This window comes from Methyloglobulus morosus KoM1, assembly GCF_000496735.2.
In the GTDB taxonomy this organism is placed as follows: Bacteria; Pseudomonadota; Gammaproteobacteria; order Methylococcales; family Methylomonadaceae; genus Methyloglobulus; species Methyloglobulus morosus.
Genome location: NZ_AYLO01000059.1, coordinates 1 through 51,730, shown reverse-complemented (window position 1 = coordinate 51,730; position 51,730 = coordinate 1). Strand labels below are relative to the sequence as shown.

The 51,730-nt window shown below is 48.1% G+C and carries 49 protein-coding genes; 34 read left to right on the top strand and 15 right to left on the bottom strand.

Annotated elements, in window-relative coordinates:
- Positions 1-84: 84 nt before the first annotated feature.
- From MGMO_RS08725 to MGMO_RS08710, 4 genes are all read right to left on the bottom strand, one after another.
- Positions 85-525: a S1-like domain-containing RNA-binding protein gene (locus MGMO_RS08725; protein WP_051384000.1), complete on the bottom strand. Its 441-nt coding sequence runs from the start codon at positions 523-525 to the stop codon at positions 85-87.
- Positions 526-887: 362 nt separating this feature from the next.
- Positions 888-1,583 carry a DUF3313 domain-containing protein gene (locus MGMO_RS08720; protein ID WP_023494687.1) on the bottom strand — a complete coding sequence of 232 codons (696 nt, stop codon included), beginning with the start codon at positions 1,581-1,583 and terminating at the stop codon, positions 888-890.
- A gap of 238 nt (positions 1,584-1,821) precedes the next feature.
- On the bottom strand, positions 1,822-2,229 hold the full coding sequence (locus MGMO_RS08715; RefSeq protein WP_023494686.1) for a hypothetical protein: 408 nt from the start codon (positions 2,227-2,229) through the stop codon (positions 1,822-1,824).
- A 126-nt stretch (positions 2,230-2,355) separates the two neighbouring features.
- Positions 2,356-2,673: a glycine zipper 2TM domain-containing protein gene (locus MGMO_RS08710; protein WP_036307323.1), complete on the bottom strand. Its 318-nt coding sequence runs from the start codon at positions 2,671-2,673 to the stop codon at positions 2,356-2,358.
- Positions 2,674-3,048: 375 nt separating this feature from the next.
- Here MGMO_RS08710 and rapA point away from each other — a divergent pair, with 375 nt between their 5' ends.
- From rapA to gspD, 18 genes are all read left to right on the top strand, one after another.
- Positions 3,049-5,868 (top strand): RNA polymerase-associated protein RapA, encoded by a 2,820-nt coding sequence (rapA, locus tag MGMO_RS08705; protein WP_023494684.1) that lies wholly within the window; start codon positions 3,049-3,051, stop codon positions 5,866-5,868.
- A gap of 104 nt (positions 5,869-5,972) precedes the next feature.
- Positions 5,973-6,200: an AbrB/MazE/SpoVT family DNA-binding domain-containing protein gene (locus MGMO_RS08700; RefSeq protein ID WP_023494683.1), complete on the top strand. Its 228-nt coding sequence runs from the start codon at positions 5,973-5,975 to the stop codon at positions 6,198-6,200.
- Entirely contained in the window at positions 6,197-6,628 is a 432-nt protein-coding gene (locus MGMO_RS08695; RefSeq protein WP_023494682.1) for a putative toxin-antitoxin system toxin component, PIN family, read from the top strand. The genes MGMO_RS08700 and MGMO_RS08695 overlap by 4 nt, the downstream gene beginning before the upstream one ends.
- Before the next feature lie 168 nt (positions 6,629-6,796).
- The gene (gene glnE, locus MGMO_RS08690; protein ID WP_023494681.1) at positions 6,797-9,679 is read left to right on the top strand and encodes a bifunctional [glutamate--ammonia ligase]-adenylyl-L-tyrosine phosphorylase/[glutamate--ammonia-ligase] adenylyltransferase; all 2,883 of its coding nucleotides are present in this window, start codon (positions 6,797-6,799) and stop codon (positions 9,677-9,679) included.
- 25 nt (positions 9,680-9,704) lie between these two features.
- Positions 9,705-10,631 carry a branched-chain amino acid transaminase gene (locus MGMO_RS08685; RefSeq protein ID WP_023494680.1) on the top strand — a complete coding sequence of 309 codons (927 nt, stop codon included), beginning with the start codon at positions 9,705-9,707 and terminating at the stop codon, positions 10,629-10,631.
- A 4-nt stretch (positions 10,632-10,635) separates the two neighbouring features.
- The gene (waaF, locus tag MGMO_RS08680) at positions 10,636-11,670 is read left to right on the top strand and encodes a lipopolysaccharide heptosyltransferase II (RefSeq protein ID WP_268768302.1); all 1,035 of its coding nucleotides are present in this window, start codon (positions 10,636-10,638) and stop codon (positions 11,668-11,670) included.
- Positions 11,671-11,678: 8 nt separating this feature from the next.
- A complete protein-coding gene (waaC, locus tag MGMO_RS08675; RefSeq protein WP_023494678.1) occupies positions 11,679-12,686 on the top strand; it encodes a lipopolysaccharide heptosyltransferase I in 1,008 nt (335 codons plus the stop codon).
- A gap of 14 nt (positions 12,687-12,700) precedes the next feature.
- Positions 12,701-14,401 carry a type II secretion system ATPase GspE gene (gene gspE, locus MGMO_RS08670; RefSeq protein ID WP_023494677.1) on the top strand — a complete coding sequence of 567 codons (1,701 nt, stop codon included), beginning with the start codon at positions 12,701-12,703 and terminating at the stop codon, positions 14,399-14,401.
- 13 nt (positions 14,402-14,414) lie between these two features.
- Positions 14,415-15,632 carry a type II secretion system F family protein gene (locus MGMO_RS08665; protein WP_023494676.1) on the top strand — a complete coding sequence of 406 codons (1,218 nt, stop codon included), beginning with the start codon at positions 14,415-14,417 and terminating at the stop codon, positions 15,630-15,632.
- 12 nt (positions 15,633-15,644) lie between these two features.
- Positions 15,645-16,073, top strand: coding sequence for a type II secretion system major pseudopilin GspG (gene gspG, locus MGMO_RS08660; protein ID WP_023494675.1), 429 nt, complete (start codon positions 15,645-15,647; stop codon positions 16,071-16,073).
- A gap of 57 nt (positions 16,074-16,130) precedes the next feature.
- Positions 16,131-16,685 (top strand): GspH/FimT family pseudopilin, encoded by a 555-nt coding sequence (locus MGMO_RS08655; protein WP_023494674.1) that lies wholly within the window; start codon positions 16,131-16,133, stop codon positions 16,683-16,685.
- Positions 16,672-17,100 (top strand): prepilin-type N-terminal cleavage/methylation domain-containing protein, encoded by a 429-nt coding sequence (locus tag MGMO_RS08650; protein ID WP_023494673.1) that lies wholly within the window; start codon positions 16,672-16,674, stop codon positions 17,098-17,100. Before MGMO_RS08655 ends, MGMO_RS08650 begins: the two co-directional genes overlap by 14 nt.
- Positions 17,087-17,782 (top strand): prepilin-type N-terminal cleavage/methylation domain-containing protein, encoded by a 696-nt coding sequence (locus MGMO_RS08645; protein ID WP_023494672.1) that lies wholly within the window; start codon positions 17,087-17,089, stop codon positions 17,780-17,782. Before MGMO_RS08650 ends, MGMO_RS08645 begins: the two co-directional genes overlap by 14 nt.
- 27 nt (positions 17,783-17,809) lie before the next feature.
- Positions 17,810-18,823 carry a type II secretion system minor pseudopilin gene (locus MGMO_RS08640; RefSeq protein ID WP_023494671.1) on the top strand — a complete coding sequence of 338 codons (1,014 nt, stop codon included), beginning with the start codon at positions 17,810-17,812 and terminating at the stop codon, positions 18,821-18,823.
- Entirely contained in the window at positions 18,798-19,931 is a 1,134-nt protein-coding gene (locus tag MGMO_RS08635) for a PilN domain-containing protein (protein ID WP_023494670.1), read from the top strand. The genes MGMO_RS08640 and MGMO_RS08635 overlap by 26 nt, the downstream gene beginning before the upstream one ends.
- A complete protein-coding gene (gspM, locus tag MGMO_RS08630) occupies positions 19,915-20,502 on the top strand; it encodes a type II secretion system protein GspM (RefSeq protein ID WP_023494669.1) in 588 nt (195 codons plus the stop codon). Before MGMO_RS08635 ends, gspM begins: the two co-directional genes overlap by 17 nt.
- Positions 20,499-21,206 (top strand): hypothetical protein, encoded by a 708-nt coding sequence (locus tag MGMO_RS08625; RefSeq protein WP_023494668.1) that lies wholly within the window; start codon positions 20,499-20,501, stop codon positions 21,204-21,206. The genes gspM and MGMO_RS08625 overlap by 4 nt, the downstream gene beginning before the upstream one ends.
- On the top strand, positions 21,187-23,415 hold the full coding sequence (gene gspD, locus MGMO_RS08620) for a type II secretion system secretin GspD (protein ID WP_023494667.1): 2,229 nt from the start codon (positions 21,187-21,189) through the stop codon (positions 23,413-23,415). Before MGMO_RS08625 ends, gspD begins: the two co-directional genes overlap by 20 nt.
- 6 nt (positions 23,416-23,421) lie before the next feature.
- Here the strand turns inward: gspD and bioD are convergent, their stop codons facing one another.
- The 6 genes from bioD to bioB all read right to left on the bottom strand — a co-directional run bounded on the left by bioD (position 23,422) and on the right by bioB (position 28,798).
- Entirely contained in the window at positions 23,422-24,108 is a 687-nt protein-coding gene (bioD, locus tag MGMO_RS08615) for a dethiobiotin synthase (RefSeq protein WP_023494666.1), read from the bottom strand.
- Between the two features lie 6 nt (positions 24,109-24,114).
- Entirely contained in the window at positions 24,115-24,900 is a 786-nt protein-coding gene (gene bioC / locus MGMO_RS08610) for a malonyl-ACP O-methyltransferase BioC (RefSeq protein WP_023494665.1), read from the bottom strand.
- Entirely contained in the window at positions 24,900-25,670 is a 771-nt protein-coding gene (gene bioH / locus MGMO_RS08605; RefSeq protein WP_023494664.1) for a pimeloyl-ACP methyl ester esterase BioH, read from the bottom strand. The genes bioC and bioH overlap by 1 nt, the downstream gene beginning before the upstream one ends.
- The gene (locus MGMO_RS08600) at positions 25,667-26,875 is read right to left on the bottom strand and encodes an aminotransferase class I/II-fold pyridoxal phosphate-dependent enzyme (RefSeq protein WP_023494663.1); all 1,209 of its coding nucleotides are present in this window, start codon (positions 26,873-26,875) and stop codon (positions 25,667-25,669) included. The genes bioH and MGMO_RS08600 overlap by 4 nt, the downstream gene beginning before the upstream one ends.
- A gap of 88 nt (positions 26,876-26,963) precedes the next feature.
- Entirely contained in the window at positions 26,964-27,809 is an 846-nt protein-coding gene (locus MGMO_RS08595; protein WP_023494662.1) for a DUF4393 domain-containing protein, read from the bottom strand.
- Entirely contained in the window at positions 27,806-28,798 is a 993-nt protein-coding gene (gene bioB, locus MGMO_RS08590) for a biotin synthase BioB (protein WP_023494661.1), read from the bottom strand. The genes MGMO_RS08595 and bioB overlap by 4 nt, the downstream gene beginning before the upstream one ends.
- Before the next feature lie 70 nt (positions 28,799-28,868).
- Here bioB and MGMO_RS08585 point away from each other — a divergent pair, with 70 nt between their 5' ends.
- On the top strand, positions 28,869-29,576 hold the full coding sequence (locus tag MGMO_RS08585) for a ComF family protein (protein WP_023494660.1): 708 nt from the start codon (positions 28,869-28,871) through the stop codon (positions 29,574-29,576).
- A 477-nt stretch (positions 29,577-30,053) separates the two neighbouring features.
- Entirely contained in the window at positions 30,054-30,503 is a 450-nt protein-coding gene (locus MGMO_RS08580; protein ID WP_023494659.1) for a response regulator, read from the top strand.
- Between the two features lie 80 nt (positions 30,504-30,583).
- On the opposite strand, the gene MGMO_RS08575 is transcribed toward MGMO_RS08580, so the two are convergent.
- Positions 30,584-31,114, bottom strand: a complete 531-nt coding sequence (locus MGMO_RS08575) for a hypothetical protein (protein WP_023494658.1) — start codon at positions 31,112-31,114, stop codon at positions 30,584-30,586.
- 270 nt (positions 31,115-31,384) lie between these two features.
- Here MGMO_RS08575 and rlmH point away from each other — a divergent pair, with 270 nt between their 5' ends.
- The 7 genes from rlmH to tldD are packed head-to-tail and all read left to right on the top strand — an operon-like array spanning position 31,385 to position 40,703.
- A complete protein-coding gene (rlmH, locus tag MGMO_RS08570) occupies positions 31,385-31,852 on the top strand; it encodes a 23S rRNA (pseudouridine(1915)-N(3))-methyltransferase RlmH (protein ID WP_023494657.1) in 468 nt (155 codons plus the stop codon).
- The gene (locus MGMO_RS08565; protein WP_023494656.1) at positions 31,852-32,427 is read left to right on the top strand and encodes a Maf family protein; all 576 of its coding nucleotides are present in this window, start codon (positions 31,852-31,854) and stop codon (positions 32,425-32,427) included. The genes rlmH and MGMO_RS08565 overlap by 1 nt, the downstream gene beginning before the upstream one ends.
- Positions 32,424-33,878: a ribonuclease G gene (rng, locus tag MGMO_RS08560; protein WP_023494655.1), complete on the top strand. Its 1,455-nt coding sequence runs from the start codon at positions 32,424-32,426 to the stop codon at positions 33,876-33,878. The genes MGMO_RS08565 and rng overlap by 4 nt, the downstream gene beginning before the upstream one ends.
- A 48-nt stretch (positions 33,879-33,926) precedes the next feature.
- Positions 33,927-37,766: a YhdP family protein gene (locus MGMO_RS08555; protein ID WP_023494654.1), complete on the top strand. Its 3,840-nt coding sequence runs from the start codon at positions 33,927-33,929 to the stop codon at positions 37,764-37,766.
- 12 nt (positions 37,767-37,778) lie between these two features.
- A complete protein-coding gene (locus MGMO_RS08550; RefSeq protein WP_023494653.1) occupies positions 37,779-38,597 on the top strand; it encodes a carbon-nitrogen hydrolase family protein in 819 nt (272 codons plus the stop codon).
- A 1-nt stretch (position 38,598) separates the two neighbouring features.
- Positions 38,599-39,204 (top strand): outer membrane protein assembly factor BamC, encoded by a 606-nt coding sequence (gene bamC, locus MGMO_RS08545; RefSeq protein ID WP_023494652.1) that lies wholly within the window; start codon positions 38,599-38,601, stop codon positions 39,202-39,204.
- Between the two features lie 59 nt (positions 39,205-39,263).
- A complete protein-coding gene (gene tldD, locus MGMO_RS08540; RefSeq protein ID WP_023494651.1) occupies positions 39,264-40,703 on the top strand; it encodes a metalloprotease TldD in 1,440 nt (479 codons plus the stop codon).
- Between the two features lie 193 nt (positions 40,704-40,896).
- On the opposite strand, the gene MGMO_RS08535 is transcribed toward tldD, so the two are convergent.
- Entirely contained in the window at positions 40,897-41,511 is a 615-nt protein-coding gene (locus MGMO_RS08535; protein ID WP_023494650.1) for a CPBP family intramembrane glutamic endopeptidase, read from the bottom strand.
- Between the two features lie 122 nt (positions 41,512-41,633).
- Here MGMO_RS08535 and MGMO_RS19565 point away from each other — a divergent pair, with 122 nt between their 5' ends.
- Positions 41,634-41,897 (top strand): hypothetical protein, encoded by a 264-nt coding sequence (locus MGMO_RS19565; protein ID WP_161808478.1) that lies wholly within the window; start codon positions 41,634-41,636, stop codon positions 41,895-41,897.
- Positions 41,898-42,035: 138 nt separating this feature from the next.
- Here the strand turns inward: MGMO_RS19565 and MGMO_RS08530 are convergent, their stop codons facing one another.
- The 3 genes from MGMO_RS08530 to MGMO_RS08525 all read right to left on the bottom strand — a co-directional run bounded on the left by MGMO_RS08530 (position 42,036) and on the right by MGMO_RS08525 (position 43,850).
- A complete protein-coding gene (locus tag MGMO_RS08530) occupies positions 42,036-42,878 on the bottom strand; it encodes a DUF2971 domain-containing protein (RefSeq protein ID WP_036307314.1) in 843 nt (280 codons plus the stop codon).
- A gap of 258 nt (positions 42,879-43,136) precedes the next feature.
- Positions 43,137-43,361: a hypothetical protein gene (locus MGMO_RS19560; protein WP_152976325.1), complete on the bottom strand. Its 225-nt coding sequence runs from the start codon at positions 43,359-43,361 to the stop codon at positions 43,137-43,139.
- A 213-nt stretch (positions 43,362-43,574) separates the two neighbouring features.
- The gene (locus MGMO_RS08525) at positions 43,575-43,850 is read right to left on the bottom strand and encodes a hypothetical protein (protein WP_152976324.1); all 276 of its coding nucleotides are present in this window, start codon (positions 43,848-43,850) and stop codon (positions 43,575-43,577) included.
- A 348-nt stretch (positions 43,851-44,198) separates the two neighbouring features.
- On the opposite strand from MGMO_RS08525, the gene MGMO_RS08520 reads away from it, so the two are divergent.
- The 6 genes from MGMO_RS08520 to MGMO_RS08495 all read left to right on the top strand — a co-directional run bounded on the left by MGMO_RS08520 (position 44,199) and on the right by MGMO_RS08495 (position 51,383).
- Positions 44,199-45,188, top strand: coding sequence for an AAA family ATPase (locus MGMO_RS08520; protein ID WP_023494646.1), 990 nt, complete (start codon positions 44,199-44,201; stop codon positions 45,186-45,188).
- A 123-nt stretch (positions 45,189-45,311) separates the two neighbouring features.
- Positions 45,312-46,250, top strand: coding sequence for a DUF58 domain-containing protein (locus MGMO_RS08515; protein ID WP_023494645.1), 939 nt, complete (start codon positions 45,312-45,314; stop codon positions 46,248-46,250).
- Positions 46,250-46,726 carry a DUF4381 domain-containing protein gene (locus tag MGMO_RS08510; RefSeq protein ID WP_023494644.1) on the top strand — a complete coding sequence of 159 codons (477 nt, stop codon included), beginning with the start codon at positions 46,250-46,252 and terminating at the stop codon, positions 46,724-46,726. Before MGMO_RS08515 ends, MGMO_RS08510 begins: the two co-directional genes overlap by 1 nt.
- Positions 46,723-47,703, top strand: a complete 981-nt coding sequence (locus MGMO_RS08505) for a vWA domain-containing protein (RefSeq protein ID WP_023494643.1) — start codon at positions 46,723-46,725, stop codon at positions 47,701-47,703. Before MGMO_RS08510 ends, MGMO_RS08505 begins: the two co-directional genes overlap by 4 nt.
- On the top strand, positions 47,700-49,493 hold the full coding sequence (locus MGMO_RS08500) for a vWA domain-containing protein (RefSeq protein ID WP_023494642.1): 1,794 nt from the start codon (positions 47,700-47,702) through the stop codon (positions 49,491-49,493). The genes MGMO_RS08505 and MGMO_RS08500 overlap by 4 nt, the downstream gene beginning before the upstream one ends.
- 81 nt (positions 49,494-49,574) lie before the next feature.
- Positions 49,575-51,383 (top strand): BatD family protein, encoded by a 1,809-nt coding sequence (locus MGMO_RS08495; protein ID WP_023494641.1) that lies wholly within the window; start codon positions 49,575-49,577, stop codon positions 51,381-51,383.
- The last annotated feature ends 347 nt before the right edge of the window (positions 51,384-51,730 follow it).

Below are 51,730 nucleotides of genomic sequence, written 5' to 3'. Positions count from 1 at the left end.
CATCTTTGCCGCAATCGGTCGAACCACATTTTGGACAATTCATATTAGCCTTTACCCCTACAAATTGGGTAAGTGTAGCAAATGCTATACTAACTTAACAATACCAAAATTTTCATCGGCAATGTATTTGTCAATTTTAGTCGTCGCAAGAATGCGGTTTTGGGCATCAAGGAACAGCCTTACCAGGTAAGGGTTGCCCACTTCCAACTCGTGGTGCTGTTCGCCAAACGGAACCAGCAGGTCTTTCGGCAAACCCCAGTCCAGGAACGCCCCCACGCGGTTGACCGAAACCACCTTCAACCAGGCAACCTCATCGACCAAGGCTTTAGGGATCGCCGTGGTAGCCGCCAAATGACCGTCCATATCGACGTAAACGAAAACGTCCAACGTATCGCCGACCTGGCAGTTGGCTGGCGGTTTCTTGTCAACCAGCAGCACTTTCACTGACGTTGGGCTGGCAAGATAAATTTCCGAACCTACGCGGCTTGCGACTTTAAGGGTATTAATTTTGCCGATCTGTAGCATGGGTAAGATTAGTTGTACATTCAAAAGAAGGAAATGCGTGACTTGGAGAAGCATAGCGGAATCTACGCAAGTTCGATTCCGACTTCTATCAAACGGGTAGCGAATTGTTCCATGATTTTGGGGAGGTTTCGGTTCATTTAAAAGTAAGTGCGTACAACTCCCAACAGCCCTCTTGCGTGATTTTGCTGAAATCTTTGAGTATCATGATAAAGGAAGTTAACGTAAGTTATACGATATCAATAAACGGATAAAATATCTAAATAACTCAATCCAGCCTGCGCCAATAAAAAACTCATCAGCTTATCCTGAGAGGATGTCCGTGTTTCAATAACCATACTAAAGATAACGCCAACCATCTTCTTCTATCCTGGCTTCTGACAATCTAGCCGTGCTTGCCGCATACAAAGCTGATAACCCAGTTGGATAGCCCAGTATTTATAGGCTTGCTCAACATCGTCCCATTCATCACCGGAACCGTCCAAGGTTTTGCCCCCGGCGCGGGCATCGGCGGAGGCCATCAGCAATTCGCCTGTGCTTGAATCGACAATCTTGCCTTCGATGCTGGCTTTGCCGACAAAAGATTCTGTGCCGGTAACTAAATGCTTTAGTGCGGATAAGACGCGCGCCGAAGGGTAGACGGATGAAAATGTATCGAACAGGACGGACGATGTCTCTGCGTCGGTGATGGCAAACTGTACGCGTAGGGTATCAGTCCCTGGTTTGTTGACCAGTTTGAAGGTTTTTTTTAGGGCTTCCTGTATTCGGTAATCCAGCAACTCCATCAGCCGGTAGCCGTCTGCATGAGTCATTTCATTGAGCTCTGAACTGGGTGTTTTTTTGAGGATGACAGGGTCTAAAATAACTTTCTTATAGGCTGTCCAATTGATCCCTTTTTTCCAGTAAGTCAGTAAGGCATCATCATCTTGGCCTTCTTTCAATACCGTATAATCATCTAGGAAATCGGTGGTTACAACATGCCGCGCTTGGTATGTTCGCGCGCATCCCGCAATAAGCAGGACAATAGCAATAAAAACATAAGTTTTTATGAGGGGCTTCATGAAACTCAACCTACCTGTACACTGACTAATATCAGCCTGTAAGTCTAATCTATTTTTCGGGAAAATCCGTCTGAAAGCGGATTATTTATTCGGTAGGTTTGAACCCACCTTGAATAGTGGATCGATTATGTTCAAATGACGGATAAAGCAAGGCCTAGTTTAACTGGGCTATACAGCTAAACCAGGCCTCAAAATGCCTATTCCCTGGCGGATATTGGCGACTTATCCCTGACACGTCCTAGTAGCGCCAACCCACTCCATTTCCTAAGAACGAGCCTGCTGCCGCACCTAAACCGGCTGCTAGCGGGTTTCCATTACCCAGCTCATATCCAAATACCGTCCCTACTACGCCGCCCGCCAAGCCCTGGTGTGAACGGTTGTCGTAATAACCGCCGCCATTGTAGTATTGGGGTTGGGGCGGATAATATTGCGGCTGTTGTTGATACACAACAGGGGGTTGTTGATAATAGTTGTTTATTTGCTGCCTAGGGTGACCGTAACCGCCCCAACCCTGATGGCGATGTCCCCAGCCGTGATGTCCGTGACCACCCCAACCACCGTGATGCCCCCCATGATCGTCCGCAAATCCGGAAGACGAAAACAATAAGGCTACAATCGCTAGCTTAAAATAAATTAACTTTTTCATGGCATTATTCCTATTTAGTTATTTTCAAAGTTGTTAAAAATAAATGCTTTTGTTTTAACTTGGCGATCATTTTACTGAATTAACATGAATGGTTGCTTAACAACAAAACTAAATAAAAAATTATTTTTAACGCCTGCCAGAAATCCCATTACCAATCAATGAACCCGCTGCGGCACCAAGGCCCGTAGCCAACGGGTTACCATTTCCGACCTCATATCCTAAAACACCACCCACTACGCCACCTGCCAAACCTTGATGGGAACGTCCATCTTGATAGACGGGAGGAGGGGGTGGGCCGTAATACTGGCCGGGTGGATAATAATGCTCACCATGATGTCTGTGGTGATGCCCTCTATCCCTGCCATGCCCACCTGAGGCATTAGCTGCATCGGTAAAAAGCATGACTAACGCAATTACCTTTCCGATTAGAATTATTTTATTCATTTTACCTACCTGTAAGGGGTGATTGTTCAGCGGTTCCATAAGTCGGCAATAAGCATTATTGCTTGTTATTCGGGTTGAAATCATAAACGTAAGGTACTTAACAATCTCTTAAACTATCGACGATAAATCCAAATTTTTTTATTGCCCTGATTCTTTCGCTTTTTACAAGGTAAAATTGCCTTAAAATCAATCCAATAGTTTGGCAAACACAGCTACTGTATAATAGTGGTAATTTCTAATATTTCCTCTATTTTTAAATTTTCTAAAGCAACGATAAATACCGTGTTTTCCGTTTGAGCCATTAAATTAAAGTGACCTGCGGAACAATTTTCCGAACCAACCTGCCCGTATATTAATCTCGACAGACCAATCTAAATGCACAATTTTATCCCCGGACAACGCTGGATCAGCAGCAATGAATCTGAACTTGGCTTAGGCCTTATCCTTGAAGTCGAATTCAAGCGCGTGACCGTACTGTTTTTGGCAAGCAATGAAAAACGTATTTACGCTACTGATAATGCGCCATTAACCCGCGTCATTTTTGCTGTGGGTGACATTGTTGAATCCGTCGATGAAAACAAAATCACGGTCACCAAACTGATTGAAGAAAACGGCCTGATCACTTACGTGGGTAAAGACGAACTTGGAGTAGAAATCTATCTGGAAGAAATCGAACTGAACCACAACATCCAGTTCAATAAACCCCAGGATCGGTTGTTTACTGGGCAAATTGACCCTAACGCCTGGTTTTTATTGCGCTACCAGACTTGGCAACATCGACAGCAGCACCAGCAATCGCCCGTAAAAGGCTTGATTGGCGGACGCACTTCCCTGATCCAACATCAGCTTTATATTGCTCATGAGGCAGCGAGCCGAGCAGCGCCCAGGATTATGTTGGCGGATGAAGTGGGCTTAGGCAAGACGATCGAAGCAGGCTTGATTATCCATCAACGGCTGATCAATGGCTTGAGCAAGCGTATCTTGATTATCGTCCCTGAAAGCTTGTTGCACCAATGGCTGGTGGAAATGCTCAGACGATTTAACTTGCGCTTTAGTGTTTTCGATGAAGTCCGCTGCCTGGAAGAATCGGGCGAAAACGGTTTTGATGCGGATGACGACAATATCCCCGGTTTCCAGCGGATCAATCCGTTTGGTAACGAGCAATGTATCTTGTGTAGCCAAGCGTTTTTTTCTGCCCATCCCCATCGCCAAAAACAGGCCATCGAAGCGAATTGGGACATGGTGATCGTCGATGAAGCCCATCATCTGGAATGGAATCAACAATCTGCCAGCCCAGAATACCTTTTCGTTGAACAATTGGGTTTGCGTTCTCCCAGCCTCATCTTACTCACGGCAACACCGGAGCAACTCGGGCAAGAAAGCCATTTTGCCCGATTGCGGCTGCTGGATGCCGACCGCTTCCATAGCTTTTCCGCATTTGTGGAGGAAGAAAAACAATTTGAACCCGTTGCCGAAGCCGCGAAACTACTGTTGAGCGACCTGCCATTGACTGCCGATGTCCAACGCCATCTTGCCGAGTTACTGAAAGAAGACAATGTCGCACCGCTGCTAAAAAACCTGAATGCCCCTCATGAGTCCGCCACTGCCCGTGACAACCTATTGAAAGTTCTAGTCGACCACCACGGTACAGGACGGATATTGTTCAGGAATTCACGCCAAACCGTACGCGGCTTTCCCGAACGCAAACGCCATGCGTATCCCTTAAGCGGTGCCGCCAATGAATCCGACTGGGAAAAGGATCCCCGTTATCTGTGGCTGGTCGGCAAAGTCCGTCAACTGGCGGGACAAAAAGCCTTGCTGATTACCAAGCATGCCCAAACTGCAATGAGCTTGGAACAGACCTTAAAAAACCGTGCCGGTATTGCCGCCGCCGTATTTCATGAAGGTATGTCGATCATCGAACGCGACCGTGCCGCCGCCTACTTTGCCGACCAGGACAGCACGGCGCGCTTGCTGATTTGCTCAGAAATCGGCAGCGAAGGCCGTAATTTCCAATTTGCCCATCACTTGATCCTGTTTGATTTGCCGGACAATCCGGATTTGCTGCAGCAACGCATCGGGCGGCTAGACCGCATCGGGCAAAAAGAAACTATCCAGATACACATCCCTTACCTTGAAAACTCCCAGGAAGAAGTCCTGTATCAATGGTATGACGAGGGTTTGGATGCCTTCCACCTTAACAACTCGGCGGCGACACGGGTTGCTGAACTCCTGCACGACGAATTGCAGTCCGTGTTGGCCAATCCCAGCCGTAAGGCCATTGTCGATTTAATCGCCAACACCCAAGAACTGAATGCCGACATAGAAACCCAATTGCAAAATGGTCGAGATTTACTGTTGGAACTGAATTCCTGCCGCAAAGAAGTTGCCGTTGACTTGATCGATCAAGTCAATATCCTGGAAAAGCAAGGCACACTTTGGCCTTATCTGGAGGAATTATTCGAGTGTTACGGCGTTGAAACGGAGTTCCATTCGCCGGACTGCTTTATCATCACGCCCGGTGACCACATGCGGGTATCCGGTTTTCCGGGCTTACAGGAAGACGGCATCACCGTAACCACCAACCGCCAAATCGCCCTGGCGCGGGAGGACATGCAGTTTTTCACCTGGGAACACCCCACGGTAAGTGCAGCAATGGATTTGGTGCAGTCCAGCGAAACCGGCAATGCGACGATTGCCGTCGTACGCAACAACGACCTGAAACCCGGACAATTTTTGCTGGAATGCCTGTTTATCGTCGAATGCAGCGCGCCCGCTGAGTTACAAATCAGCCGATTCCTACCCGCAACGCCCATCCGCATCCTCATCGACCAGAATATGCAGGACAAATCCCAGGCCATAGGACATCGCAGCTTGGTCGAAAACCGCACATCGTTCGATCAGCAACAAATCGTCGAATTCATCAACAACCAGCGCGAACACATCACTAAAATCCTTAACCTTGCCGAACAAAATGCCAAAATCGGGATGCAATCATTGATTACCGATGCCACCAAAACCATGCTGGAATCGTTGACGGCGGAAATCAAACGGCTGGTACGGCTCAAAAAAGTCAACCCCACCATCAAAACCGATGAAATTGAAACCCTTAAAGACATGACCCTGTTAGCGCATGAACATATTCAGGCGGCGCAGATTAGGTTAGATGCGGTTAGGTTTTTGATTACGAGTTAAGCTCGCCGAAGGACTTACAAGAGATATACCTTTTAACTCGGCTTGTCATCTCTAACCCAAAAGAGTACGATATCCTTACTTCATTACTTTCTTATAGTATTGCAATGCTTGCAAAAATAACTAGCAAAAACCAACTGACCTTACCTAAATCCGTGGTCAATTCGGTGGATAAGACCGATTACTTTGAGGTGGATGTCGAAAACGGGCGCATTGTGCTGACCCCGGTACGTATTCAACAAGCCGATGCTGTACGCGCCAAGCTAGAGGCTTTAGGGATCGATGCCCAAGATGTGGTCGATGCGATTGATTGGGCTAGAAAAAATCCTGCATGAGCCATCGGGTCGTCCTCGATACCAATTGCGTCATTTCAGCACTAATCTTTTCTCAGGGGAAAATGGCGTGGCTACGTCGAGGCTGGCAATCTGGACGCTTTACGCCGTTAGTCAACAAACAAACCGTCAGCGAATTGCTCAGGGTGTTGGCTTATCCTAAATTTAAGCTGACCAAAGCCGAACAAGGCTTATTGCTGGCCGATTTTTTACCTTATGCCGAAACTGTTCCACCTCAAGACGAACCTACTGGCCTGCCGATTGCTCGGGATTGTGCCGACCAGATGTTTTTATCCCTCGCAGTTACCAGTAAAGCGGAAGTTTTGGTAACGGGTGACAATGATTTGCTCGTTTTAAAAAATATTTTGGCAGTGCCCATCATAACACCCAATGAATTTGAAGGTTGCTTAAAGTCGGGTAGGCTGGGTTAGGCACACACAATAAATCATGCCAAAATTGTAACAGGCTGTATGAGCACCGTGACCCAACATGGATCGTTAATTAACCCTTAGATGCCGGGTTACGGCTCGCTCAACCGCCCGGGTTTCTTAATTTGTATCAATTTGCGAGCCTAACCCAACAGATTCCATATTTCTGAAATGTTGACAATTCTCGATATAGAACCTCACCTCAAAACCTTACCGGAAGCACTTCAAGAACCCGTCAAATCCAGCCTGGAAAACTGGCAAACCCTGCTCAATCAAAATAACCCCAACTTAAATCCATCTGACAAACTCATCCAATCCATCCCGAAAGTCTGGTGTTGCAGCGAATTCGTTGCCGAAAGTTGCACACGTAAACCTCCGTTGTTGGTTGACCTGATCGATTCCGGCGACCTAGAGGGCCTGTATTCCGAACACACCTATCCAACCAAGCTGGCGCATTTGGAAATCGCGGACGAAACGGACTTAATGACTAAGCTGCGTCAGTTCCGTTGCCGTGAAATGGTCAGGATCGCCTGGCGCGATTTAGCTGGCTGGGCTGAACTTGGCGAAACATTACTGGATTTATCGTTGCTTGCCGATACCTGCATTCAGGCTGCATTGGCTTTCCTTTATCGGCAAGCCTGTGAACTGCGCGGCACACCCCTACTTGCGGATGGCAGCCCTCAGCAAATCGTGGTGTTGGGCATGGGCAAACTGGGGGCTTATGAATTGAATTATTCGTCTGATATTGACTTGATTTTTGCTTACCCCGAAGAAGGCGCCCTGCCAGATCGCAAGGAAACCAGCTACAGCGAGTTTTTTACCCGCCTGTGCCAAAAACTGGTCAAGGTGTTGGATGACATAACCGTAGACGGTTTTGTGTTCCGCACCGATATTCGCTTGCGCCCTTTTGGCGACAGTGGTGCGGTCACACTGTCCTTCGATGGCATGGAAAACTATTACCTCACCCAGGCACGCGAATGGGAACGCTACGCGATGATAAAGGCACGGCAAGTCGCAGGCGATTTCAGGATGGGCGCTCAACTCATGGCGATGCTAAAGCCGTTTGTTTACCGTCGTTATTTGGATTATGGCGCATTTGAAGAATTGCGTTCGTTAAAACTGCAAATCAACCAGGAATTAAAACGTAAGGACCGCCTAGACAATATAAAGCTGGGGCCCGGCGGTATCCGCGAGATTGAATTTATTGGGCAGGCGTTTCAGCTTATTCGCGGCGGCAACGAAAAGGCTTTGCAAACACGCGGTATCCTAGATGTCCTAGCAATATTAGACAACAAAAATTTGCTTCCGCACGTGGATGCCGAGCAACTTAGCCAGTCTTACCGTTTTTTGCGCCGGGTGGAAAACCATATTCAGCAATATCAGGATAGGCAGTGCCACGACCTGCCGACATCAGAAACAGCCCAGTCAATACTCGCTTATTCCTTGGACTTTGGGGATTGGCAAAGCTTTAAAAGCGAATTGGATCGTGTCAGGGCGGCTGTGCAGTCCATTTTTGACCAAGTTTTCGCCGTATCGAAGCAACAAAAAAAGGGCAATCTGAGCCAAAAAATCTGGTCTTGCGTTGCTGAAGACGAGGAATTGAAAAGCTATCTGGAAAAAGGCGGTTTCCAGTCCGCCGAGGAAACCTTGAAAGCCATCAAGGATTTCAAGAATTCGACCGCCCTTCGGCGAATGACGACAAAGGGCGCGGGCATTATTGATCGCCTCATGCCGCAACTGATCGAATCGGTGCAACAGGCCGATAACCCCGATGAGACTTTAATACGCTTAGTCAAGCTGTTTGAAGCGGTCGCGGGTAGGAATGTTTACCTAGCTTTGCTATCTGAGAATCCTGATGCCTTGAACCAATTAATCCGCCTTGCGTCTGCCAGCGTCTGGATTTGCGATTATCTGGCATTGTATCCTGTGTTGTTCGATGAACTGTTGGATACCCGCACACTCTATGAACCATTGAAACGAGACGACCTCAACCAGCAGATTAAAGCTTTATTGGCCGCCATCGACATTGAGGATTTGGAACAACTGATGATAGCGCTGCGGCAATTCAAGCACCTGAATGTATTGCGCGTGGCCGCCGCCGATATTATGGGGCTAATCCCGCTTATGGTGGTCAGCGATTATTTGACCTACATCGCCGAGAGCATTGTCGAGAACGTCATCGGGCGAACTTGGCTCATGCTGACGGACAAACATGGCTTTCCGCCCGACACCAGCAACGATAATATCAACTTCGCCATTATCGGTTTCGGCAAACTGGGAGGCATAGAATTAGGCTATAGCTCGGATCTTGACCTCGTGTTTTTATACGATTGTCCTGACGGCAATGCGATGACATCGGGTGAGAAACCGTTATCCTGCTCGCAATTTTATGGACGGTTGGGGCTAAAGATCCGGCATATTCTCGACACCAAACTATTGTCCGGGGTACTTTACGACGTGGACATGCGCCTACGCCCCAACGGGGATTCGGGTTTATTGGTCACCCACATCGGCACTTATGAAGGCTACCTGAAAAATCAAGCGTGGACCTGGGAACATCAGGCATTGGTTCGTGGTCGATTCATCGCGGGCGACCAGCGACTGAAAACCCACTATGAATCTATTCGCCATAGAATCTTGGGCTTAACTCGGGATGAAACCCAACTGAAAGCCGAAGTCCGCGACATGCGTGAGAAAATGCGCGCCACGCTCGACATCAAAGCGACCAACAAATTTGATTTGAAACAGAGCAAAGGCGGTATTGCTGACATTGAGTTTATAGTACAATTCGGGGTTCTGGCTAATGCGGCAAAACAGGCGGCGCTAACGACATATACCGACAATGTCAGGCTGCTTGAATGCCTGGCTAAAGAAGGCTTTATCTCCCCCATTGAAGCGGAAACCCTGAAAACGGCATATTGTACCTATCGGGATATTGGGCATAAGCAAGTGCTGCAAGGGGATAAGGCGATCATTGACGAAATCGAAGCAGACGGATTAAGAAAACAAGTCGAAGGCATCTGGCATAAGGTGATGGGATCCGCCGGCAATTGAATTAACAGTAAATATAGGTGAATGAATGAACACGATGGACGATAGAGACGGCCTAATCTGGCTGGACGGACAATGGGTTGCCTGGCGGGATGCCAAAGTCCATGTGTTGACACATACCCTGCATTACGGCTGCGGCGTGTTTGAGGGCTTGCGCGCTTATCACGCCGAAAAAGGTACGGCGATATTCAAAATGCAGGAACATACCGACCGCCTGTTCCGTTCGGCGCATATCATGAACATGCCGATGCCCTTTAGCAAGGATGAAATCAACCAAGCCCAAAAGGAGGCGATTTCCAAAAACAACCTGGACAGCGCCTATATCCGCACCATGTGTTTTTATGGTTCGGAAGGCATGGGGCTGCGCGCCGACAACCTAAAAGTCCATGTCATGGTTGCGGCCTGGACGTGGGGCGCTTATCTGGGTGCGGAAAACATGGAAAAAGGCATCCGTATCCGCACGTCATCGTATACCCGCAACCACGTCAACAGCACCATGTGCAAAGCCAAGGCCAACGGCAATTACATCAACTCCATATTGGCCTTGCAGGAAGCCTTATCGACGGGCTATGACGAAGCCTTATTGCTGGACCATGAAGGCTTTGCCGCCGAAGGCAGCGGCGAAAACCTGTTTATTGTCCGCAATGGCAAGTTGTACACACCCGAAACCACCTCGGCATTGGAAGGCATAACCCGAGACACGCTTATCACAATCGCTGAAGAACAAGGGCTGTCGGTTACGGTAAAACGCATCACCCGTGATGAAGTCTATGTCGCGGATGAGGCGTTTTTCACCGGTTCTGCGGCGGAAGTCACGCCAATCCGCGAATATGATAACCGTGCCATAGGGCACGGCAGCCGTGGCCCTACTACGCAAAAATTGCAGGCCTTGTATTTCGATTATGTCCACGGACGCAGGGGCGACCACGCGGAATGGTTGACCTACGTCGCCTAATTGCTTGAATACGCACAAACCCGAAAAAATATTAATTGTCGGGCCGTCTTGGGTGGGCGATATGATCATGGCGCAAAGCCTGTTCCTTTCGCTGAAAACAGCCTTTCCAGGCTGCCTGATTGACGTACTGGCCCCGGCCTGGTCCTTGCCTTTATTGGACAGGATGCCGCAAGTAGCCAATGCAATCGTCATGCCCTTGGGTCACGGGCAATTTGGCTTGATGGCGCGAATCAAGCTCGGCCTGCGACTGCGTACAGAACGCTACGACCAAGCGATTGTCCTGCCCAACTCCTGGAAGTCGGCAGTCGTCCCCTTTTTTGCCGGCATTCCTCACCGTACCGGATACCGGGGCGAGTACCGCTGGGGATTGCTTAATGATGTAAGAAAGTTGGATAAAGGCATCCTTACCATGACCGTGCAACGTTTTGTTGCGCTTGGCTTGCCCAGTCATGCCAAGCAGCCCCCTAATTGCGGACAACCCAGCCTTCCCGCCAACAAATCAGGCCAAGATAACGTCATCCAGAAATTTGGCTTAACCTTTAGCGAAAAAATTCTTGCCTTATGCCCAGGTGCTGAATACGGGCCGTCCAAACGCTGGCCGGCAGATTACTTTGCCAAGGTCGCGCAGGCAAAAATCCAGCACGGTTGGCAAGTATGGTTATTGGGTTCGGAGAAAGATAAGGAATCGGCAGCGGCCATTAATAAGCTAACAAACCAGCAATGCCGGGACTTTGTCGGCCAAACGTCATTGCTAGAAGCGGTTGAGCTAATGTCGCTGGCAAATACCGTTGTCGCCAATGACTCGGGGCTTATGCACCTGGCAGCGGCGTTAAATAAATACGTCATCGCTATTTATGGCTCAACCCCGCCCGAATTTGCGCCGCCGCTGTGCAAAAAAGCCCAAACCGTGTCCTTAAATCTCCCCTGCGCCCCCTGCCTTAAGCGTGTATGCCCCTTATATCCCGTTGGACATCCAGACCATACCCGATGCCTGACCGGAATCAAGCCTGAACGAATCCTTGAACTAATTGGCGATTGAGCCTATCTATGCGTATCGCCATCGTCAAACTTTCTGCCTTGGGTGATATTATTCATGCGATGGTTGCGCTCCAGTTCATCAAGCAACATGCGCCCACTATTGAAATTGACTGGATTGTCGAAGAGCGATTTGCTGGGATTTTACAGCATAACCCCGACATTTCGCGGATACTCACCATTAACCTCAAGGCGTTGAAGAAAAATAAATGGGGAATTTTTCAGGAAATAAAAAAAATACGGGGCTATTCAAAACATAATTATGACTTGGTCATTGATGCCCAAGGGCTAATCAAGTCAGCTATAACCGCCCGTTTGCTCGGCAAAAAAGTGGCTGGATTCGATGCCAAGTCCATCCGGGAAAAAGCCGCATCTTGGTTTTACGATGTCAAAGTAGCGTGTCCTTATCATGAAAACACGATTGACCGAAACGCCCTCGTGTTATCAAAACCACTAGGTTTCGACATCACAAGCAATGAAATCCTAAGCAAAAAACCTTTTTTATACAACGACACCCCCAATCCGCAACTTGATGAATTTTTCCCAAAAAACCGTAACAATATTGTATTCGTTATCGGTTCAACCTGGGAAAGCAGAAACTACCCCATTGAGAAGTTTGTGAATATTGCACAGAATTTATCCGGCTCGTGCCTCACACTATGGGGTAATGGACAAGAACGGGCGAAGGCAGACTGGATGGCTAAGCAATGTGCTAATATTAAAGTATTACCCAAACTCGATTTGAATGATTTGAAAACAGTGGTTGGGAAGGCGGATTTAGTGATAGGCAATGATACGGGGCCTACCCACATCGCCTGGGCATTAAACAGGCCTTCAATTACCATTTTTGGCCCTACACCAACCAGCCGGGTATATCAAACGGAAATCAACAAGGTGATTAAATCCGATTCGACGGTTAACCCTTATAAGCTTAATAGGGCAGATTACTCGATCAAGGACATAGACGAACGCGAAATAATCGAACTGGCAAACACCTTGTTACCTAATTTAACAGACTAAAAATTGCAACTTACATGACACAGCAGGCTGAACCTTATCAGGCTTTATTCAATATCCTTAAACAGTGGGACAAGATTTCCGCTTCGGAATTGAAAAAAGTTGAGCGCGTAAAAAAAACATCGGTGGCAGAAAGCTTGCCGCAATTATTGGTAAAATTGGGGCTATGTTCAGAGCTCGACGTTGCCGATGCCTTTGTTGAGACCGGTCATTTCGAGAAGGTAAAACCGGAACAATACCCGCTGGAAACGCAACTTCCCGAAAGTGTCTCTTTACGTTTCCTCAAACAGTACCATGTTGTTGGCTTGGACCAGGACGAAAATACCATCACGGTTGCCATGATGGATCCTGAGGATGAATTCGTCGTCGATTCATTAAAGCTGGTTACGGGTAAAGATATCGCCGTCAAAGTCGGATTGCTTTCCGAAATAGATGCCGCGTTGGAAGTCCAATACGGTGAAGGCCGTTCGGCGATGGACAAAACCATAGACGACCTGAATGTAGACGACATCGGCGAAGAAGACCTGGAGCACCTGAAAGACCTGGCGAGCGAAGCCCCAGTCATCAAGATGGTCAACCTGATTATGCAGCGGGCGATAGAAACCCGAGCATCGGACATCCATATCGAGCCTTTTGAACAAACCTTAAAAGTCCGGTTGCGGGTTGATGGCGTGCTGAAAGAAATCGATGCACCGTCAGTCAAATCAACTGCCGCCGTTATTTCCCGTATCAAGATCATGGCGAAACTGAACATTGCCGAGCGACGCCTGCCTCAAGACGGCCGGATCAAAGTGCAGATGCTGGGTAAAGAGTTAGATTTACGGGTTTCAACGATACCGACCATGTATGGCGAAAGCGTCGTTATCCGTCTGCTTGACAAAGAAAACACCGTATTTGATTTTGCCGCCCTGGGTTTTGCCGGACGGCATCTGCAACAATTTATCGAGGTGCTGTCGCAACCACACGGCATTATCCTGATTACCGGCCCGACCGGTAGCGGTAAATCCACCACCATGTATGCCGCATTAAAGCAATTGAACACGTCGGAACGCAAAATCATCACCGTGGAAGATCCGGTGGAATACCAAATGGAAGGCGTTAACCAAATACAGGCGAAGCCGCAGATTGGCCTCACGTTTGCCTCGGCCTTGCGCTCCATCGTCCGCCAAGACCCCGATGTCATCATGATTGGTGAGATGCGCGACCTGGAAACGGCACGGATCGCGGTGCAATCCGCCCTCACGGGTCACTTGGTCTTGTCAACCTTACATACCAATGATGCCGCCGGTGGCGTTACTCGGTTGCTGGACATGGGGTTGGAAGAATACCTGCTGACTTCTACGGTGAACGGCATATTGGCGCAACGGCTCGTGCGAAAACTGTGTCCCGACTGCAAAAAACCGTACCAAGCATCGCCAGAGGTTATCAAAGAATTACGTTTGCGTCGTTTTGTCCCTGATGGCGACATTACTTTATATAAGCCCGTAGGCTGTACATCATGCGGCGGCATGGGCTATCGTGGCCGTATGGCGATTATCGAATTCCTGCAAATGACCGACCCGCTCCGCAAGCTCATCATGGCACATGAAGAAGCGGGGGCTATCCAAAAACTCGCTATCGAGGAAGGTATGACGACCATGTTTGAGAACGGGCTGACTAAAGCAATCCAAGGTAATACCACTATTGAAGAAGTCATGCGTGTTACTTCGGAAGCCTAAACGGAAACCTTAAATGCCATTGTTCAAATACAAAGCCATAAGTAGCACAGGTGAAACTGAAGAAAACATCCGCGATGCGTCCGACGAACAATCCCTTATAAAATCCTTGCAGTCAGAAGGTTATATACCAATAAGCGTAACGCAAGCCAATAGCAGATCCTTTTTAGGGCTGGGATTGGGCGGAAAGCAAAACAAGTTATCGCAAAAAGACATAGGCATGTTTACCGGTGAACTAGCGACTTTACTGGAATCGGGCTTGCCTTTGGACAAATCCTTATCCGTCTTGATCGACCTCACGGACGAGAATGAACGCTTGAGCAAACTCATTAGCAAAGTGCTGGAAAAAGTCAAAAGCGGTTCGTCGTTGGCGGATGCCTTAGAAAAGCAAACCGGAATTTTCTCCAAGTTCTACCTGAATATGCTCCGTGCAGGCGAAGCGGGCGGCAATTTAGGTGAAGTGCTAACACGTTTGTCAGAATATCTGGAACGGTCACAGGAATTAAAAGATACCGTCAGCACGGCCTTAATCTATCCGGCGATCTTATTGGTGATGTCGCTGGCATCCTTATTTGTGATGCTGACCTTCGTGGTGCCGCAATTTACGGAAATGTTTGAAAGTGCAGGTAAAGCTTTACCCGTATCGACGCAAATCGTGGTCGCATTGGCAGAATGGTTGCAAAAATACTGGTGGCTATTGATTGGCGCAGTCGTTTTTGCTTCCAGCTACATGAAATATCAGATGGCAGACCCCATCAGAAAAAAAAAATGGGATGGCATTTTTTTAAAGCTCCCCTTAGCCGGTACCATCATCTTGCATAAAGAAACCGCCAATGTCAGCCGCACATTGGGAACTTTATTGGGTAATGGTGTTTCCATATTGTCCGCAATGGTTATCGTGCGGGAAACGGTGGACAACTTGGTGTTGGCAGATGCCATACAAGATGCTGAGGTGCAATTAAAACAAGGCAAGCACCTGTACGATGCATTGCACGATAAGGGCATTTTCCCCAAAATGGCGATGCAAATGATCAAAATGGGCGAAGAAACGGGTCGCCTGGAAGAAATGTTACTGCGTGTCGCCACGATTTATGATAAACAACTACGCGTGTCCATTGCGCGAATGCTGGCACTGCTTGAACCCGCTTTAATTATCACTTTAGGGCTGATGATTGCTGGTATTATTGTATCAATCTTACTGGCAATACTGAGCGTCAACGATTTGGCTTTTTAACGGAAAACAACTATGAAACACAACGACACACGCAAACAAACTGGCTTTACTTTACTGGAATTGTTGGTCGTACTTGGCATTATCGCTATGCTGGCCGGTTTGGTTGGCCCGCAAGTGATGAAACACATGGGCGAATCCAAGGTTAAAGCCGCTAAAGTGCAGATTGAAGACCTCTCGCAAACGCTGGATATGTATAAACTTGATGTCGGTAGTTATCCGACTTCAGAGCAAGGTTTAAACGCCCTTATCGAATCGCCCGACGGCGCACAACGCTGGAACGGCCCTTATTTACGGAAATCCAAAGTGCCGTTCGATCCTTGGAATCAGGAATATAAATACACCTCACCGGGCGAACATGGCAAATTTGACATCGTCTCCCTCGGTGCAGATGGCAAAGAGGGCGGTGACGGTGAAGACAAAGACCTGAATAGCTGGGAATAATAGCGCTCTTGACCGTCAGGCTTTAGTGCAGTCCATACCATCAGTTCCCCATTAGACGTGACCCTGTTTTATCCGCAAACGCTGAGAAATTCCAGGGGCTACGCTGAAAGCCCTCTGGGCAAATCCTTTAAAAGCAGGCTAAAGACCCAGCCCCCCAATGTTACTGATCTGGGTTTCAGCAAAGGTTTCACCCTGCTGGAATTGATGCTGGTGATGTTTATTGTCATTTTAGGATTTTCGGCAATCGGCCTTAACATCTCGTCTGGAAATGACGCCACAAAGCTCCAGTCTGCCGCCAGGGACATGGTCTCCGCCTTGCGTTTTGCCAAGGGACAGGCGCTCATCTCCCATGAAGAAACGACCGTAGCGCTAAACCTTAACGAAAACACCTATACTGTCAGCGACCGTGACAAAGTGTTCACCATCCCTGACACCATTGCCCTGACCGTCGTGACAGCACAAGAAGAACTGGAAGGGAAAGGCCTAGCGAATATCCGGTTTTTCCCTGACGGCTCATCCAGCGGAGGGCGGATCAAATTGGAGATGAATTCAGCCACTTGGCAAATCGACATCAATTGGTTAACGGGACAGGTCGAACTTGAAACCAAGTAAGCAACACAAACAACAGGGTTTTTCCCTTTTGGAAATCCTGATTGCCTTCTCGATACTGGCATTGTCCCTGGGCATTTTACTAAAAATATTTTCTGGCGGCGTCAATAACGCGATGGTCGCCGAGGACTATACGGTTGCCACCCAAATCGCCGAATCGCTCTTGGCTAAAGCCGGTTCGGAAATACCGTTAAAGGGCCATCAAAGTTCAGGCGATGAAAATAAAAAATACTACTGGCGACTGACTATCAACCCCTATGTATCGAGCGCCGAGGGTTTTGACCCCAAAAGCCTGCCTGCACAGCTCTATAAAGTCAGCGTGACCGTCACCTGGGGTGATGGCGAGGCCGGGAGCGATGACCGCCAAATACGATTAACCACCTTAAAGCTGGCAGCAAAAGACAATGCAGGCCCGTAAAACCAACCTGGGCTTTACCCTGATAGAAGTGCTGATCGCGATGACCCTACTTGGCATCATGGTTGTCTTGCTGTTCAGCAGCATGAAAATCTGTGCGGATAGCTGGCAAAAAGGTGAAGACAAAATCACCGAAGTCAACGATGTCGCGGTCGTTTACCAATTTTTCCAACATCACCTAAGCACCGCAATTCCTTTGTGGGATAATTTTTCGGAAGAAGGCAACAGGATATTCGCTTTTCAGGGCAAAAACCAAGAATTGCAATTTGTTTCGTCGTTTCCGGCCAGTGCCAAAAAGTCTGGGTTACAGTTGTTTTCGCTTAAATTGATTAAAGACGGCGATGAGCAACTTATTCAAGTCTCCATAACGCCATTTTACCCCATTGCAAAAGGTGAAGAATGGCATAAGGAAGAAGTGACGTTATTGAGGCATGTCCGTAATTTTTCGCTGAACTACTACAAACTGGATGATCCTCAGGCGGAAGGGGTATGGCAGGAAGACTGGCTTGGCGAGGAAACCCAGCCCCGCTTGGTCAAAATCAAGATTGAACGCGATAATGGCGGTTTCTGGCCAGAAATGGTCGTTGAGCTTAAAGCTGAACCGACGCAATCGAATTCCGACGACCAAACGCTGATTAACGAAGAGCAAGAAGCGGGTCAGCAATCGACTATTGACGATCAATAATAATCATTATTCTCACCGTAATAGGCAATGGATAGGAAAAACAAATATTCTCAGGTAAAATCCACCCAGCTTGGATTTGCCTTAGTCCTTGTTTTATGGGTATTAAGCCTGTTGACCATCATGGCCGGCAGTTTTGCGTTGACGATGCGCAGGGAGTCGACCGTCGTTGCAGGCATAAAGGACAACGCAGGGGCGATTGCAACAGCGGAAGCAGGCATTGCGTACGCCGAGATGATGCTGTTAAATCCCGAACCAAACAAGAGCTGGCGTGCGGACGGCAATATTTACCAAGTGGATTTTGGCGACACCCGCATCCGCCTGCGGTTGCTGTCGGAATCCGGTAAAATAGACATCAACAAAGCCGACCTGCCATTGCTGCAAGCCCTTTTTTCACAAGCGCCCGCAGAAGAAGAGCAGCAAGCAAAATTAGTTGCCGCAATAATGGATTGGCGAGACCCGGACGACCTGTTAAGTATCGATGGCGCGGAAAAAAAAGAATACAAAGACGCAGGGTTAAAATACCAGCCCCGCAACAAACCTTTTCAGACGATGGAAGAGCTACAAATGGTTTTAGGGATGGATGAACACATTTATAACTGGCTGGAGCCCGTTATTACTGTTTATTCGGGACAGCCACAGGTAAACTTAAAGCTAGCATCCACTAAAGTCATGAAAATCATACCTAATTTGGATGCCACCTTGATAGAAAGTTATGTTGCAACTAGACTTGACAGTGCAAAAAACGACTTGCCTACGCCGGAATTTCAAGGTGGCCTCGTCAAAAGCGGTATTTTGGGGGCTTCAAACGAGACGATTAAGATAACGTCCGAAGCTTTAATGGCCGATGAAACCAGCGCTATAGTGGTTGCAACCGTGTTAAAGTCGGGCGTTGGGCAGTCTGGGTTATCGGATACCAATCAGCCGCCGCCATTTAATATTTTGGAGTGGCAACGCAACCCAACTAATGGAGAATCCTTGTATACCGATGAAATGAGCGAATTATTAGTTAAACAATATGCCGAACCTGAACTCAGCGATTGACCTGGATTTTAAAAAATTCTTTCGCTGGTGGAAACGTGAACTTAGCTTCCTAATCCCAGAAAAGATTAAACAGCTAGTCAATGACCAGCGGGGTACTATTATTGTGCGTCCGGAGGGCAATCAATTTGCCTTGAGCTATTGGTTTGCATGGCGGGACGAACCGCTCATCAAGGTTGACCGCGACGAACAAGGGATAGCCAAATTTAAGGAATTACTGGCATCTGACGAACGCCTGCAAAAAGCCGACCTGGTATTCCGGTTGACCCGAAAATATGCCATCCAAAAAGAACTCTCCCTTCCTGTCGCTGCCAAAGAGAACCTGTACCAGGTTGTCACCTACGAATTGTCGAGGTATTCGCCGTTTAGTGCGGAACATGCTTACTATGCGGTTAAGGCCTTGGACGTAATCAACGAACCAGGACAGATCAGAGTGGTGTTAATCCTTACGGCGCGGGAAGTCCTTGACACTTTTTGCAGGGACATCAAAGCTTTTGGCATGGTGCCAAAATTTGCCGATTACGAAGATGTACCCAACGACCTGGAAGGAAATGAAGAACCTTATAACCTCCTCCCCGAATGGTTGCGGGAAAAATCGGACAATACCGCACAGTTAATTCATGGTTTATTGACCGGCATCGTCGCATTGCTCATGCTGTCTGCGCTGGCCTTGCCGGTTTGGTTTGAATCCAGGTCAGTCAATGAGTTACAACGAAAAATTGCGGCCATTGAAAAAGATGCCAAAAGCACTAAAGCCTTACAGGCTGAAGTCGATGCCTTGGTGGATGAAACCCAGCAATTGATCGACAAAAAAACCGAAAAACCGCCCGTAGTGTCCGTACTGGACACCCTAAGCAAATTAATCAAGGATGACACCTGGCTGGCTTATGCACAGTATGCAAGCGGCCAATTGCAAGTCCAAGGCGAATCACCGGCCGCTTCATCACTGATTTCGGTATTGGAAGCATCCGATATTTTTGCCAATGCAAAATTTGTTTCGCCCGTTACCCGCGATAATGTAACCAAATTGGAACGCTTTCAGATCACCGTTGATATTACTAAGGCAGGTGATATTATCAAGCCAGGAGATACCAATGGATCTGAGCAATAACCCCCAAGCTCAGCGATGGCTTGCTGTAGGGCTGCTCGCTTTGGTCGTACTGTTAGTCGTACTGGTGCTTATCGTCCCAATTATAAGCAAAGGCCTGGAATTGCATGAAAACAAAGAAAATTTAGCATTCACCCTAAAAAAATATGAACAAATATTGGCAGGGAAAGAGGCGATAGTAGGGAATATAGCCGCAATAAAGCAACAACATGAAGACCAAAAGTACTTCAACACCCAAGGTACCAGCGCTCTCGCCTCTGCGCAAATGCAGGAGTTCATTAAGCAAGCCATCGTGCAGGCGGGTGGGCAATTGAGCAGCACCCAGGTGCTGCCCCCCACCAACAAAGACAAATTCAGCCGAATAACCGTCAGCGTCAGGATGACGGGCAGTATCGAAGTGCTACGGGCAGTCTTGTATAAGTTGGAAACAGCCGCACCCCTGATTGTAATCGAACAATTGGATATCAGGCCTATGCGCAGCGTCCGAAATCGAATAACACGCCAGATTGAACCCAGTAACGGGCTGAATATCAATTTTCAGGCCATCAGCTTCATGAGGGCGCAATCATCATGATGAACATAAAGTTAATCAAATTCCTAGGTGTCATGTGCGCGGGCTTACTGCTCGTCATATTTTGCGAATGGATGTATGCCATTTACGCGCAAAAACAATTACTTGAAACTGTCGAATCTGTAAATAAGCCAAAAAAGGCGGTCGCGCAATTACCTTCCATTGAGCTGGCTAAACATCCTGAAACCAGCTATACGGATTTGGTTTCAAGGCCATTATTCATACAAGGAAGAAAGCCAGTCAACGAACCCACCAACGAACCCATCCCTGTAACCAATGCGGCGACAGAATCATTTAACTGGGATGTGAACGGCATTTATACCTACCAAAATAAGCTTTACGCCTTATTGAGTAGGACAACCGGCAAAACCCCTAAAGATAATTACCGGAAAGTCACTAAAGATAACGATATAGACGGCTGGAAACTGATTGACATACAGAAAGACAAAGTGGTTGTCAGCCAAGGCAGTAAGCAAAAAGAACTGCCTTTGAGGAAGCCCAAACCCAAGGAACCAGTGAGTAATACCGGCGATTCCAGAGTTGCGCCAACCACACCTACCCAAGTTGGACAGCCACAGATTGTGCCTGGACAACAACCGATGCCCATCCCTGAGCCTGTGCCTGAACCGGCATTAGAACCAGAATTTATCCCCGATGAATCAAGTGACTCCAACTTCGAGAATAACAATGATGAACAATTTCAGTAACTCAATCAAGGTTGCCTGCATACTTACCTTGGCCTTAACGCTGCCCAGCTGTGAGCTTTTGCCCCCAAAACGGTCCGCTAAAATACCGCTCACCCCTGTACTCAAAGATCGCACCGAGGGGACTGGGGCAGATGGAAGTGCAAGCTTGAGGGACCTGCAAAACAAAACGCCTATTAACGATGCTTTGCAATCGAAAATCGAAATGTACCCCGCCCGGGATCGTTTTACGCCCAAGGGCGAAAGCCATCGACGTAGTTCAACGCCAGGGGGGGCGGGCACTTACAGCCTAAATTTTGACGATGCCGACCTAGGTGAAGTCGCCAAAGTTATTTTAAGTGACATTTTAGGGGAAAACTATGTCCTTAGCCCAAAAGTGACGGGCAAAGTCACCCTCAATACGAAAGAACCGTTGAGCAAAGCAGAACTTTTACCTACCCTGGAAATGGTCTTGAGCATGAACAATGCGGCCTTGGTCAAGGATGGCAAAATTTATCATATAGAGCCAAAATCGGAGGCCTTGTACAGTGCCACCGTTGCGGGCGGCAGCACGGGATACCAATCCCGGGTCATCCCTATCCGTAATGTCGCCGCCCAGGAAGTTGCCGACATCCTAAAGCCCATGGTGCATGAAAAAACGATCTTAACCGTAGATAGCACCCGCAATACTATCGTGGCGCAAGGGACCTCGGACGAATTAGCGCGCGTGATGGACATGGTCAGCACCTTTGATATCGACTTGTTAAGGGGGCGCTCTTTTGCCCTGTTCCCGCTGAAGCATGTCGAGCCAGACCAAGTCATAGATGAACTGGAAGCCGTGTTCAATACCTCTACCGGCAAGGAAGACAGTGAATTTTTCCGCTTCCTGCCCATAGAGCGAATGAACGCAGTATTGGCAATTACTCACCAAGCCGCTTATTTGAAAGACGTTGAAAACTGGATTTATCGGCTGGACAGGGCGAATACCGAATCCGGCGGCGGGGTCAATGTATATAGGGTCCAAAACATGGATGCCGAGGAACTGGCCGGTACGCTCAATGAAATTTTTACGGGTGCCGGCCCCAGGGATAAGTCCGCCAAAGTAGCCGCCGGAAAAAAATCGGCAACGACCAGCAATAAAGATTCTTTCGACAGCAGTAACAGCCAAAAAACCGATGCAACAACGTCCGTCAAACGCAAAAAAAGTTCGGCAGGAGGCTCTCAATCTGGCGGCAGTTCCGGTGGCGGCTCAGGCGACAATGAAACAAAGATTGTCGCAGATATCGCCAATAACTCCATCATTGTGGTCGCCACGCCTCAAGAATATTCAAAAATCCTTCCAGTGATCAAGCAGTTGGATATTATCCCTTTACAAGTATTGATAGACGCCACAATCGCAGCAGTTTCGTTGAATGATGATTTACAATATGGTATTCAGTGGTATTTGGCGAAAGATGCCAGTGGCATTGGTAGCACCCCAACGGCTGTAGCCGGAGCAAAATTTGGTACTGCCGCCGCTACCGCTGCCGCTGCCGCTGCAACGGGTGGGCTAAGCGCCATTTATAGCTCAGGGGCTATCAAAGCTTTATTAAATGCACAAGCCAATCTGGGAAATGTCCAAGTAATTTCATCGCCGTCGCTGATGGTCTTAAATAATCAGGAGGCCAAAATAAATGTGGGTGACCAAGTCCCCATCCAAACCAGCAGCCTATCCAATGCCATCGCCAGCACCGGCACAAACACAGGCACAGGTTTTGCCCAAGCTAACCAAATTCAATACAAGGATACAGGGGTTATATTGGAAGTTACGCCTAGGGTCAATTCAAGTGGTATGGTCATTATGGATATCCACCAAACTGTCAGCACACCTGTCGCTACAACGACTGGTGTTTCAACATCGCCAACAATTCAAAAGAAAGAAATCGAAAGTTCCGTGGCAGTAAAAGACGGTGAAACCATTGCTTTAGGTGGACTAATAGAATCTAAAAAGAATTATCTCAAGAATGGGATTCCTTTCTTACATGAAATACCGTATATCGGTTCATTATTTGGTGATACGACTTTAAAAGATGACAAAACTGAATTAGTGGTATTGATTACCCCTCGTGTCGTCACATCAAAACAAGATGCTAGGGTCATCACCGATGAATTCAAGAGAAAGCTGACAGGCCTGTACTACGATCCAGCTAAACCCAAGAAAAAGGGTGATTGGTGGCGCGCAAGAAACTGGTAAAAAAATTCAAGACTGGCTAAGTAACAGTGAAGCTGCAAACGAGTAGCCGCCTGCCAATTCATCAAAATTGGGAACATCCTTATAGGGCAGCACGCCCCGCAACGGCGCATCCAGCCGTTTTTTTATCATGGCGATATTTTCTTCGATGCACCGTTCATTAGGGTCGGTGCAAACCGCAATCCAACCAGCACAACTAACACCGCTGCTTATTATTGCCTGGTAAGATAACTTTGCGTGGTTGATACAACCTAGCCTAATCGCCACTACGAGTAGCACAGGCAAGCCTAGCGCCGCCGCAAGGTCGCTGTTATCCTGGCTTTCATTCAGTGGCGAATACCAACCGCCAGCCCCTTCAACCAGGATGGCGTCGGCGTAATCGCTGATGGCATTAAAACCATCAACAATAACAGCCAAATCGACGGGATTATCCTTCCCGGCAATATGCGGGGAAACGGGGAGTGAAAAAGCATAAGGATTAATTTGCCGATAATCCAGCTTGACTGTCGCATGTTCCTGGAGCAAAAGCGCATCATCATTAACCAGCATACCGTCTTTGAGGGTGCATCCTGAAGCCACGGGCTTCATGCCGATAACCGATTTCCCTTGATTTTTGAAATACTGCATCAGGGCGACGGTTGCCCAGGTTTTGCCTATGTTGGTGTCCGTTCCGGTAATAAAATACCCTTGCTCCATCTTGAGTTATACCCTGGCCGCAGCTGTAATGACTTCAAACGTCGCCGACACCAAGCCATTTTTGTCTTGCTGTTGGTAAGCACAAATCATGCGTTGCATGGCTGATTTGCGCGTCAGCTGCTTATTGCAGCCTTCCAATACAGTATGTGCACCCCATTGCTTTAACTCGGCCATCAAGTCCCAAACGGATTCATAGGTTGAAATATAAGTGCAAGTTTCCACCTCGACCTGCTTAAATCCCACTTGATACAGATAATCCGTTAATTGCCCCGCACTGACAAACGTATTCACATGGGCATAATCGTCAACTTCTTGCCAGGCGTACCTTAACTCAGACAATGTTTGCTGCCCAAAGGTGGTGAAATAAAACTGGCCTTCCGACCTCAATATTCGCTTTATGTCGGCCAATGTTTTCTCCAGGTTATTGCACCATTGGAAGGCTAAGTTGGAAATAACTAAATCCGCCGATTGTGCCTGTAGCGGCAAATATTCTGCATCCGCACAGAGAAAAGTAACCTTATTATTATTTTTCAATTTACTGCGAGCCAGCAGCAACATGGGCAAAGCAATATCCAGCGCAACAATTTGTTCGGGTACAACGTGTTTTCGACCTAAAATCTCGTTGACAACAAAACCCGTACCACAGCCTATATCGATAACCGTATCAAGCCGACCAACATTCCCTATCCGCTGTATGAGCTGTCCACCAACTTTCTGCTGCAATAAGGCAACGCTATCATAAGTTGTCGAAGCCATTGCAAACGATTGTTTTATCTTGGTCTTTACCCGCATTATCCCTTATCCATAAAACGACGTACTGCATTAACCAATGCTTCTTGATGCGACAAGAATGGCACATGCCCTGCCCTGTCAATCACGGTTAAAGCCACGTCTGGCAATAATTCATGCATCTTTACCCCGACGGAAACGGGGATTAAGGTATCCAGTCGACCTAAAATAACCGCAACGGGTATTTTAAGATTGGCAAACACATCCCTTAAATCAGCTTGTTTAAGGATATCCAATCCTTGCTGCAAGGTATGTTGACTGGGTTCTGGCGTTTCAAAAACCAAGGTTTTTAACTCCTGCAAAGTGGCCTTCTGGTTATCCAAGCCTTTAATATGCAAAGACAAAAACCGGAGCAAAGTAGTATGTACATCTTGTTGCAAACTTTCCGCGAACTTGTCGAGAACCGTAACATCCATGCCCGACCAGGCATCATTTTTTACAAAACACGGTGTTCCGGCAAGTAAGGTCACTTTATTGACACGGCTTGGAAAACGACGGGCAATCTCCAGCACGAAAGCTGCACCGAGTGACCAGCCTAGCCAGCAACAAGGTTCATTAGGGATGGCCCCTACCAAGGCTGTGCTAACCGTTTCAAGCGTGAATGGCTTAATCGCCCCACTTCGTCCATGCCCAGGCAAATCAACCAAGGTTACTTGATAATGTTTCGCCAGTCCTTTTGCAAACGCCCGCCAAATGCCGCTGTGCATTGCCCAACCGTGGACCAGCACGATAGGCTTGCCCTGCCCGAAAGTTTCCGTATGAATGTTGGTCATGCTATGGCTTTAGCGAGGGCATCCAGTAACTGATCGATTTGAAGTTCTTCGTGCATTGCGGAAAAAGTCACGCGTAATCTTGCAGCATTGACAGGCACAGTGGGCGGCCTGATTGCGCTGACCAGAAAGCCTTGGTTAAATAAGGCGTTGCTAACGGCAACGGCTTGTTCTGATTCGCCAATTAAAATCGGTTGAATGGGCGAAGTCGATGCCATCAAAGGCAAGCCTAATTGTTCCGCGCCCGTCCTGAAACGGCTGGTTAACTGCCTGAGCTTTTCGCGCCGCCAGCCTTCCGATTGGATAAGCTTAAGGCTGGTGCGCGTCGCTTCCGCGATGACAGGCGGCAAGGCAGTGGTATAGACATAAGGCCGTGCCCGTTGGATCAAAGTTTCAATCAATTCTTCCGAGCCTGCGACAAAAGCACCGAATGTGCCGAATGCCTTGCCCAATGTGCCAACAAGTACCTGCACATCGTCTTGGCTTAGCTTCAATTCTTCAAGAATACCGACGCCATTGTCGCCCAATACACCCAACCCGTGAGCATCGTCCACCATCAACCAAGCATCATGCCGTTTGGCGACAGCCGACAAGGCTTGCACAGGCGCAATATCGCCGTCCATGCTGAACACGCCGTCAGTCACAATCAACCTACGGGAAATCCCCTCTCCCTTTGGGAGAGGGCTAGGGTGAGGGATATCAACAGAATTCTTATTTGCTTCGCTATTTCCTAATAGATTTTGCAAATGCTCTACATCCCCATGGGCATAACGCTTAAACCTCGCCCCCGACAACAAACCGCCATCCAGCAAGGACGCATGGTTCAAACGGTCTTCCAACACCGTATCGCCTCGCCCGACCAAGGCCGAAATCGCACCCATATTCGCCATGTAACCCGTGGAAAACAGCAAAGCGCGATCACGTCCGGTAAAGGCCGCCAGCTCCTCTTCCAACGCATGATGGGCACGGCTGTGGCCGCAAATCAAATGCGCCGAGCCGCTGCCCACGCCGTATTTGTCCGATGCAGACTTGAAGGCATTGATGACATCAGGATGGTTAGCCAAGCCTAAGTAATCGTTGCTGCAAAAGTTGACGACAGCTTTGCCGTCGCAAATCAGGTTAATGCCTTGCGGGGATTCAACAATGCGTCTTGAGCGGCGCAAACCCTGTTGCGACCGTTCGTCTAGCTTTAGGGATAAATCAAACAAAACAGAATCTTACAAATAAAAGTAGGGTGCATTCCATGCACCTTAGTATTTGGTGCGTAAAACACACCCTACGATACTTGTTATACATTTAACCTTTAACCCGTTTATCTATTATGCATGCGTTAATGAATTGCCTCCCCCATCCAGTGGCTTGAATAAATTTTTGCTCGAATCCAATAAAGAATTCTTCGTTTCCATCAATTTGATTTTTTAGCTGCTCTAGGCTTGGGTCGCTAGTTAATATTTCATATGCTTTCGGGTCATTTATTCTTTGGCCTGATGGAATTTCAAGAATTCCTAAACGACAAAGATTATCTAGATAATTTGCGGTTAGTTGAGGATGTTTGCAGTTTGATAAGACTCCTACTTGGGATACATTTCTATGTAACACATTGAATGAGCTATCATTTTTGTTATTTAACCTAACATCGACCATTGGGAAATTCTGCGTCGAAGCAAATAGTTTAAGAATCAAACCTTCATCGGGTGAAAGGTTTTTAATCATGTCAACAAATGATGGATGTGCTTCTAGAACAGTTTTCGAGTCCAAGGAGTTGGCTATTAAATTGGCAAACATATCTTGGAGGGTCGGATCTTGCCCAGTGAACTTTAGTGCTTCTACGGCTGGACCAACGATATTCGTAGGAGGGGTTGTTATTCTATCTTCTGGCACGTTCTCTAGTTTTTCAGTTACTCTGGTTTCCAAAAATTCTTTTATCTGATCGTAACCCCATACAACAAGCGAAATAGGTGCCAATGCAACATTAACAGCCTTCCCCAATGTACCCAGAGCTTTACCAGTTTCCTTTGCTAGAGGCTGAATTGCGTCTTCATAAATCGGAACAGCTTTAGCCAACGCTGTAGCAGAATCGATTGTTTGTTTAACTATTCCTCCGACTTGCTCGTTGCTTTCTTGGTTAGAATCTTCGTTCATGAATCATTCCTATGCATAGCTGTTGATTGTAACCCACCCATATTCACCCCCAACCTCTCAAACAAAACCTTATCCTGATTAGTCAGCGGATTATCCGTCGTCAGCAGTTTCTCCCCATAAAAAATCGAATTCGCCCCGGCCAGGAAGCATAACGCCTGCATCTCGTCACTCATGTTGTTGCGTCCGGCAGAGAGCCGCACACGGGATTGTGGCATCATAATCCGCGCTACGGCAAGGGTTCGGATAAACATGAATGGATCAAGCTCTTCCGCACCCATCAGGGGTGTCCCTTCGACTTGCACCAGCATGTTGACGGGGACGCTTTCAGGATGCTTGGGCATATTGGCCAGTTCGATCAGCAGGTTGGCGCGGTCTTGGTCGCTTTCGCCCATGCCGACGATGCCGCCGCAGCAGACGTTAATCCCGGCATCGCGCACCCGTGTCAACGTATCCAGGCGGTCTTGATAGGTGCGGGTGGTGATAATTTCGGAATAGAATTCTTCGGACGTATCCAGGTTGTGGTTGTAGTAATCCAAGCCACCTTCTTTCAGTTTGGCGGTTTGTTCATCGGTCAACATGCCCAAAGTAACGCAGGTTTCCATGCCTAACGCTTTGACGCCTTGCACCATTTCCACAACTTTTTCGACATCCTTATCCTTCGGTCTACGCCAAGCTGCGCCCATGCAGAAACGGGATGCGCCTTGTGACTTAGCCTGCTGCGCGGCTGCAATCACATCCTCAACGCACATCATCGGCTCCGCTTTCAAGCCGGTATCGTAACGGGCGCTTTGGGGGCAATAGCCGCAATCTTCCGAACACGCGCCGGTCTTAATGCTCAATAAGCTGCTGACCTGGACTTCGTTCGGATCGAAATACTGCCGATGGACAGTTTGTGCCTGATAAATCAAGTCGTTGAACGGCAGGGCAAACAATGCCAAGACTTCATCCAAATGCCAGTTATGGCGAATACGTTCAGGGTTTGCAGACATTCTTTAAATCTCCCATTACAATAATGGCTTAAGGGTAAAAAGCGACGAACTCATTTGTCAACCCATAGCAATGAAAAAAGTTTACAACTGGTTAGCCATTATACAGGACACCCTGTTCCCGCCTACCTGTATTTTGTGCGGTAACAACGGCTTTAACCGATTAGACATTTGCGAATCCTGTTATCACCGCCTGCCTAGGAACAACCTGTGCTGTTATCGTTGCGCGGAAACCTTTGCTTCCCCTATTGCCGTCCCTGTGCTCTGCGGTCGTTGTCTCAGTGAAACACCTGCATTTGATGAAACCCACGCACCCTTTATCCATCAAGACGAAATCCGATATTTGATTACAGGGTTAAAATTTGGCGCACAATTCAAAAATGCCCGCTTGCTGGGTAGCCTATTGGCTGACTACCTTGACAAAACGGCAGAAAAACCGGATTGCATTATCCCCATACCGCTGCACAAAGCCCGCTATCATGAGCGGGGATTCAACCAAGCACTGGAAATTGCCCGAACCGTCTCGCTTTCCCTAAAAATTCCCATCGATTGCGCCAGTTGCGTCCGCCATAAAGACACGCCGCACCAAACTGGCTTGTCCGCCAAAAAACGCCGCCAGAATTTGCGCCGTGCGTTTTCCATACAAAAACCCTTACGTGGCCGTCATATTGCGATCCTGGATGATGTGATGACGACGGGATCTACGGCGAATGCGTTGGCGGCTGAATTAAAAAAGGCGGGAGCAAGCCGGGTTGACGTTTGGGTTTGCGCGCGAGCTTGAGGGGACATGTAAAAATCACACCTAACGCCTTCTATCCAAACTTCGTTATTAACAGCTGGACTCGCGGCTTTATTTATCTGATACGTTTGCGCTTGCCCATTTGCAGCTTTCTCCAAAATATCGAAAAAAGATGTTACTTTTTCCTTACGAATATTTTAAAAATGTGATGAGGTTGGCAAATAAACAAATTGCATCGGAGTATATTTTTTTTCGACTTACTTAGGCTTGGCTATTTAATGCGTTAAATCTATTCACCTTAATACTTTCAAGTGACATCACTATTCTGATGGTCATAAATCGAAAGTTTTCAGCCCTCTTTGGGTTGAAACAGGCATTAAGGGGTGGAGATCATTAAGTTACAAAAGTCGAGGTAAGCCATATAAACCGTTAATTGGGTTGATTTAGTGCTTGATCTGTCTTTGTAAACAAGCAGTTAAGCCCTGTTAAACGAATCTAATAATATTCCGAGGTGTTAACATGAAAATGAATAATTTTTCCTTTACAGGATTTAGAAATGAACTGCCCCACCTAAGCTTTTTTAGCGCTTTAGTGGTGGATGATTACGGCCCTGCAAAAAGATTGTTAGAAGCCAGCCTTTCCAATTTACCCCAAATTGGTGAAATTGACCTTGCCGATAGCGGTGAAGAAGCGCTAATAAAAGCAGGGAGAAAGCAATACGACCTTATTTTTCTGGATGTTACGATGCCCGGTCTTGACGGCTTTGAGACCTGCGTACGAATTCGGGAAATCAAAGGTTATGAAATCACACCCATTGTTATGGTATCCGGCAATGCTTCGCCAGACAGTTTCTCTAAATGGGCGGACTCTGGGTGCACAAGCTATGTGACCAAGCCCATCAAGCAAGAATCCTTTCGTAGGCTTAACATGAAAATGTTTTCTTGGTTGGAGGAATTTAAAGCGGCTTGAGCAATAAACTGGATTGATGCGGACAGTGGGATGACAGGCGGTTTGCTTATTACAAGCCGCCTGTCACACTTAGCAAAGAATTAGGCCTGCAAACTTTGCGTTCCCATTGCACTTTCAATTTGGCTGAACAGTTGCTTTTCGTTGGCGCTGAAACGCTCGCCGCCGAAACCCAGGAAACCGCCTTCTGTGGCTGCCATCGCCACTTTTTCGGCAATGGACATCGCCCATTGCTTATATTCGGTCGCTTCTTGCGGAGATGCCTTGGCTTCCAACAGTGCGTTCACTTCTTTACAGTCCTCTACCATTTGCGCCTGAAATTTCTGGGCAGAATCGACACCTTTAGCCTTAAATCGTTCCACACCCCAATCACGGACTTTTTTCATTTTACCCATTGCCACGGATGCACCACCCTGGACATTGGGCAATATCGCCTGGATCAGCGCATTGTCGGGATAGTCTTTAACGCCCGCCATCACAGCCTGGGCATTGACGAACATTTCTTTACCCGTGCCAAACATGCCGCTATTCCCGACAAAAGCCATCGCGGCCCCGATGATGTGGGGGGTGTTTGCCAATAGGTTTAGTTCTTCTTCTGTGTAATTCAAGCTCATGGGCGGTCTCCCTTGCGGTTAGGTCAAAAACCATTACCCGACCATAACACCGGAAACGGTTTGGTGGCATTCTAGCCTTAAATCCTTGTTACGCCCAAGGTTAATATGAGCAGAATAAAATCAGGCCAAATGTCCAGGCCGGTTAGGCGGGGCAGACAAAACCAGCGATAAGCTTGAAATGTCGGGTTTCGTTTCTTAATCCTACTTACAGGCTATTAAGATGCGTCAAAGCAATTGCATCTAAAGCCCGCTCTCTGTATCCTGCCCACCATGCAAATACACCTGATTTCCGTAGGTAACCGTATGCCCGACTGGGTAAAGTCAGGGTATGAGGAATATGCCAAACGCTTGCCACGGGAATACGAGTTGATCCTTAAAGAAATTCCACTCGCACATCGGAGTAAAAACTGTGATGTTGCAAGAACTTTAAAAGAGGAAGGGGAACGGATGAATGCGGCAATACCCGTCGGAGCGCATAGTGTGGCATTGGATTTATCGGGAAAATCATGGGCTACGCCAGAATTAGCGTTGGCATTAAAGCGGTGGCAGGAAATCGGTAAACCGATCGCCTTATTAGTTGGCGGCCCCGATGGTTTGGCGGATTCCGTCAAGTCCAAGGCATCGGAGTTTTGGAGCTTATCCCCACTGACTTTTCCACATCCCTTGGTACGCATTGTCGTCGCCGAACAACTTTACCGTGCCTGGAGCATCCTACAAAATCATCCCTACCATCGTTAATGTCCTCTCCAATTATCCTGGCTTCTGCCTCACCACGACGTAAAGAATTGCTGGCGCAAATCAATATTACGCCACTTATTCACCCGGTTGACCTTGATGAAACACCGTTACCCAATGAAAAACCTTTGGCTTATGTGCAACGGTTAGCGGCTGATAAATCGGCCTTATGCGCTACTATATTACATTCAGAATTGCCAATTCTGGCGGCGGATACGGTGGTTATCCTGGACGATAGCATTATGGGAAAGCCAAAAAATGAGGCCGATGGCATCGAAATGCTGACGCGCCTATCTGGACGCACCCACCAAGTCTATACGGCGATTTCATTGCGCGGAAGCCAACATTGGCAAGCGGTAAGCATCACTGACGTGACGTTCAGGAGACTGTCTGAACCCGAAATACGCGCCTATTGGCAGACAGGTGAACCGGCCGATAAGGCCGGAGCCTACGCCATACAAGGCTTAGGCTGCTCATTTGTAAAGTCGATTACGGGCAGCCATTCCGGCGTAATGGGCTTGCCATTATTTGAAACCGCAGAACTTTTGGCGAAACAAGGACTCCATTTATTGGTATGAGTGAAGAAATTTTGATAAACGTCACGCCGCCGGAAACCCGTGTAGCCGTCGTGGAAAACGGCGTATTGCAGGAACTTATTATCGAACGCAGCCGGATGCGCGGACTGGTGGGCAATATCTACAAAGGCGAAGTGTGCCGCGTGTTGCCGGGTATGCAGGCCGCTTTTGTCGATATTGGCCTGGACAGGGCGGCATTCCTACACCTTTCCGATTTGTGCGCACGGGATCTGGAAAAAAAAGGCTCGGAAAATATTGAGGCTTATTTGCATGAGGGCCAACAGATAGTCGTTCAGGTCGTCAAAGACCCACTGGGCACCAAAGGCGCACGGATTACGACGGAAATTTCGATTCCCTCTCGCTTTCAGGTGTACATGCCTTATGCCAACAACTCCGGCGTGTCACAGCGCATTGAATGTGAAGAGGAGCGCACCCGCCTAAAAACTTGTCTTGACACGTTCAGGAAACAAAACAAATGCGGCGGCTTTATCGCTAGGACGGCAGCAGAAAGTGTCGAAGAACCGATTTTGATGGCCGACATGACGTTTCTATTAAAACTGTGGGAATCCATCTCTGCCAAAATTGCCAGCGCAAAAGCCAAGGAATTTATCCATAAGGATTTGCCGCTCAGTGTGCGTACCTTAAGGGATTTATACAAGGAAGGCATAGAGCGGGTCAGGGTGGATTCCAGGGAAACCTATCACCGTTTAATCGAATTTGCGGAAGTATTCGTCCCAGAAATCGTCCCAGTCGTCGAACATTACACGGGCGACTCCCCCTTATTCGATATTTACAGCGTTGAAGATGAAATCCAAAAGGCCTTGGAGCGCAAAGTTACCCTGAAATCCGGTGGGCATTTGGTGTTTGACCAAACCGAGTCAATGACGACGGTGGACGTCAACACGGGCGGTTATGTCGGCGGCAAAAACCTGGAGGAAACCATCTTCAAGACCAACCTGGAAGCGGCGCAAACTATTTCCAGGCAACTCAGGTTGAGAAACCTTGGCGGCATCATCATTATCGATTTTATCGACATGCAAAGTGACGACCACAAAAAGCAAGTGCTGCAGGCCTTGGAACGCTGTCTGGAAAAAGACCGCGCCAAGACCAAAATCACTGAAGTGTCCTCTCTAGGCTTGGTCGAGATGACCCGTAAACGGACACGGGAAAGCCTGGAGCATATCTTGTGCGAACCGTGCAGCGCCTGTGGTGGCCGCGGTGTGCTGAAAACCTCAGAGTCAATGTGCCTGGAAATATTCCGCGAAATCATCCGTGAAGTCAGGCAATACAAGGTGCAAAAACTGCTGGTACTGGCATCCAATAGCGTGGTCGAGATGCTGCTCGATGAGGAAGCCGACATGTTGGCTGAACTGGAGACGTTTTTGGGTGTGCAAATCAAGTTCAGGGCGGAATCAGAATACAACCAAGAACAATATGACGTGGTGCTGCTTTAGCTCAGTTGCGCTATCGAAAAGGCAATCATTGGTTATAATAATCCCCTTATGATCCATCACGTCACCCGGGCAACCCGACACCTGATTTTCTGGTCTTTAGTGATTATCGCTATCACACTCAGCAGTGTAAGGTTAGTGATAATAGGCATAAAAGGGTATAAAACCGACTTAGAAAACCAAATTACCGCAATTGTAGGGGCGTCCGTAAAACTTGGCCGTATAGGGGCCAAAATGCGCGGGATTAGCCCCGAACTCGTGCTTAAAGACATTGATATTGCCTCTACCCTGTCCGTAGGAAAAACCGCCATCCACCTGAATGAAATCCGCTTAGGCATCAACTTGGGCGAATTTTTATATAACCGGGATGTATTGTCTTCGTCCTGGGTTGCCTTGGTGGGCGCAAGGCTTTCGGTGACCCGCAAGCAGGACGGGCAGTTTACGGTTGAAGGCTTAAGGGCAGGCAATGAACAACCCTTGTGGTTGCTGCAAGGACGGCGCTATGAAGTGTTGCAAAGTCAAATTACCTTCCAAGACCAACAAAAAGGGAGGACACCACTCGTGCTGGATTCGGTCAATTTGGCCATCATGAATGACGGCAACCATCATCGAATCAATATGCTGGCCGAATTGCCAAAACCAGTCGGCGACCGCTTAAAAGTAATTTTGGATTTCGATGCGGGTGATAAATTTTCGGACATTAAGGGGACATTGTTTTTGGAAGGCAACAATGTTAAGCCGCACGGGCTTTTTTCCACCTACCTGCCTTTCGAAATCGACATGAAGACAGGCTCTACCGATATTAAAGCCTGGAGCCAATGGGAACAGGCAAAACCCGTTTCCATCAAGGTCGAGAGCCAAATAAGGCAAGCCATCTTTTCAAGAAAAGACAGGGGGCCTTTCCCCATCAGCCATCTGGATGCGCAAATCAATTGGCGGTTGAACGGTCAACAGTGGCTAGTCGACATTAACCGGTTCTTATTGGACTCATCAGGCCCAAATGACAAGGTCAGCAAAAAATGGCCGGATGCCATACTCCACCTGGCAGGGGAAAAAGCGTCGGACACAGGCATCCAAAAGCTAACAATGATTGCCAAACAAGTCGATTTGGCGGAAATTTCCAAACTATTACATTTTTTTGCGCCATTGACTGACGAACAATCCCAGTTATTAGAGCAAACCCGAGCAACAGGTTTGTTAAAGGATTTCGCCCTATATGCTGAACCTGAAACAAAAGGCTTTGCCCTTGCAGGTTGGTTCGACGGAATTAGCGTTGAACCCGTGCTTTCCATGCCAGGAATGGCAAATATAAGCGGCCAAGTAAAGGGCAGCGATACGCAGGGTGCAATCGGGCTGGATAGCCAGGATAGCCGCCTCAACCTCCCCCGGTTGTTCAGCAAGCCTTTAGTTATCGATCAAATAAAAGGACAACTTAATTGGCGGCAAGACAAAGACCAATGGGCATTATCTGCCCCTGCAATTGCGTTGGATAGCCCGGCATTTAAGAGCGAAAGCCGCTTGCATGTAGAACTGCCAAAGGGCGAAGAGAAACCTTTTGTCGACCTGCAAACGTCATTCAAAAGCGATGATATAAGCCACATTGCAGCTTACCTCCCAACCAAGATCATGAAGGAAAAACTTAAGGCTTGGCTGGAATCGGCTTTCATAGGCGGCAAAGTTACCAAAGGAAACATATTGCTCTATGGCAAGGTGAGTGATATCCCTTTCGCTGACGGTACGGGTGTCTTGGAAGGCTATGCTGATGTCGAAAAACTTGAACTTAGCATTCATCCTGAATGGCCGCATATCTCAAGTATCAATGGACGGGTTAGTTATGAGCATAACAATATTATCGGCTTAGGTAAAAGCGGCAAAATGGGGCATGTTGATATCAACAATGCAGCAATCCTAATTCCCCGTTTAGGGAGTCACGATGAGCGCCTGTTCATTAAAGGCGAAGCCCAAGGGGGCATCAGCGATGTCTTGAATGTCTTGCAACAAACGCCTTTGGCTAACAAGGTATCGCCCGTGACAAAAGCGACAACAACTAAAGGCACGACTAAAGTTGCGGTCGATTTGACAATACCTTTATGGAAAGGGCAAGAGCTAGTAACCGATGGCAGCGCCCAATTGAAAAACGCCGAGTTAACTGTAAACAAGCTTGACCTTAAAGTTAACAACATCAATGGTGACTTGAAATTCAACAAACACGGTATTTATGGCGATAAGATCCATGCGAACGCATTTGGGCAACCGATACAGGTCAATATTACCCAAGCCGACCAACAAACACTTATCAATGTAGACGGCAGCGCTAAAGTCAGCGATATAGAAAACCTATTTGGTTGGTCGCCATCGCAACTGGCGGATGGCGAAGGGGACTATCAACTGCAATTACAATTGCCGAATTCCACAGTCGACCTCCCCACACAAGTCAATGTTAAATCGACTTTGCAAGGGATTGCATTACAGCTACCTGGGACATTATCCAAAACCAAGGAACAAAGAAAACCTTCTTCAGTTACGGTCAAACTAAGCGACGCATCCATCCTGCCCATTGCCTTGGACTATAACCATGAATTGAAAGCCGCGCTCAACCTTAACGCTGCCGACCAAAAAATCAATGCCGGTCATGTCTTGATAGGTCATGGCGAGGCGATCCTGCCCAAGGTTGCCGAATTAAAACTGGAGATTAACCGGGAGCAGTTGCAGTTACAGGATTGGCTAAATTTAGCCGCCACTCAACAGCCGGGAAAACCCAACATTAATATCAATAATATTAATGAAATAAAAATTCACAGCGCATCGGCAATATGGGATAAAGCGCCGTTAGGTGCTTTTGATTTGTCCTTAAAGCGTAATTCCAAGGTCTGGGCAGGTGAAATTGACAGCAATCTCGCTAAAGGAAAACTTCAATTTCCCCTTGAAACAAGGGATGCCAACCCAATTATGATGGAAATGGACATGCTTAACCTGTCCGCCATAAAGCAGTTAAAAACGCAGGGCACTTCTACTGAACGAGATTTCAACCCTTTGCTTAATATCCAAAGCAAAAAGACCTTATTGCAATCTAAAAACCTGGGTCAACTCGTTTTAGAAACGGTACGTACACCCAAAGGGATCAACATAAAGCGATTGGAATTGACAGGCGATGACGAAATACTGCTGGCGACAGGAAACTGGCAAGACAAGGGATTGACATCGTCCACCCATCTCAACGGCAAACTTGAATTGAAAAAAGCCGACCAATTCCTGGATAAACTCAATATAACCAAAGATTTGACCGACACCACAGGAGCAATTGACTTTGATCTCAGATGGAATGCGCCGCCCTTGCAATTGGCGCTACCTAACCTACAGGGGACGATGGACGTTAACTTAAAAAGCGGCCGTATCTTGAGCATTGAACCCGGTTTTGGCCGAGTGTTGGGAATCCTTGCAATGGCGCAATGGATTAAGCGCTTGCAATTGGATTTCAGCGACATTTATGCGGAAGGCTTAACATTAAACAGCATCAAGGGGCATTTTGACCTATCGAATGGCAAAGCGACAACCAAAGGATTGATCATCGACGCTGTCCCCGCAAAAATCACGATTATCGGAGATACGGATCTGGTTAACCAAACAGTCGACCATGTGATCAAGGTGGTGCCCAAAAGTTTAGACGCGCTTCCCATTGCTGGTACAATTGTTGGTAGGGTCGCCGCTATGGTTGGTAAGACTTTGACGGGCGAAGACCAAGAAGGTTTTTTCTTTGGGACACAGTATCTCGTGAAAGGCAGTTGGGACGACGTGAAAATCAGTTCACAACATGAAAATGATGGCCTATTCCAAAAAACCTGGAATAGCATTACCGACTTTCCGTGGGCGGGCAACGACAAACAACAATAAAGGGAAGAAGAAATGAGCAAGTGTGCAGCCATTCAAATGGCATCAGGTCCCAGCGTCAGTTCTAACTTGTTGGAAGCCGGAAAACTGATTGCCGAAGCAGTCAAGACAGGCGCTAAACTGGTCGCCTTACCGGAAAATTTTGCCATGATGGGTGACCGTGAGCTAGATAAGGTCAAGATTAAGGAAGTCGACGGTGTTGGGCCTATCCAACAGTTCCTGTCGACAACCGCCAAAAAACATGGCGTGTGGCTGATTGGCGGCACGATCCCTATAGCTGGCGATGATGAGAATAAAGTCCGTGCGGCGTGCTTGATATATGACGACCACGGCGAACGGGTCGCCCGCTACGACAAGCAACATCTTTTTGATGTCAATGTGCCGGGTACGGACGAAGTGTACCGTGAGTCTGACAGCATAGAGCGTGGTGACAAGCTGTTGGTTATGGATACGCCATTTGGCAAATTGGGTATCGCCGTCTGTTACGACCTGCGTTTCCCTGAATATTTCCGTAAAATGGTCGCGCAAGGCATGGAAATTTTAGTTATCCCGTCGGCATTCACTGCCAAGACCGGTTCAGCCCACTGGGAGGTATTGCTACGGGCACGCGCCATAGAAAACCTCTGTTATGTCATCGCACCCAACCAAGGCGGGTTCCACCTCAATGGCCGTAAAACCTATGGGCATAGCATGATTATCGATCCCTGGGGTTTAGTGCTGGATTGCTACAAAACCGGCGCGGGTTTTGTCGCTGCGGACATAGACCTTGAAAAACTCGGCAAAGTACGCAGTGCTTTTCCTGTTCTTGACCATAGGCGGTTTAACTGTGAGTAAGATGCAAAATATAGCAATTGTGCTGGCTTCACTGTTATTGCTGGCATGTTCCTCCAACAATTCGCGTTACAAGGATAACGCCAGCCTAGAACGTCCGCCCGAAATGCCTAAAACCACGAGCAATCAAACGCCGGAACAAGTCGCAAGCGAAGAGCTTGCAGCCCCAATAAGGCATCGCGGCAAAGGCCTTAAATCCGATGTTTATAGGACTGAGGGTTCGCCTAGACAATTAACCATCAAACGGGGTTTTGACGAGTCATGGAGCCTGTTAAACCTTGCTATCCACCATAACGAACTTAAAGTGGCCGACCAAGACCGCAGCAAAGGTTTCTATTACATAACCTATAACGGCAATGGCTTTTTCGGAAAAGCGGCCTCGTATTTTAATGACGAGTATGACAAATCGACTTATTTGTTGAAAGTCGAACCGGAAGCCGAAGAAACCCAGGTGACGGCAAGTTTGGCCAATAAGGACGAACAAAATATCCCCAAAAAAGACGGCGAAGAAACTTCCGACGACCCGCCTGTCCATGTATTTCAAGACAAATCGGAAAATCTTATCGAATTGCTGTACGACACCTTACATGATGATTTGAAGGATGAATAAAAATTCAATTGCAGGCCTTGTTTGAGTTTGCACACAACCCCTACCACTTAATTGATGACATGGAACTACTAACCCAAGCACGACAAACCATACTGGCACCCAACGGGATGCAGGACAGCGACATCCAGCTTATCATGGGCCAGTTGCTGAGCGTACCTGTCGACGCTGCCGACATTTACTTCCAAACCAGCCATTCAGAATCCTGGATGATGGAAGGCGGCATTATCAAAGAAGGTAGCCACAATATCCAGCAAGGGGCGGGCGTACGGGTAGTTTCTGGCGAAAAAACCGGCTTTGCATACAGCGACCGCATCGAACTGCCGGTATTGCTGGAAGCCGCCACCAACGTCAAGGCAATCGCCAGACAAGGACAAGAAGCGCATGTCGGCTTACCCAAAACAGCCAACTGGCCGCATTATTACGCCATCGCCAACCCGCTAAAATCCTTGGAAGACCAGGAAAAAATAGACTTGTTACGTAAGGTCGATGCCGAAACCCGCAAGCTGGACCACCGGATCGAAGAAGTCATCGTCAGCATGGTGGGCGTACACGAAAGTATCTTAGTCGCCAATCAGGACGGTTCGATAGCTGCCGACGTTCGGCCTTTGGTGCGGATGAATGTGTCTGTCATCGTGGTAGAAAACGGCAAACGCGAACAAGGCAGCATGGGCGGCGGCGGACGCACCGATTACAGAAGTTTTATTGCCGACGACACCGCCCTAGAATACGGACGTGAAGCCGTACGGCAAGCCCTAGTTAACCTGGAAGCTGGTGAAGCGCCAGCGGGAAATATGACCGTCGTTTTAGGCCCGGGCTGGCCTGGGATTTTATTGCACGAAGCCATCGGCCACGGACTTGAAGGGGATTTCAACCGCAAAGGCACATCGGCATTCAGCGGTCGCGTGGGCGAGCGCGTCGCATCCGACTTATGTACGGTCGTCGATGATGGTACGTTACCAGGACGGCGCGGCTCCCTCAGCATAGACGATGAAGGCACGCCCACAGAACAAACCGTCTTGATCGAAAATGGCATCCTTAAAGGCTATATGCAGGACAAGCTCAATGCCCGGTTAATGGGCGTTAAACCGACGGGCAACGGTCGGCGCGAATCTTATTCGCATTTGCCTATGCCACGCATGACCAATACCTATATGTTGCCTGGAAGGGACCATCCTGAAGACATTATCAAGTCCGTCAAAAAAGGCCTGTACGCCAAGAATTTTGCAGGTGGGCAAGTGGATATTACCTCCGGTAAATTCGTGTTTTCCGCCAGCGAAGCCTACCTCATCGAAAACGGCAAAGTCACCCGTCCGGTCAAAGGCGCAACCCTGATCGGAAACGGGCCTGATGTGCTGACCAAAGTTTCCATGGTCGGCAACGATCTCCAACTGGACAGCGGCGTCGGCACTTGCGGCAAAGAAGGCCAAAGCGTACCGGTCGGCGTGGGCCAACCCACCATCAAAATAGATGGCATAACGGTAGGCGGCACCAGTGTTTAAGGCTTTAGCCTAAGCAAAAACAGTAACATTAGGAATTCCTGAACTTGTGATTCCAGTCAGGGTTCGACCGTTCGATAGGTTCACGACTCACCACGAACGGAATCACCACCTTGCCGTTCGTCCTGAGCTTGTCGAAGGACTTAATCCTATTTTACATACTTACTCAACGGCGCAATAAGTCAGCAACCGCAGATTAGTGATCGTTTAAATCGTCCTGAGTCAGCAAATACGCCCGATAACTACGCACCAGTGCAAGAAACGCCAGAAAATCATACAAGCCGTGGATGATGATGGGGATTAACAGGTTCCTGTCACCGCCGACATCCAGGGAAAGCCCCAAATAAATGCCCACCAGAATTGCCAAAACGGTATAAAGCGGCGTAATGGCATGTACCAACCCGAAGAGGATATTGCTGGCTATCAAGCCTGCGCTTACCCCCCAGGATGATTCCATCCAGGGTTGGATCACGCCACGAAACAGGATTTCCTCCGATATTCCGGCAATCGCCGCCAGGACGAACAAGTCTGCCCAATGGTGACGGTGCAAGGCGGGCCCTAAATTTTCCAACAAGAAACGCCGGATGGTCACGACGGATTCTGAAGTGATCTGTTCCATTAGCAAAAACAACAGGAATAACGGCACCGTTCCCAGGATTCCAAAGAGAATAGCGCTTTCGGAATAGTGCAACTCAGCAAACGGGTTGATGCCGCTCATCCAGCCTAACACGATTGCAACCAGGATCAGAGCGGCTTCAAACAGGCAGGCGCTTCTGAAAAAACGGTCGGGGCTAAAGGGGGATGTTTTCATGGTAATCTCATATTTTCCCCTCTCCCCTTATGGGTGAGGGTGTCGTCATTCCGGCAGGGAATGCCGGAATTTCGGTCACAGGGATGGTTTATATAATCCGTTCGTGGTGAGCCTGTCGAACCATGAACACAATATTGTGTCGCTATCGCGACCGTTATTTCATGTGGGTTCTCGTACCCACGGACGAGATACTTTTCTTTGCGCGGAAAGCCACATGGATGTGGCGAATGCGGAAAACGCAGGAGCAGTTTTCCGCCAAAGAAAAGTATCCAAAAGAAATCCGCCCGATGCCGCTTGCTTCCTGCGCTCCGTCGTTTTTATCGGGGTTTGCCAGAAAGGACATCCCTGTCCTTCCGGCAAAGCGCGGCTTCCTGCCGCACCCCTAACGGGCTATTCCCGATAAAACCGCCAGTGCTCGGCACGGCATAACGGGATAGGGCGGATAACTGTAGGTTGGGGTGAACTTGTGAACCCCAACAAATATATTGATAATCGTGACGTTGAGGTTCGTTCCTCACTCCAACCTACTGTGCTGCCAATGCCCTTAACGCATAATTTGGTTCTTCGAACAGTATTGAGCGAGTTACTGGCTTATTAATGTTACGCACTTTACCCGCGCAAATAGATTCAACAACTTCTTTAAAATAAGGCTCTACAAGAGGCGACACATGGATACGATTAATTAAGATATCCAAATCACATTCTACAAAAACGCCTTCCCCCACCTCTTTAAGCGAGACTTTAGCCCGCAACTCTTTTTCATGTTCAAAAGACTTTCTTTTCAAAAAAATAGGGTCATGTTTAAGGTATTCTTTATTTGGGTCATTTTCAGGTATGTAAGTTACACTTGCAATTTTCAGGCTTTCTTGATTTTTTATTGATTCTTTTAATTTCCCGATAGTTGATTCAATTGCAATACCTTGTCCCGAAACCGAATACAGTTTCCACATGGCTTCTGATTCATATTCGCTTTTATGCCAACAGCTTACACCTGATTCACGAATATTTTTTTCAAATACCCCTTTTAAAGACGTTAAAAACTTGTCTAATTCATTAACTATATTTAAAGCTTTATTTATTGGAGCATTAACTTCATCATGTACTTCAAATACTTTGCCAAAAGAACGCTGTACATCTGTTGGCAGATTTTTTATTTCCTCATCAAATGATTTGAGATGCCTTATTGCAGTACTTAAATCGCTTATATTTGGTTCCATAACCTTTATAAGGTTTGCACGTTTAATCACGTTATCTTCTAAAATATTCTTAGGGCATACGTATCCCTCAAAAGGATCATCGAATTCACTGGGACATGCGAAATAAAGCGACCCCTTGGAAAGCAAGGAAATAAATTTTGCCAAATCCATGTATTTCCATATTTTTTCTGAAAAGTTTTCCATAGCAACATAACTCGTAAGATGCGCTTTAAGTAGGATGTGCCGAGGAACGAGGCGCATCGTTCGCGATTGATGCGCTTCACTTTGTTCAGCACATCCTACATTTTCTTTAAATTTAATTACTTACGTAACAGCTCGGTAGATTGGGGTAAGGAACGAACCCCAACATAACACCGATCATTATATTTGTTGGGGTTCACAAGTTCACCCCAACCTACGATTACCCGCCTATTCCCTTATGTCGCGCCGAGCACTGGCGGTTTTATCGGGRATTGCCCGAAGGGGTGCGGCAGGGAGGCCGCACTTTGCTGGAGGGACAGGAGTCCCTTCCAGCAAACCCCGATAAAATCGACGGAGCGCAGGAAGCAAGCGGCATCGGGCGGTTTTCTTTTGGCTACTTTTCTTTGTCCGCACAAAGAAAAGTAGCCCGCCTGCCAGTGCGGGAACTGGCATTAGAATAACTGTCGCGTTAGCGACACCTTAATAAACAAACAAAACCAAAATCAAACAATCACCCCATCTTCCATGTGCAACACCCTCCCCATTTTCCCTGCCAGCTCATGGTCGTGGGTGACGATCAGCACGGTGGGGTGAGGGACGAACCCCAACATATTCCATCCATTATTTGTTGGCTCACATAGTTTACCCCAATTACAATTACCCGCCCTATCCCGTTATGCCGCGCCGAGCACTGGCGGTTTTATCGGTAATAGCCCGAAGGGGTGCAACAGGGAGGCCGCACTTTGCTGGAGGGACAGGAGTCCCTTCCAGCAAACCCCGATAAAATCGACGGAGCGCAGGAAGCAAGCGGCATCGGGCGGTTCTCTTTTGGATACTTTTCTTTGACGAGGATTGTACTCCTGCATTTTCAGCATTTACAACATCCATGTCGCTCATCCGCACAATGAAAAGTATACCGCCTACCAATGCGGGAACTGGCATTAAAATAATCGTCGAGGGTAGCGACACATTATAAAATACCCCTCACCCTAACCTTCCACAAGGGGAGAGGGGATATAAGATAGGATTCCGACTATAGATTCGGCCTTTTAATGTCTGAACCGTTCGTGCTGAGATTCGAAGCACACACCGCCTTTCGACAGGCTCAAGGCGAACGGAAACTCAATACTTCACAAGGCCGAATCAATAGTTCACTTTCAAAACGGCGGATTACACCACACGGGAACGCTTTACTTTTATTAATGTCGGAGAGGTTGCACACGAAATTCGCCCTACTATACTTATATTTGCCGCTTCGATAATTTGGAATAAATAAAGTTAACTAAAATCATGTCAGAACAACACCAAAGCACTCCTACCCAATCTGCCTTAATCCGCCTAAAAACCCACATCAACCAAGAAATCATCGGCCAGGAGATTCTGGTTGAGCGCATGTTGATCGGCCTGTTGGCGGATGGCCATCTGCTTGTCGAAGGCGCTCCAGGATTGGCGAAAACCCGCGCCATCAACGTCCTCAGCAAAGGCATTCAGGGCGACTTTCACCGGGTGCAATTCACCCCAGACCTGTTGCCTGCCGATTTGACCGGGACGGAAATCTACCGTCCCCAGCAAGGCACGTTTGAATTCCAGAAAGGGCCGTTGTTCCATAACCTAATATTGGCCGACGAAATCAACCGTTCACCGGCGAAAGTCCAGGCGGCGTTGCTGGAAGCGATGGCGGAACGGCAGATCACCGTCGGGCAAGCCACTTATCCCCTACCGCAATTGTTTATGGTGATGGCAACGCAGAACCCGATTGAGCAAGAAGGCACGTATCCCTTGCCGGAAGCCCAATTAGACCGTTTTTTACTGCACGTCAAAGTGGATTACCCCAAAGCGGAGCATGAAAAAAGCATCCTGCATTTGGCACGGTCAGAAGCGCGTACCGAAGCCGCTAAGCTTAAGCCACCGTTTGAGGCCATCACCCAAAGCACCTTGTTCGCCGCCCGCGAGGAAGTGCTGGATATGTTTATGACCGACAGCTTGGAGGATTACTTATTACAGATTGTCCTGGCGACACGGCATCCATCCGTGTACGGCAAAGACCTTGCAAGCTGGCTGCAATACGGTGCCAGCCCCAGGGCTAGCATTGCCCTGGATAGATGCGCCAAAGCCAAGGCCTGGCTGTCGCAACGGGATTTCGTCAGCCCTGAAGACATCCAGGAACTGGCCTTCGACGTATTGCGTCATCGCCTGATCTTGTCTTACGAAGCGGAAGCTGAAGGCATCACGACCGACCTGGTTATTAAGGAACTTATTGCCAGAATTGCGGTGCCTTGATGGAAAACCCTGGAGCGTTTCTTTTCATGGTTCGACAGGCTCACCATGAACGGAAAAAAATTGACCCTAAGAAAACCCCGTTCGCACTGAGCTTGTCGAAGTGCGGTTTCAAGAGATGATTTGATGTTGTTTGCAAATAAAACCGAAGCTGTTGAAAATCGCATCGCTGTAAACGATTTGGTTTCCGTATCTTTAAAGACGTTGATTGACCTGGCAAAACCCGCCTCCAGCTTGAACTTGCATCGCTTGACGATCCGCGCCCAGCAAAGCGGCGGATATTTGTCTGCGTTTAAGGGCCGGGGCATGGAGTTTGATGAAACCCGCCTTTACCAACCGGGTGATGATATAAGGAGCATCGACTGGCGGGTAACCGCACGGACCGGGAAAACGCATACCAAGCTGTTCCGGGAAGAGCGCGAGAAACCGGTTTTTATCTCGGTGGACAATCGCCCGACCATGCAGTTTGCGACCCGTGGCGTATTCAAGTCCGTACAGGCCAAAAAACTGGCGGCCTTGCTCGCCTGGGTCGCCAACCAGCAGGGAGACCGCATCGGCGGGCAGGTTTTTTCGCAATCGTCGTGCAAGGAACTCAAACCCCAAAACGGCAAACATTCGGTTTTGCATTTCCTGAACGCTTTGGTTATTGCCGATAATCCAGCAGAAAGCACTGATATCACGCTCCCTCAAGCACTGTTCAGGTTATCACAACACGCAAGGCCCGGGAGCTTGGTTTATATCATCAGCGATTTTCGTGGCATGAATCATCAGGTTGAAAATTATTTGCTGAAACTGTCCGAGCATTGTGATGTGGTCTTGATCTTCGTCTATGATCCCTTGGAAAAAGGGCTGCCCGCACAAGGTCGCTACCGCTTTACCGACGAAGCTAGAGAAGTCGTCATCGATACCAGCGACAAGCAACGGATAACAAACTATCAACTTCGCTTTGAAGAACGCCTGCAAAAACTGAAACGAATCGCGTTACGGCGGGGCTTGGCATTGATCCAGTGCAACACCCAGGACGATCCCGTACAACGCCTGAGACACCCATTGGAAGTGCGGTGATGGAATCCAATCAATTACCCCTCCGAGACATCCACCTACCAGAAGCCATCGACTGGTGGCCACCAGCACTAGGTTGGTGGTTGTTGGCAATCCTGATACCCTTGTCGATTGCGCTGATGGTTTGGCTGTATAAGCGCATCACCCGACAAACGGCAATCAAGGCCGCAAGAAAACTGCTGCTACAAATCAAGCAGGATCAGCAATGCGACAACAGCCAAAAATTAAAAGACTTATCGGCACTCATCCGACGTGTGGCCATTAGCGCAACAACCCGAAATAAATGTGCGGGATTAACAGGGCAACAGTGGCTGGAATTTCTTGACCAATCGGTTAAAGGCGCTCCTTTCACACTAGGCATAGGGCAACTGTTAGCGAATGCACCTTACCAAAAATCGCCGCCAAACGAACAGGACATAAACCAACTCACCCGCCTGTGCGAAGATTGGCTCAACGCCCAAACCAAACGTAAAAAATGATTCACTTTGAATGGCCTTGGCTGCTGCTCGCTTTACCCTTACCGCTGTTCGTGCGCTGGCTCTTTCCTGAGCGTTTGGCGGTCGAACAAGCGGCCTTGAAAGTCCCGTTCCTGGACGATTTCTCGGAAGCGGAAACCCAATCCGTCACACAAAATAAAAAATGGCCATTACTGTTAGCATCACTTGCTTGGATTTTGCTGGTCATTGCCAGCACCCGACCGCAGTGGCTGGGCGATCCCATCGAACAGGCCGTCAGTGGGCGCGACTTGATGTTGGCAGTGGACCTGTCTGGCAGTATGGAAGTTGAAGACTTCATCATCAACAAACGGCCTGTGGATCGGCTCACCGCCATTAAATATGTCGCCAACGACTTTATCAATCGCCGCGTAGGTGATCGCTTGGGCTTGATATTGTTCGGTAGCCAGGCTTATCTGCAAACGCCGCTGACCTTTGACCGTAAAACGGTCATGACCTTATTGGATGAATCCGCCATTGGCTTGGCAGGGGATAACACCGCCATCGGCGACGCGATTGGATTGGCGATCAAACGCCTTAACAACCAGCCCGCCGACAGCCGGGTCTTGATTCTGCTGACCGACGGCGCAAATACCGCAGGTGAAGTGTCTCCCTTAAAAGCGGCGGAACTGGCGGCGGCGAACAAACTCAAAATCTATACGATAGGTGTGGGTGCGGATGAAATGGTCGTCCGCAGTTTTTTCGGTTCGCGCAAGGTCAATCCGTCCACCGACCTGGATGAGAAGACCCTGGTCAAGATCGCCGAAAGCACAGGCGGGCGCTATTTCCGTGCCCGCAATGCGGATGAGTTGAACAATATTTACATGTTGTTGGACAAACTGGAACCCATCGAAAAAGACAAACAATTTTTCCGTCCACGCACCGATCTTTTTTACTGGCCCTTGGCGCTGGCATTAGTCTTGTCGTGTTTAATAGGTTTTTATAAGACAGCACAATCATGACCTTATCCGAATTCCATTTCATCAGGCCTTATTGGCTATTAGCCTTACTGCCCTACGCGGTATTGCTCGTTTCGTTGGTCAGGGGCAAACTCAGCCACGGCAATTGGACAGCCGTGTGCGATGCGGCACTGCTGCCTTATCTCTTGCAGGACAAGGCCGTCTCGCAAAACCGCTGGCCGTTGGCAACGGGGGCCGTTGCCGCTTTCCTTGCCATCGTTGCCTTAGCAGGGCCGACCTGGGAACGCTTGCCGACACCCGTGTTCCGAAATGACTCGGCCTTGGTTATCGTACTGGATTTGTCGCGTTCTATGGATGCCGCCGACATCAAACCCAGCCGTTTGGTGATGGCGCGTTACAAAATCGCCGACATCCTAAAGCAACGGAAAGACGGGCAAACGGCGTTGGTCGTCTATGCGGACGAAGCCTTCACCGTCACGCCGCTAACCAATGATACCGAAACCATAACCAACCAGCTATCCGCCTTGACCACGGGCATTATGCCCAGGGATGGCAATAGCACCGCACGGGCTTTGGAAAAAGCAGAAACCTTATTCAAACAAGCAGGCTTGCAAAAAGGACAAATTCTTTTAATAACCGATGGAGGCAGTGTTGACGATGCGATAGCTAAGGCAAAATCACTAGACGCTTACCAACTGCTGGTGTTAGGGGTAGGCACTTCCGATGGCGCCCCCATTGCCCTGAATACAGGCGGATTTTTGAAAGACGATCAAGGCAGTATTGTCGTTGATAAACTCGATGTCCATAGTTTGGAAAAATTGGCGCAAGCGGGTAATGGCACTTATCAATCGTTAACATCGGATGATGCCGATATTCAAGCGTTGCTTTCAACGATGACTTCGCAGTCCCATGAGAAAGGCGAGAAAAATGAAAACCTGCTCCTGGACCAATGGCGCGATGTCGGCCCTTGGTTGTTATTGGTGGTACTGCCGCTGGCGGCCTTAAATTTCAGGAAAGGCCTTTTAGGTATCGCCTTATTGTTTTTACTGCCTTTGCCGAAAAACAGTTATGCGCTAGATATGGATAAGGCCTGGCAAGATTTATGGCTCACCAAAGACCAGCAGGCACAGGAAGCTTATCAACAAGGTGATTTTAATAAGGCCGCAGAGTTATTCCAGAATCCTGACTGGAAAGCGGCTGCCCATTACAAATCGGGTGCTTACGACAAGGCCCTGGCTTACCTGAAAGATAACCCAAGCGCAAACAGCCTCTACAATCAAGGCAATGCGTTAGCCCAATCCGGCCAATTAAAAGAAGCCCTGGATGCTTACAATAAAGCCCTTAAGTTAAACCCTGATGATGACGATACCCAATACAACAAGAAGTTGGTAGAAAAAGCCCTGGAACAACAAAAGCAGGAACCGAAGCAAGATCAGGACAAGAAGCAGGATTCCCAAGACAAGAAAAACCAAGGGGAAAGTAAAAACGGCGATAAATCAGGCCAATCCCAGCAAGACAAAAGCGAAGAAAACAAAGACGACCAAAAGCCTGAACAAAAATCCGAACAGTCACAAAAAAGCACCGAACAGCAGCCTGAAAAAGAAAAGGCCGAAGAACAACAGAAAGACAACCCAATGGAAGTGGCCCAACCCGAACCAGCCGATCCCAAGAAAGACGATAAAAAACCTTCCACCCACGCACAACCCTTAGACACAATGAGCAATGAGGAAAAACAAGCCAATGAGCAATGGCTCAAGCGAATTCCAGATGATCCGGCAGGCTTGTTACGCCGTAAGTTCAAGTATCAGTATAACCAGCGTGGACGACAATAGACCCGTATTGCAGCCGGAAAAGATAGCCTTATGAACACGATAAAACCAATAATTGACCCCCGATACATAAACCCATTGCGAATGGCTTTAGGTAACCCCAGTTTTAACGTCGGCAATCCCGGCCGGAATGACAGCTACCCTAGCTTGCCATACCCAATAAGAAACGGTGTTTTAAGTAACGCCTTATTATCGATCCTAATCCTGATGATTTTAGGATTGTTTTCTCACTATGCCCTTGCCGCCGAAATAACCACCTCCGTTGACCGCAACCCCATCAACATCGACGAATCCTTCAAGATATTTTTTACCGCAAACGACACACCCGATGGCGATCCTGACTTTACGCCATTGGAACAAGATTTCTCCATCCTCAATCAAGGCCAAAGCAGCAACTCATCCTGGGTCAACGGCACTTACAGCAAATCGATACGTTGGACAGTCGAAGTCACGGCAAACAAGCCAGGAAAGTTGGTGATACCGGCCATCCTGTTTGGTAATGATACCAGCGAACCCTTAACGATACAGGTTAACCAAACCGCATCGAATAATGATACGACCCAGTCCAACGAAGAAATATTCCTGGACGTCAAGGCCAGTCCCGAACAGCCTTATGTCCAATCCCAAGTCGTGTACACGATACGCCTTTATCGGCGTGTGGATGTCGCGCAAGCCGAATTGAGCGAACCCGAACTGGCTGATGCCGTGATCGAAAAACTGGGCGAAGACAGTAGCTTTAATACCGTAGTGGACGGCGTGTCTTACCTAGTCACGGAACGCAAATATGCCATTTTTCCGCAAAAAAGCGGCGTGATGACCATCAAGCCCTTAACCTTGACAGCGGCAGTCATTATGGATCGCCAGCCCGATTTCAGGGATTTTTTTGGCTCCAGGACAACTAAGACCAAACGGGTTTTATCCAAGGAAGTCAACCTGAACGTCAAGCCTGCACCAGCCAGTTTTACCGGTAAGGACTGGCTGGCCGCCGAAAAAATCGAGCTATCACAAGAATGGTCAGGCGACATCCAGCAAATGAAAGTCGGCGAACCCTTAACTCGAACCTTGACGTTGCGCGGAGTAGGCACAACCGTCGGCCAATTGCCTGAACTGAGCACCGTCTTAACCGATGCAAACCTTAAGGCATATCCCGACCAACCCGTATTGAACGAGCAGAAGCTGAGCGACGGCATCACCGCATCCAGACAAGAAAAAATAGCCTTGATCCCATCAACGGCAGGCAAGCACATCCTGCCGGCAATTGAAATTCCGTGGTTTAACACCAAGACGCAAACCAGGGAAATTGCCCACATTCCCGCAACGGCCATCACTGTTGTTGGGGCTGGCGAAAACCAGCCCGAAACGACACGAGCGCCTAAACCTTTGGCGGCACCTTCGCTTTCTCTGCCCAAACCCGAAACCGTATCCCCCATTCCGGTTAGCACACTCCCAGACCTGCAAAATATTTGGCTATGGACATCGTTATTTTTAGCCTTGGGCTGGTTGCTTACCTTGGTTTATTTTTTGCGTAAACGACCCCAAAAATTCGGTTCGGATACCGACGAGCCTCAACAGCTTATGGCCGAAACCAGCATCAAAGAAAGCATCAAAAAACTCAAGGAAGCCTGTGCCAATAACGATGCACCAAGCGCCAAAAACGCCCTGCTTTTGTGGGGCAAACAAAAGTTTAATGCCAACAACCTTGGCGCGGTTGCAGGCTGTTGTGATGCACGGCTCAGGGATGAAGTCCTTGACCTAAACCAGACGTTGTATAGCAAAGATAACGGCGGTTGGACAGGCAAAAAATTGATGCAAGCGTTTACCGAAAACACGGCCAGGGAGAAGAAGGGGGCTCGTAACGATGAGCCAGTCCTGGAACCCTTGCATCGCTTATAAGTTAGTGTGTAACTAAGCAAGCCCTTCGACGAGTTCAGGGCGAACGGATTCTTCTTGATTCTGTGTGGTGTATCCTTCGATATGAACTCAGGAGATGTCAGTCCTTATAATTTACGAATTATGCTTAACCCAATTTATCAAAATGTTACAAAATTATGAGATTATAGTTTTCCATATAAATCTCATAATAAGAGGTAAAAACACTAAATATCTCAAAATATATTGCTTATTGTATTAGAGGCTGTTCTCAATTACTTTAACAAATAACCGAAAGCCATTGTAAAATATAGTTTTCACAGATATTTTGTTATGGTCAGAATGGTCTTGAGCGATACAAAATGGGACAG

Bases quoted from the DNA above. Each gene is read 5' to 3' on its own strand.
- MGMO_RS08720 (WP_023494687.1), bottom strand. From the start codon at position 1,583: ATGAAGCCCCTCATAAAAACTTATGTTTTTATTGCTATTGTCCTGCTT.
- rlmH (WP_023494657.1), top strand. From the start codon at position 31,385: ATGCAAATACACCTGATTTCCGTAGGTAACCGTATGCCCGACTGGGTA.
- MGMO_RS08495 (WP_023494641.1), top strand. From the start codon at position 49,575: ATGGCTTTAGGTAACCCCAGTTTTAACGTCGGCAATCCCGGCCGGAAT.
- MGMO_RS08710 (WP_036307323.1), bottom strand. From the start codon at position 2,673: ATGAATAAAATAATTCTAATCGGAAAGGTAATTGCGTTAGTCATGCTT.
- MGMO_RS08535 (WP_023494650.1), bottom strand. From the start codon at position 41,511: ATGAAAACATCCCCCTTTAGCCCCGACCGTTTTTTCAGAAGCGCCTGC.
- MGMO_RS08700 (WP_023494683.1), top strand. From the start codon at position 5,973: ATGCTTGCAAAAATAACTAGCAAAAACCAACTGACCTTACCTAAATCC.
- waaC (WP_023494678.1), top strand. From the start codon at position 11,679: ATGCGTATCGCCATCGTCAAACTTTCTGCCTTGGGTGATATTATTCAT.
- bamC (WP_023494652.1), top strand. From the start codon at position 38,599: ATGCAAAATATAGCAATTGTGCTGGCTTCACTGTTATTGCTGGCATGT.
- MGMO_RS08685 (WP_023494680.1), top strand. From the start codon at position 9,705: ATGAACACGATGGACGATAGAGACGGCCTAATCTGGCTGGACGGACAA.
- gspE (WP_023494677.1), top strand. From the start codon at position 12,701: ATGACACAGCAGGCTGAACCTTATCAGGCTTTATTCAATATCCTTAAA.
- MGMO_RS08575 (WP_023494658.1), bottom strand. From the start codon at position 31,114: ATGAGCTTGAATTACACAGAAGAAGAACTAAACCTATTGGCAAACACC.
- MGMO_RS08565 (WP_023494656.1), top strand. From the start codon at position 31,852: ATGTCCTCTCCAATTATCCTGGCTTCTGCCTCACCACGACGTAAAGAA.
- MGMO_RS08695 (WP_023494682.1), top strand. From the start codon at position 6,197: ATGAGCCATCGGGTCGTCCTCGATACCAATTGCGTCATTTCAGCACTA.
- bioB (WP_023494661.1), bottom strand. From the start codon at position 28,798: ATGTCTGCAAACCCTGAACGTATTCGCCATAACTGGCATTTGGATGAA.
- MGMO_RS08640 (WP_023494671.1), top strand. From the start codon at position 17,810: ATGGATAGGAAAAACAAATATTCTCAGGTAAAATCCACCCAGCTTGGA.
- gspD (WP_023494667.1), top strand. From the start codon at position 21,187: ATGATGAACAATTTCAGTAACTCAATCAAGGTTGCCTGCATACTTACC.
- MGMO_RS08665 (WP_023494676.1), top strand. From the start codon at position 14,415: ATGCCATTGTTCAAATACAAAGCCATAAGTAGCACAGGTGAAACTGAA.
- MGMO_RS08515 (WP_023494645.1), top strand. From the start codon at position 45,312: ATGTTGTTTGCAAATAAAACCGAAGCTGTTGAAAATCGCATCGCTGTA.
- MGMO_RS08500 (WP_023494642.1), top strand. From the start codon at position 47,700: ATGACCTTATCCGAATTCCATTTCATCAGGCCTTATTGGCTATTAGCC.
- MGMO_RS08530 (WP_036307314.1), bottom strand. From the start codon at position 42,878: ATGGATTTGGCAAAATTTATTTCCTTGCTTTCCAAGGGGTCGCTTTAT.
- MGMO_RS08550 (WP_023494653.1), top strand. From the start codon at position 37,779: ATGAGCAAGTGTGCAGCCATTCAAATGGCATCAGGTCCCAGCGTCAGT.
- MGMO_RS08725 (WP_051384000.1), bottom strand. From the start codon at position 525: ATGCTACAGATCGGCAAAATTAATACCCTTAAAGTCGCAAGCCGCGTA.
- gspM (WP_023494669.1), top strand. From the start codon at position 19,915: ATGGATCTGAGCAATAACCCCCAAGCTCAGCGATGGCTTGCTGTAGGG.
- MGMO_RS08510 (WP_023494644.1), top strand. From the start codon at position 46,250: ATGGAATCCAATCAATTACCCCTCCGAGACATCCACCTACCAGAAGCC.
- rapA (WP_023494684.1), top strand. From the start codon at position 3,049: ATGCACAATTTTATCCCCGGACAACGCTGGATCAGCAGCAATGAATCT.
- gspG (WP_023494675.1), top strand. From the start codon at position 15,645: ATGAAACACAACGACACACGCAAACAAACTGGCTTTACTTTACTGGAA.
- bioD (WP_023494666.1), bottom strand. From the start codon at position 24,108: ATGGAGCAAGGGTATTTTATTACCGGAACGGACACCAACATAGGCAAA.
- MGMO_RS08520 (WP_023494646.1), top strand. From the start codon at position 44,199: ATGTCAGAACAACACCAAAGCACTCCTACCCAATCTGCCTTAATCCGC.
- MGMO_RS19565 (WP_161808478.1), top strand. From the start codon at position 41,634: ATGAACACAATATTGTGTCGCTATCGCGACCGTTATTTCATGTGGGTT.
- MGMO_RS08635 (WP_023494670.1), top strand. From the start codon at position 18,798: ATGCCGAACCTGAACTCAGCGATTGACCTGGATTTTAAAAAATTCTTT.
- MGMO_RS08645 (WP_023494672.1), top strand. From the start codon at position 17,087: ATGCAGGCCCGTAAAACCAACCTGGGCTTTACCCTGATAGAAGTGCTG.
- bioC (WP_023494665.1), bottom strand. From the start codon at position 24,900: ATGCGGGTAAAGACCAAGATAAAACAATCGTTTGCAATGGCTTCGACA.
- MGMO_RS08715 (WP_023494686.1), bottom strand. From the start codon at position 2,229: ATGAAAAAGTTAATTTATTTTAAGCTAGCGATTGTAGCCTTATTGTTT.
- MGMO_RS08525 (WP_152976324.1), bottom strand. From the start codon at position 43,850: ATGCCAGTTCCCGCATTGGTAGGCGGTATACTTTTCATTGTGCGGATG.
- MGMO_RS08595 (WP_023494662.1), bottom strand. From the start codon at position 27,809: ATGAACGAAGATTCTAACCAAGAAAGCAACGAGCAAGTCGGAGGAATA.
- MGMO_RS08585 (WP_023494660.1), top strand. From the start codon at position 28,869: ATGAAAAAAGTTTACAACTGGTTAGCCATTATACAGGACACCCTGTTC.
- rng (WP_023494655.1), top strand. From the start codon at position 32,424: ATGAGTGAAGAAATTTTGATAAACGTCACGCCGCCGGAAACCCGTGTA.
- tldD (WP_023494651.1), top strand. From the start codon at position 39,264: ATGGAACTACTAACCCAAGCACGACAAACCATACTGGCACCCAACGGG.
- MGMO_RS08625 (WP_023494668.1), top strand. From the start codon at position 20,499: ATGATGAACATAAAGTTAATCAAATTCCTAGGTGTCATGTGCGCGGGC.
- MGMO_RS08505 (WP_023494643.1), top strand. From the start codon at position 46,723: ATGATTCACTTTGAATGGCCTTGGCTGCTGCTCGCTTTACCCTTACCG.
- bioH (WP_023494664.1), bottom strand. From the start codon at position 25,670: ATGACCAACATTCATACGGAAACTTTCGGGCAGGGCAAGCCTATCGTG.
- MGMO_RS08555 (WP_023494654.1), top strand. From the start codon at position 33,927: ATGATCCATCACGTCACCCGGGCAACCCGACACCTGATTTTCTGGTCT.
- MGMO_RS08580 (WP_023494659.1), top strand. From the start codon at position 30,054: ATGAAAATGAATAATTTTTCCTTTACAGGATTTAGAAATGAACTGCCC.
- glnE (WP_023494681.1), top strand. From the start codon at position 6,797: ATGTTGACAATTCTCGATATAGAACCTCACCTCAAAACCTTACCGGAA.